Source organism: Streptomyces sp. NPDC003248, assembly GCF_055563235.1.
In genome coordinates, this window is record NZ_JBVHDT010000021.1 from 55,543 (window position 1) to 113,213 (window position 57,671).

At 74.6% G+C, this 57,671-nt stretch carries 44 protein-coding genes and 2 pseudogenes (1 of these 46 running past the window's edge); 36 read left to right on the top strand and 10 right to left on the bottom strand.

Going from position 1 to position 57,671, the window contains the following annotated elements; all coding sequences use genetic code 11:
* From pcaDC to ACZ3KJ_RS32735, 3 genes and pseudogenes are all read left to right on the top strand, one after another.
* Positions 1-1,014, top strand: partial view of a bifunctional 3-oxoadipate enol-lactonase/4-carboxymuconolactone decarboxylase PcaDC gene (gene pcaDC / locus ACZ3KJ_RS32725; protein ID WP_467532323.1) — the 3' portion only. The gene continues 108 nt to the left of window position 1, outside the view; 1,014 of the gene's 1,122 nt are visible here — the last part of the coding sequence; the start codon falls outside the window, past its left edge; its stop codon occupies positions 1,012-1,014.
* Positions 998-1,222 (top strand): annotated as a pseudogene (locus ACZ3KJ_RS32730) (transposase); the annotation flags it as partial. The gene pcaDC and the pseudogene ACZ3KJ_RS32730, both read left to right, overlap by 17 nt.
* Before the next feature lie 78 nt (positions 1,223-1,300).
* On the top strand, positions 1,301-2,068 hold the full coding sequence (locus tag ACZ3KJ_RS32735; RefSeq protein WP_467532324.1) for an aminoglycoside phosphotransferase family protein: 768 nt from the start codon (positions 1,301-1,303) through the stop codon (positions 2,066-2,068).
* 48 nt (positions 2,069-2,116) lie between these two features.
* Here the strand turns inward: ACZ3KJ_RS32735 and ACZ3KJ_RS32740 are convergent, their stop codons facing one another.
* A complete protein-coding gene (locus tag ACZ3KJ_RS32740) occupies positions 2,117-2,965 on the bottom strand; it encodes an alpha/beta hydrolase (RefSeq protein WP_467532326.1) in 849 nt (282 codons plus the stop codon).
* Positions 2,966-3,277: 312 nt separating this feature from the next.
* On the bottom strand, positions 3,278-6,001 hold the full coding sequence (locus tag ACZ3KJ_RS32745; RefSeq protein ID WP_467532327.1) for an ATP-binding protein: 2,724 nt from the start codon (positions 5,999-6,001) through the stop codon (positions 3,278-3,280).
* Between the two features lie 287 nt (positions 6,002-6,288).
* Here ACZ3KJ_RS32745 and ACZ3KJ_RS32750 point away from each other — a divergent pair, with 287 nt between their 5' ends.
* Positions 6,289-7,332 (top strand): DUF2510 domain-containing protein, encoded by a 1,044-nt coding sequence (locus tag ACZ3KJ_RS32750; RefSeq protein WP_467532328.1) that lies wholly within the window; start codon positions 6,289-6,291, stop codon positions 7,330-7,332.
* Between the two features lie 144 nt (positions 7,333-7,476).
* Here the strand turns inward: ACZ3KJ_RS32750 and ACZ3KJ_RS32755 are convergent, their stop codons facing one another.
* A complete protein-coding gene (locus tag ACZ3KJ_RS32755; protein WP_389521739.1) occupies positions 7,477-8,094 on the bottom strand; it encodes a TetR/AcrR family transcriptional regulator in 618 nt (205 codons plus the stop codon).
* Between the two features lie 257 nt (positions 8,095-8,351).
* Between ACZ3KJ_RS32755 and ACZ3KJ_RS32760 the strand changes: the two genes are divergently transcribed.
* A complete protein-coding gene (locus ACZ3KJ_RS32760) occupies positions 8,352-9,149 on the top strand; it encodes a phosphatase PAP2 family protein (protein ID WP_467532330.1) in 798 nt (265 codons plus the stop codon).
* Positions 9,146-10,006: pseudogene (locus tag ACZ3KJ_RS32765) on the top strand (hypothetical protein); the annotation flags it as partial. The gene ACZ3KJ_RS32760 and the pseudogene ACZ3KJ_RS32765, both read left to right, overlap by 4 nt.
* A gap of 538 nt (positions 10,007-10,544) precedes the next feature.
* Here the strand turns inward: ACZ3KJ_RS32765 and ACZ3KJ_RS32770 are convergent.
* Together ACZ3KJ_RS32770 and ACZ3KJ_RS32775 are read right to left on the bottom strand one after the other, a co-directional pair.
* Positions 10,545-11,378: an LURP-one-related family protein gene (locus ACZ3KJ_RS32770; RefSeq protein WP_467532331.1), complete on the bottom strand. Its 834-nt coding sequence runs from the start codon at positions 11,376-11,378 to the stop codon at positions 10,545-10,547.
* Positions 11,379-11,461: 83 nt separating this feature from the next.
* Complete coding sequence (locus ACZ3KJ_RS32775) at positions 11,462-13,513, bottom strand: phosphocholine-specific phospholipase C (protein WP_467532332.1); 2,052 nt, start codon at positions 13,511-13,513, stop codon at positions 11,462-11,464.
* 645 nt (positions 13,514-14,158) lie between these two features.
* Between ACZ3KJ_RS32775 and ACZ3KJ_RS32780 the strand changes: the two genes are divergently transcribed.
* From ACZ3KJ_RS32780 to ACZ3KJ_RS32885, 22 genes are all read left to right on the top strand, one after another.
* Positions 14,159-14,683, top strand: a complete 525-nt coding sequence (locus tag ACZ3KJ_RS32780) for a hypothetical protein (protein ID WP_467532334.1) — start codon at positions 14,159-14,161, stop codon at positions 14,681-14,683.
* Between the two features lie 425 nt (positions 14,684-15,108).
* A complete protein-coding gene (locus tag ACZ3KJ_RS32785; protein WP_467532336.1) occupies positions 15,109-17,262 on the top strand; it encodes a hypothetical protein in 2,154 nt (717 codons plus the stop codon).
* Between the two features lie 878 nt (positions 17,263-18,140).
* The gene (gene pelF / locus ACZ3KJ_RS32790) at positions 18,141-19,655 is read left to right on the top strand and encodes a GT4 family glycosyltransferase PelF (RefSeq protein WP_467532338.1); all 1,515 of its coding nucleotides are present in this window, start codon (positions 18,141-18,143) and stop codon (positions 19,653-19,655) included.
* On the top strand, positions 19,652-21,076 hold the full coding sequence (locus ACZ3KJ_RS32795) for a hypothetical protein (RefSeq protein ID WP_467532340.1): 1,425 nt from the start codon (positions 19,652-19,654) through the stop codon (positions 21,074-21,076). Before pelF ends, ACZ3KJ_RS32795 begins: the two co-directional genes overlap by 4 nt.
* 234 nt (positions 21,077-21,310) lie before the next feature.
* Positions 21,311-22,312, top strand: a complete 1,002-nt coding sequence (locus ACZ3KJ_RS32800) for a GDP-mannose 4,6-dehydratase (RefSeq protein ID WP_467532341.1) — start codon at positions 21,311-21,313, stop codon at positions 22,310-22,312.
* A 101-nt stretch (positions 22,313-22,413) separates the two neighbouring features.
* On the top strand, positions 22,414-23,127 hold the full coding sequence (locus ACZ3KJ_RS32805; protein WP_401694299.1) for a nucleotidyltransferase family protein: 714 nt from the start codon (positions 22,414-22,416) through the stop codon (positions 23,125-23,127).
* A 7-nt stretch (positions 23,128-23,134) separates the two neighbouring features.
* Complete coding sequence (locus ACZ3KJ_RS32810) at positions 23,135-24,031, top strand: NAD-dependent epimerase/dehydratase family protein (protein ID WP_467532343.1); 897 nt, start codon at positions 23,135-23,137, stop codon at positions 24,029-24,031.
* Entirely contained in the window at positions 24,028-24,720 is a 693-nt protein-coding gene (locus ACZ3KJ_RS32815) for a spherulation-specific family 4 protein (protein ID WP_467532345.1), read from the top strand. Before ACZ3KJ_RS32810 ends, ACZ3KJ_RS32815 begins: the two co-directional genes overlap by 4 nt.
* A gap of 11 nt (positions 24,721-24,731) precedes the next feature.
* The gene (locus ACZ3KJ_RS32820) at positions 24,732-25,568 is read left to right on the top strand and encodes an endo alpha-1,4 polygalactosaminidase (RefSeq protein ID WP_467532346.1); all 837 of its coding nucleotides are present in this window, start codon (positions 24,732-24,734) and stop codon (positions 25,566-25,568) included.
* 167 nt (positions 25,569-25,735) lie between these two features.
* On the top strand, positions 25,736-27,097 hold the full coding sequence (locus tag ACZ3KJ_RS32825; RefSeq protein ID WP_467532348.1) for a macro domain-containing protein: 1,362 nt from the start codon (positions 25,736-25,738) through the stop codon (positions 27,095-27,097).
* A gap of 52 nt (positions 27,098-27,149) precedes the next feature.
* A complete protein-coding gene (locus tag ACZ3KJ_RS32830; RefSeq protein ID WP_467532350.1) occupies positions 27,150-27,551 on the top strand; it encodes a CATRA system-associated protein in 402 nt (133 codons plus the stop codon).
* Positions 27,548-29,572, top strand: a complete 2,025-nt coding sequence (locus ACZ3KJ_RS32835; protein ID WP_467532352.1) for a CATRA conflict system CASPASE/TPR repeat-associated protein — start codon at positions 27,548-27,550, stop codon at positions 29,570-29,572. The genes ACZ3KJ_RS32830 and ACZ3KJ_RS32835 overlap by 4 nt, the downstream gene beginning before the upstream one ends.
* A gap of 181 nt (positions 29,573-29,753) precedes the next feature.
* Complete coding sequence (locus ACZ3KJ_RS32840) at positions 29,754-31,505, top strand: GTPase family protein (protein WP_467532354.1); 1,752 nt, start codon at positions 29,754-29,756, stop codon at positions 31,503-31,505.
* Positions 31,502-33,115 (top strand): GTPase family protein, encoded by a 1,614-nt coding sequence (locus ACZ3KJ_RS32845; RefSeq protein ID WP_467532356.1) that lies wholly within the window; start codon positions 31,502-31,504, stop codon positions 33,113-33,115. The genes ACZ3KJ_RS32840 and ACZ3KJ_RS32845 overlap by 4 nt, the downstream gene beginning before the upstream one ends.
* Before the next feature lie 784 nt (positions 33,116-33,899).
* Complete coding sequence (locus ACZ3KJ_RS32850) at positions 33,900-37,235, top strand: CHAT domain-containing protein (protein WP_467532358.1); 3,336 nt, start codon at positions 33,900-33,902, stop codon at positions 37,233-37,235.
* A gap of 566 nt (positions 37,236-37,801) precedes the next feature.
* On the top strand, positions 37,802-39,475 hold the full coding sequence (locus tag ACZ3KJ_RS32855) for a PucR family transcriptional regulator (RefSeq protein WP_467532413.1): 1,674 nt from the start codon (positions 37,802-37,804) through the stop codon (positions 39,473-39,475).
* Positions 39,476-39,708: 233 nt separating this feature from the next.
* Positions 39,709-41,079, top strand: coding sequence for an MFS transporter (locus ACZ3KJ_RS32860; protein ID WP_467532360.1), 1,371 nt, complete (start codon positions 39,709-39,711; stop codon positions 41,077-41,079).
* 755 nt (positions 41,080-41,834) lie between these two features.
* Positions 41,835-42,758: an LLM class F420-dependent oxidoreductase gene (locus ACZ3KJ_RS32865; RefSeq protein WP_467532362.1), complete on the top strand. Its 924-nt coding sequence runs from the start codon at positions 41,835-41,837 to the stop codon at positions 42,756-42,758.
* 62 nt (positions 42,759-42,820) lie between these two features.
* Positions 42,821-43,654, top strand: a complete 834-nt coding sequence (locus tag ACZ3KJ_RS32870; protein WP_467532363.1) for a DUF1684 domain-containing protein — start codon at positions 42,821-42,823, stop codon at positions 43,652-43,654.
* A 214-nt stretch (positions 43,655-43,868) separates the two neighbouring features.
* Positions 43,869-44,936 carry a Rieske 2Fe-2S domain-containing protein gene (locus tag ACZ3KJ_RS32875; protein ID WP_467532364.1) on the top strand — a complete coding sequence of 356 codons (1,068 nt, stop codon included), beginning with the start codon at positions 43,869-43,871 and terminating at the stop codon, positions 44,934-44,936.
* Positions 44,933-45,103 (top strand): hypothetical protein, encoded by a 171-nt coding sequence (locus ACZ3KJ_RS32880; protein ID WP_389521686.1) that lies wholly within the window; start codon positions 44,933-44,935, stop codon positions 45,101-45,103. Before ACZ3KJ_RS32875 ends, ACZ3KJ_RS32880 begins: the two co-directional genes overlap by 4 nt.
* Positions 45,100-46,062 carry a PDR/VanB family oxidoreductase gene (locus tag ACZ3KJ_RS32885; protein ID WP_467532365.1) on the top strand — a complete coding sequence of 321 codons (963 nt, stop codon included), beginning with the start codon at positions 45,100-45,102 and terminating at the stop codon, positions 46,060-46,062. Before ACZ3KJ_RS32880 ends, ACZ3KJ_RS32885 begins: the two co-directional genes overlap by 4 nt.
* On the opposite strand, the gene ACZ3KJ_RS32890 is transcribed toward ACZ3KJ_RS32885, so the two are convergent.
* Positions 45,977-46,828, bottom strand: a complete 852-nt coding sequence (locus ACZ3KJ_RS32890) for an IclR family transcriptional regulator domain-containing protein (protein ID WP_467532366.1) — start codon at positions 46,826-46,828, stop codon at positions 45,977-45,979. The two genes, ACZ3KJ_RS32885 and ACZ3KJ_RS32890, sit on opposite strands and share 86 nt — an antisense overlap.
* 149 nt (positions 46,829-46,977) lie before the next feature.
* On the opposite strand from ACZ3KJ_RS32890, the gene ACZ3KJ_RS32895 reads away from it, so the two are divergent.
* The 4 genes from ACZ3KJ_RS32895 to ACZ3KJ_RS32910 all read left to right on the top strand — a co-directional run bounded on the left by ACZ3KJ_RS32895 (position 46,978) and on the right by ACZ3KJ_RS32910 (position 50,480).
* Complete coding sequence (locus tag ACZ3KJ_RS32895; protein WP_467532367.1) at positions 46,978-47,949, top strand: ABC transporter substrate-binding protein; 972 nt, start codon at positions 46,978-46,980, stop codon at positions 47,947-47,949.
* Positions 47,946-48,719 carry an ABC transporter permease gene (locus ACZ3KJ_RS32900; protein WP_467532368.1) on the top strand — a complete coding sequence of 258 codons (774 nt, stop codon included), beginning with the start codon at positions 47,946-47,948 and terminating at the stop codon, positions 48,717-48,719. The genes ACZ3KJ_RS32895 and ACZ3KJ_RS32900 overlap by 4 nt, the downstream gene beginning before the upstream one ends.
* Positions 48,716-49,495: an ABC transporter permease gene (locus ACZ3KJ_RS32905; protein WP_467532369.1), complete on the top strand. Its 780-nt coding sequence runs from the start codon at positions 48,716-48,718 to the stop codon at positions 49,493-49,495. Before ACZ3KJ_RS32900 ends, ACZ3KJ_RS32905 begins: the two co-directional genes overlap by 4 nt.
* Positions 49,496-49,556: 61 nt before the next feature.
* On the top strand, positions 49,557-50,480 hold the full coding sequence (locus ACZ3KJ_RS32910) for an ABC transporter ATP-binding protein (protein WP_467532370.1): 924 nt from the start codon (positions 49,557-49,559) through the stop codon (positions 50,478-50,480).
* Between the two features lie 182 nt (positions 50,481-50,662).
* Here ACZ3KJ_RS32910 and ACZ3KJ_RS32915 read toward each other — a convergent pair whose 3' ends face one another.
* Entirely contained in the window at positions 50,663-51,331 is a 669-nt protein-coding gene (locus tag ACZ3KJ_RS32915; RefSeq protein WP_467532372.1) for an MmyB family transcriptional regulator, read from the bottom strand.
* A 229-nt stretch (positions 51,332-51,560) separates the two neighbouring features.
* Between ACZ3KJ_RS32915 and ACZ3KJ_RS32920 the strand changes: the two genes are divergently transcribed.
* On the top strand, positions 51,561-52,211 hold the full coding sequence (locus tag ACZ3KJ_RS32920) for a helix-turn-helix domain-containing protein (RefSeq protein ID WP_467532374.1): 651 nt from the start codon (positions 51,561-51,563) through the stop codon (positions 52,209-52,211).
* 32 nt (positions 52,212-52,243) lie between these two features.
* Entirely contained in the window at positions 52,244-52,786 is a 543-nt protein-coding gene (locus ACZ3KJ_RS32925) for a toxin-antitoxin system, toxin component (protein WP_467532414.1), read from the top strand.
* Between the two features lie 136 nt (positions 52,787-52,922).
* Here the strand turns inward: ACZ3KJ_RS32925 and ACZ3KJ_RS32930 are convergent, their stop codons facing one another.
* Positions 52,923-53,948, bottom strand: a complete 1,026-nt coding sequence (locus ACZ3KJ_RS32930) for an alpha/beta fold hydrolase (RefSeq protein ID WP_467532375.1) — start codon at positions 53,946-53,948, stop codon at positions 52,923-52,925.
* Between the two features lie 238 nt (positions 53,949-54,186).
* Here ACZ3KJ_RS32930 and ACZ3KJ_RS32935 point away from each other — a divergent pair, with 238 nt between their 5' ends.
* Positions 54,187-54,426, top strand: a complete 240-nt coding sequence (locus ACZ3KJ_RS32935; RefSeq protein ID WP_467532376.1) for a hypothetical protein — start codon at positions 54,187-54,189, stop codon at positions 54,424-54,426.
* Between the two features lie 45 nt (positions 54,427-54,471).
* Here ACZ3KJ_RS32935 and ACZ3KJ_RS32940 read toward each other — a convergent pair whose 3' ends face one another.
* Together ACZ3KJ_RS32940 and ACZ3KJ_RS32945 are read right to left on the bottom strand one after the other, a co-directional pair.
* On the bottom strand, positions 54,472-55,161 hold the full coding sequence (locus ACZ3KJ_RS32940) for a 4'-phosphopantetheinyl transferase family protein (RefSeq protein WP_467532377.1): 690 nt from the start codon (positions 55,159-55,161) through the stop codon (positions 54,472-54,474).
* Complete coding sequence (locus ACZ3KJ_RS32945; protein WP_467532415.1) at positions 55,158-56,018, bottom strand: metallophosphoesterase family protein; 861 nt, start codon at positions 56,016-56,018, stop codon at positions 55,158-55,160. Before ACZ3KJ_RS32945 ends, ACZ3KJ_RS32940 begins: the two co-directional genes overlap by 4 nt.
* A 327-nt stretch (positions 56,019-56,345) precedes the next feature.
* Here ACZ3KJ_RS32945 and ACZ3KJ_RS32950 point away from each other — a divergent pair, with 327 nt between their 5' ends.
* On the top strand, positions 56,346-57,515 hold the full coding sequence (locus tag ACZ3KJ_RS32950; protein WP_467532378.1) for an ATP-grasp domain-containing protein: 1,170 nt from the start codon (positions 56,346-56,348) through the stop codon (positions 57,513-57,515).
* Positions 57,516-57,671 lie beyond the last annotated feature (156 nt).

The window sequence follows — 57,671 nt, forward strand, 5'->3', positions numbered from 1 at the left end:
CCCGAGCTGTCCATCACCCACCGGGTGGTCCGCTGGGACCTCCCCGGCCACGGGGGCTCCGACGCCGGCCTGATCGGCCCCGGCGCCACCGTCGGCGACCTGGCCGGCCTGGTGCTGGAGCTCGCCGACTCCCTCGGCCTGGAGCGGTTCGCGTACGCCGGGGTGTCGCTGGGCGGCGCGGTCGGGCTGCACCTGGCGCTGCACCACCCCGAGCGGGTGTCGTCGCTCGCCGTGATCTGCTCGTCCGCCCACTTCAACGGGGCCGGGCCGTGGCAGGAGCGGGCCGCGCTGGTCCGGCGCGAGGGACTGGCCGGCCTGGCGGAGAGCGCGAACGCCCGCTGGTTCACGCCCGGTTTCACCGTGCCGGAGCTGGTCGCCGACCACCGTGACGCCGACCCCGCGGCGTACGCCGCCTGCTGCGACGCGCTGGCCGCGTTCGACCTGCGGGAGCGGCTGGCGGAGATCTCCGTGCCCACCCTGCTGGTCGCCGGCCGCGAGGATCCCGCGACGCCGCCCGCGCACCTGCGGGAGATCGCGGACGCGGTCCCGGGCTCCGCCCTCACGGAGATCCCGGGCGCCTCGCACCTCGCGCCCGCGGAGCGCCCCGAAGCCGTGCTGACCGCGCTGCGCGCGCACTTCTCCGGTGGGGCGAAGCGGGGCATGGAGGTACGCCGGCAGGTGCTCGGCGACGCGCACGTGGACCGGGCGCAGTCCCGGCAGACGCCGTTCACCGCCCGGTTCCAGGACTTCATCTCGCGCTACGCCTGGGGCGAGATCTGGACCGACCCGACCCTCAGCCGCCGCGAACGCAGCATGATCACGCTGACCGCGCTGGTGGCGCACGGCCACTACGACGAGCTGGCCATGCACGTCCGCGCCGCCCGCCGCAACGGCCTCTCCCCCGAGGAGATCGGCGCCGTCCTGCTCCAGACGGCCGTCTACTGCGGGGTCCCGGCGGCGAACTCCGCCTTCGCGACGGCCCAGCGGGTGCTGGCGGAGGAGGAGCAGGGCTGAGGCGCTTCGGCCCGGGCGTGCCCGGGCTCAGGCCGACTGGGCCCGAGGGCACAACGCCTTGCACCGCAGGGTCCGCGCCCGTGTCGAGCACACCTTCGCCCGCATGAAAGGGTGGAAGATCCTCCGCGACTGCCGCCTGACAGGCGACGGCGTCCACCCCGCCATGCTCGGCATCGCCCGCCTGCACGGCCTCAGGCGGGCGGGGTGACGCAGAAACCGGGCAGGCCGTCCATCACCGCCTTCCATCGAGGGGCCGCGCCTTCAGTGACTGCGTAGCATGAACCACGTGTCGAGCGAGGAAGTGATGCAGGACGGCGCCCATCGTCGGGTGGTGCGGATCGGTCATACGGTCCGCAGGCCCGTCCAGCCGTGGACACCCACCGTCCACGCGTTGCTGCGGCACCTGGAGAAGGTCGGCTTCGCCTACGCGCCGAGGCCGCTGGGAATCGACGACGAGGGTCGTGAGGTTCTCACCTTCATCGAGGGTGATTCCGGCCCGTCGGGCTGGGCCAGGGTCGTAGACCGGCCAGGCCTGAGGAACTTCGCCCGGCTGTTGCGCGACTACCACGATGCCTGCCAGAGCTTTTCACCTCCGCAGGGCGCGACCTGGTCCACGGACGAAGGGAGCCCAGGCGACGGCGTCGTCTGCCATGGGGATTTCGGCCCCTGGAATGTCGTCTGGCAGGGGAACCGGCCGGTGGGCATCATCGACTGGGATTTCGCCCGCCCGGCACCACGCTTGCACGACGTGGCCTATGCGCTGGAGTACGTCGTGCCGTTCCGCGACGACGCCGAGTGTCTGCGCTGGCTGCAGTACCCGGCTCCGCCCGACCGCCGTTCGCGGCTGGAAGACTTCTGCAGCGTGTACGGCCTCGACTCGACCGTGGGCATCGTCGACGCCGTCATCGCCAGACAGATGCACAGTGCCGACCTTGTACGCCGGCTGGCCGAGCAAGGGCACGAGCCTCAGGCCACCTGGGCCGCCGAGGGGCTCCTGACCGAACTCGAGAACAGGATCGACTGGAGCAAGGCGCACCGGCATCTGGTCGAGTAGCCACTGCACTCGCCCGTCCTTTCCGGCTGTCACAGCGGGCAGGTTTCGTCAGGCCGTGGCTGAGCGCCATAGCCAGCGGAGCGCATCGGGGAGGAGGACTCCGCCGTGGTTGGGGCTGTGGCCACCGTCGCCGAGGACGAGACGGAAGTCGTAGCCCGCTTCCGCGAGAGCGGCTGCCACACGCAGATTGCCGGCGAGCCAGTTCCTTTCGGGCCCGTTCCAGTTGAGGTCGCGGTGGCCCGCTTGCATGAAGATGCGCAGCGGTTTGCGGGGGGCGTTGGGGATGAGGGCAGGGTACGGGTTTCCGTTCGGCATCTGCGTGAAGCTCGAGAGGTAGCAGATGACTCGCCGGAACTTGTCCGGGCGCATCCAGGCAGCCGTGAAGGCGCAGTTGCCGCCGCTGCTGCCACCGCAGATGCCCCACTGGTCGGCGTCCTCCACGATCGAGTAGCGGCGTGTGACCTGGGGGATGATCTCAGTCAGGAGAAAGATGACGTAGCGGTCGTCGAACGCGTCGTACTCGGCGTTGCGGTTCTTCGGTTGTTGGGCGTTCCTGAGGACGCCGGGGTCGACGAAGACGCCGATGGTGACCGGGATCTCGCCACGGTGGATGAGGTTGTCCAACACGATGGCTCCGCGGACCTGCCCGTCCGGGTCCAGGTACCACCATCCGTCTTGGAACACCATCAGCGCCGCGGGTTCGGAGGGGTCGTATTGCGCGGGCACATGAACCCAGTACCGCCTCGTGGTGCCTGGGTAGACCGTGCTCTCGCACCAGTCGAACTCCACGGTCGAGCCGGCGGGGACGCCCGGCTGTACACCCGAATCGGGCCCGTAGGCGTAGCGAACGTCTTGCTGGTCGATGGGGAGCGGACGAAAGGGCAGCTCGATGGTCACGCCCGCACCTTAGAGATGCTGTCCGATCGTCTCAAAGGGATTGTGTGCAAGGCGTTCGTGCTCGCGGGCGGCATGGTGCCGCGCTCTGGGGGATGCCTGCGCACGAGCGTCTCGGTGTGTGCGTCGAAGGCGGCGCCTTCGACGACTGGCGGATGTGCCGGTTCCCGGTCCGCTGGGGCGATCGGCGCTGGGCCGGTGCGGCCGGCAGCGCGGCTGCTGCCTGCTCGTAGAGGCTGAATGTGGGGCAGTGTCCGGTGGGCGGCGGTGACCCGCTGGTCGGCGCGGCCCACCGCTCGCCGGTGGGCCCCGCTCCTACTCGCGTCCGCGTGCCTGTCCCGGTACGAGGCCCACCTGGGGTGCCCCGAAGCCGGCCAGGGCCTGCCGGGCCCGGGTCGTCAGGCCGTCGGCGCCGCAGGTGCGGGCGAGGGTCAGGCCGCGGTTGAGTTCGGCGACGGAGCGGGCCGCGATGCCGTGCTCGATGCGGGCGGCCGCGTGTTCGTACTGGCAGGGCGAGGACTCCAGGTAGGCGACCGCCTGGGCGGTGAGCCGGACGGCGCGCTGGCCGGTCTCCAGGGCGGCGGCGCAGCGCAGGGCCTCGCCGATGGCGGTGTCGGTCCCGAAGCGCTCGGCCTGGCGGCGTGCGTCGGAGGCGAGCCGGGCCGCGCGGGCCGGGTCCTCGGTGGCGAGGGCACGGGCGAGGTCGGCCGCCCAGGGCACCATCACGGGGTTCAGGTGGCCGCGGACGGCCGCCGCCTTCTCGGCCTCCTCCAGTTCGTTGATGCCTTCCTGGGTGCGGCCGACGGCGAGCAGCAGCCGGCCGCGCACCGAGCGGGGGTCGGGCAGGATGATCGTGGACGGGTACGGCGGGGCGAAGCCGTACTGGCCGGCGATCCGCCAGGCCTCCTCGACATGGCCGCGGGCGAGCAGCGTGTCGACGAGATTGCAGGTCGCGGACCAGTACAGGGGCAGCCCGCGCCCGACGCGTTCGGCCAGGCGCAGCGCCTCCCGGAGGGACTCCTCGGCCTCCTTCAGCCGGCCGCGGCGGCGCAGGCCCAGGCCGAGGTAGGCGTGGGCGAGGGCGAGGTGCCCGCCGCTCCAGCCGGCGGACTCGTAGGCGCGCAGGGCCTCGTTGAAGAGGGCCTCGGCGCGGTCGAGGCGGTCGGTGTAGACGTAGGAGCTGGCGAGCATCATCAGCAGCTCGATGCCCCACTCGGTGTCGGTCCAGCCGAGGCCGGGCGCCAGGCGTCCGTTGACGAGGGCGCGGTCGCAGAGTTCGACGACGATCTCGGCGTTCTCGCCGTGGGTCATGGCGTCGAAGCCGCGCAGGATGAGCAGGGCGCGCTCGGCGTTGTCGCGGCCGGTGCAGGTGGCGGCCAGCGCGGCGAGCTTCTGCGAGCGGCCCGGCGACGTGGTCTCCCCGGCGTGGATGCCCTCCCACATGAACTGCACGGCCTGGAGCCGCATCCGGGCCGGTCCCGGCGGCTGCCGGGCGGCCTCCGCCTCGACCGTGCGCACGGCCTGCTCCAACTGGTCGTTGTGCAGCAGCGCCTGGGAGAGGCGGTAGACGGCGTCGACGCGCAGGCCGCCGTCGAGGCCGGGTGCGGCGAGCGCCTCCCGCAGGTGGCCGATGGTCCGGGCGGGCGCGGTGAGGAGGGTGGCGCAGCCGAGTTCGTAGAGCACGTGCGCGTGGACGTCGGGCCCGGGCGGTTCCTCCAGGGCGCGCTCCAGGCAGCGGCGGGCCGCTTCGGGGGCGCCGACGGCGACGTGTTCGCGGGCGGCCTCCCGCAACTGCTCGACGAGTTCCTCGTCGTCGTCGGGATGGACCTGGAGGAGGTGGCGGGAGGCGGCCGCGACACCCCGGCCGGCGTCCAGGACGACCTTCGCGGCGATGCCGTGCATGGCCCGGCACAGGCCTTCGGGGATGGAGTTGTAGACGGCGGTGGCGATCAGCGGGTGGACGAACTCCAGTCGGCCGGCCTCGGCGACGGGGCCCACCGCGGGGTCGGGGTCGGTGAGGATGCGGGCGCTGCGCAGCAGGTCGGCGCAGCGCTCGGCGTCGTCGCGGTGCATGCCGGCGAGCTTGGCCGCCTCGCCGACGGAGATGTCGGCGCCGAGGATGGCGGCGGCCATGGCGAACCGGGTGGCGTCGACGCCCAGTTCCTCCAGGCGGTCGACGAGGCCGCCGCCGCGGGCCGCGCGGTTGAGGGGGCGCAGTTCGGTGGCCGAGGACTCGCTCGGCTCCATCGCGCCGTCCTGGACCTTGGCGAGGAGTTCGACGGTGTCGTAGGGGTTGCCGCCGGTGACGGCCCAGACCTCGCGGCAGAACGGGTCGTCGGCGTGCGCGCCCACGGTGGCGCGGGTGAGGCCGGCGACCGCGTCGGGGGTGAGGGCGCTGAGGCTGGTGACGGAGGATCCGGCGACGGCGGCCACGGCGTCGAGGTGGCGGGCGCTGTCCCCCGTGACCCCGCCGGGCCTGCGGGCCACGACGACGAGGACGGAGAGCTCGTCGAGGCGGTCGGCGAAGGCGGCGAGCCAGCGCAGGGTCTCCTGGTCGGCCCAGTGCGCGTCGTCCACGAGCAGGACGAGGGGCCAGTCCCGCCGGGCCAGCCGGGTCACCGCGGCGACCAGGCCGTCGCACACGCCCTGCGGGTCGGCCTGGTCCGCGACGGGTTCCGCGATGCCGAGGGCGGGGCCGGCGATGTCGTACCAGTCGCCGAGGTACTCGCGGGCCTCCTCGGGGTGCAGGGACAGCAGCGCGGGCTGGAGCAACTGCCGTACCACGTTGAAGGGGACGGACCTGAGGGTCTCGCCGCCGCGCGCCGACCAGACCGTGCAGCCCCGGGCCTCGGCGATACGGCGGGTCTCGGCCAACAGCGTGGTCTTCCCCAGTCCGGCGTCGCCGCGCAGCAGGTGCACCCGGCCCGAGGAGGACCGGTCGGCGCAGAGTGTCCCGACCGCCCGCTCGATGGCGGCGACCGCCTCGTCGCGCTCCCACAGGGAGGCCGAGGCGGCCGCCGCCGGCCGTACCTCCGTCATCCCGCTGCCTCCCCAAGTCGCCCGAACGACGTACAGACCTTGAGCGTAGTCCTCCGGGGGCCGGTGCGGAGGGCGGTCCGCGCAGCTGTTGCCCCGCCGGGTGACGGGGGCCGGGCCGGGGCGCCGCCGTGGGCCTGCGGGGGAGGCGCGTGGACGTCAACGACGCGGGGAGCGCGGCGCGTTGACGTCGGTTTCACGCCACGGCGGCACGGAGTGCCGGACGGAGTGCTCCAACAAGTACCCATCCCTCTCATACGACTTTCACCGACGCCTCATACGGTGGGGGCATGACGCAGGTGACTCCTCCCGGGTGGTACCCCGACCCCGGGCAGACAAGTGACGGTCCCGCCACCGAGCGCTGGTGGGACGGCGGGGCGTGGACGGACCGGACCCGCCCCGCGGGCTCGGCCGACGCATGGGGTCCGGCGGCGCAGGGGCCGGCCGCCGGAGACGGCCCGGCCTATCCGGCCTACCCGCCGTATCCCGGGGCACCGGCCGGCCCGGGCGGACGGCGCGGGCTGCGCACCGGGATCGCCGTCGCGGCGGCCGTGGCGGTCCTGGCGAGCATCGGGATCGGCGTGTACGCGCTGACCAAGGACGACGGCGGCTCCGGCACCACGGGGACCGCGCAGGGACCCGGCGGCCAGGACGCTCCGGGCGGGTCGGGCGGCCCCGGCGGGCAGGACGGCGGCCAGGGCGGGCCGTTCGGCGACTCGGGCGGGTCCGGCGGGTCCGGCGGCTCGGGCGGCTCGGGCGGCTCCTCCCCCGCGCCGGAGGAGTCCGAGGCGCCCGAGATCAAGAGCGGCTCGGTGACGGACGCGCTCAACGGCATCAGCATCCCGATCCCGGACGGCTGGACCGGGCAGGAGCTGAGCGTGGGGGCGCAGATCACGTCCGACTCCTCCTACGAGTGCCCCGGCGACACGTCGAAGAAGTGCACCAAGGGGGGCCTGTACTCGGCGCCCGCCGAAGCGCTGGGCACCGAGGGGGACACGGCGGAGGAGGTCGCGAAGGCGGACATCGAGGCCAACGCCGAGGAGTCCTACGGCGGCACCACCTACGGCGAGATCACCTCGCACCAGGTGCTGGCCTCGAAGGCGGTCACCGTGGCCGGGCAGAAGGGCTACCTGGTCCGCTGGAAGGCGGTCACCAGCAAGGGCGCCGACGGCTACGTCGAGTCGCTGGTGTTCCCGGCGCCCGCGGACACCGACCGGCTGGTGGTGGTGCGCTTCGGCGTGGACGCCGACCAGTCGGTGTCGGTCATCGACACCGTCACCCAGGGCATCAAGGCCGCCTCGGGCGGCGGCAGCGGCAGCGGTCAGGACGTCTGAGCCGCCCCGGACGCCGGTCGGCCGGGTGGGGCGCCCCTCCGCTCAAGGGGAACCCCACCCGGCCGGGGGGTGCGCGCCGCCCCCGTCCCCACGGTGCGGCGCGAGCAGGTCACCGTCCGGTCATCCCGCGGACGGCGGCCTGGGTCATGGTGTGAGGCCGAGCGCCGGCAGCACGACGGCCTCCACGAAGCGGAGCAGGTACTCCTCGTCGGCGTAGGTGCCGTCCACGACGGGGCGGGCGCGGACGACGCCGAACATCTGGGCCGGGACGAACTCCAGCGCCGGGTGCCCGGCCGGGACCTCGCCGCGCTCGACACCGCGCCGCAGGATCTCCCGCAGGGCGGCGATCTCCGGGTCGACGAGCGCCTCGCGCAGGGCCCGGGCGAGTTCCTGGTCCTGGGTGACCGCGTGGCCGAGGGCCTGGAGCAGCTTGGTGTCGGCCGTGGACCAGCGGGCAGCGGCCCGCGCGGCCTCGCGCAGGTCCCCGGTGAGCGACCCGGTGTCGATGCCGGTCAGCCGGGAGCGGCGCCGGGAGCGCAGCGCGGCCACCACGAACTGCGGCTTGGTCTTCCACTGCCGGTAGAGGGTGGACTTGCTGCACCGCGTGCTGCTGGCGACCCCCTCCATGGTGACGGACTCGTAGCCGCACTCGCGGATCTGTTCGAGGACGGCGTCGAAGAACTCCTGCTCGCGCTCGGGCGTGAGCTTGGAGCGGCGCGAGGCGGTGACCGGGTCCGGTCCGTCCGCGGCCTGCGACGTCATCGCTGTGTCCCCTCGTGAGTGTCGTTGCTGTCGTGACTGTCGTTGCTGTCGTCACCGCTGTCGCCGTCGGCGCGGTGCGCGGGCCCGTGGGGGTCCGACTCCAGTGTGTCCGACAACAATCGATACGCCAGTGTACCGGTACCGAGGCGTATCGGTACACTGGCGTATCGGTACGAGATCGTATCGATGGTGCATACACGGGTCTTCGGTCCGCGCCGCACCTCCACATGCACCACCGTCATCGAAGGGGCCGGGGGATGAACGTCCGCACCGAGCCTGGGGACGCGGAGCCGGCCACGCCGGCCCGGCCTCCCGTGGTCCGGGAGCTGCTGCTCGTCGCAGGGCTCTTCCTCGTCTACAAGACGGGACGACAACTGGCCGCGGGCCACACCGCCGAGGCCTTCCGCAACGCCCACCGGGTGTGGGACGCCGAACGGTTGCTCCGCCTGCCCGGCGAGGGCGCGGTGCAGTCCCTGCTGCTGCACGGCGACACCCTGGCCCGCGCCGCGAACACCTACTACGCGACCGTCCACTTCCCCGCCACCGCCGCCTTCCTGGTCTGGCTGTACCTGCGGCGCCCGGCGCACTACGTCCGGGCGCGGCGGGCGCTGGCCGCCGTCACGGCCGCCGCCCTGGTGCTCCACCTCCTCTTCCCGCTCGCCCCGCCCCGGATGCTCGCGGCGGCGGGCCTGGTCGACACCGCGCGGGTGTACGGCCCGTCGGTGTACGGGCCGCCGCAGACCGACCACCTGGCGAACCAGTTCGCGGCGATGCCCTCGCTGCACTTCGGCTGGGCGCTGATGGTCGCGCTCGGGCTGATCGCCGCCACCCGGTCGCCCCTGCGGTGGCTGTGGCTGCTGCACCCCCTGGTCACGCTGTTCGTGATCGTGGGCACCGCGAACCACTACTGGATCGACGCGCTGGTGGCCGCTGCCCTGGCGGGCGTCGTGCTCACGGCGGTGCGCGCGCCCCGGCGCCCGAGGACCATGGCCGGCTGCCGGGAGCGGCGGCCCGTCCCGGCCGAGGAGCGGGTGCTCGTGGGGGCGGGACGATGAGCGCCGCCGTCGTCGCCGTCGTGCTGTCGCTGCTGTCGGCCGTCGCCTACGCGGGCGCGGCCGTCGCCCAGGAGCGGCTGGCCGCCCGTTCACCGGGCACCGGAGTGCTGCGGCTGCTGGGCAGCGGCGCCTGGTGGGCGTCGGCGGGACTGAACGGCGGTGCCGCGCTGCTGCACGTCGTGGCCCTCAAGTACGGCCCGCTCACCGTGGTCCAGCCGCTCGGCGCGCTCACCCTGGTCGCGGCCGTGCCGCTGGGGGCCCGGGTCGCGGGGCGGCGGGTCGGCACGGCCGAGTGGCGCGGCACCGCGCTCACCCTGCTGGGACTGGCGGCGATCCTGGCCGCGGCGTCCGGGCCGGCGCCCGAGGACGTGCTCGGCGTGGGCGAGGCGCTCGCGGTGGCGGGGGCCACGGCCGCGCTGATCGGGCTGCTGGCGCGGCCGGGCACCCGGCCCGGGCTGCGGCACGCGACCGCGTCCGGGTTCGCCTCCGGCGTCGCCTCGGCGCTCACCCAGACCGTCACCGTGGCCGCCACGGACCGGTCGGGCCCGCTGCTCAGCGTCCAGGTGCTGGGGGTGGCGCTGCTCGTCGCCGCCTTCGCGACGGCCGGGCTGATGCTGTCGCAGACCGCCTACCGGGACGGCCTCGGCGCCCCGCTCGCCGTGGTCACCCTGGCGAACCCGGTGGCCGCCGCGGCCATCGGCATCGCACTGCTGGGCGAACGGCTCCGGGGCGGGGCCACGGGCATGCTGCCGGCGCTGCTGGGGGCGGCCCTCGCCGGGTGGGGCGTGGTGCTGCTGTCCCGGACGGCACCGGAACCGACACCGGTCGGCGGGGAGCAGTACCCGGCGGCGGCACTCACGCCGGAGCGGATACCGGCCGGCGGGGCGGACCACACGGGGGCGGCGGTGCTGACGCCGGAGCGGGCACCGGCCGGCGGGGCGGACCACCCGGGGGCAGTGGCACTCACGCCGGAGCGAATACCGGCCGGCGGGGCGGACCAGGTGGCCGCGGTGCCGGAGCCGGCACTGGTCGGCGGGGCGGAGCACCCGGTGGCGGGGCGGCTCACGCCGGAACCGGAGCGGGCACCAGCCGGCGGGGCGGAGCGCCCGGTGGCCGCGGTGCCGGAGCCGGGACCGGTCGGCAGGGCGGACCACCCGGGGGCAGTGGCACTCACGCCAGAGCGGATACCGGCCGGCAGGGCGGAGCAGGTGGCCGCGGTGTCGGCGCCGGCACTGGTCGGCGGGGCGGAGCACCCGGTGGCGGTGGTGCTGGCGCTGGAGCCGCGTACGGCCTCGTCCGAGCCGGCGCTGCTGCCCCGGCAGCCGGGCGGGCCGGGCCGTCCCGCCCCGCTCCAGGAGTCGGCCGCCGGGCCGGGGAGCGGGGCGGCGGGTGCCGTCAGCCGAAACCGCGCGAGTCCTGCTTGAGCGCCGTGTCCACGGTGAGCGCCGTGGCGACGACCAGGCTCAGCAGCGGCTCGGGCAGCTGGTAGTGGATCTGCAGGACGTAGTTGTCGGCGGTCGTGAACAGGGTCTTGGCGAGACCCTCCCAGGTCTTGGTGATCCGGGCGACCTCGTTGTCCGCGTGGTCGACGATCGCGAAGTTCCAGGCCCGCCAGTTCTCGGCCTTGATGGCACCGACCTGCTGCCCGTTCGCGGTCATCGCGAAGTTGATCTTCCCGAAGACGTTCTGCTGGGCGATCTCGCCGACCGGCTGCCCGTCGGGGCGGGTGACGATCACCCGGGACTTGAAGACCTTCGCGGGACGGGTCAGCAGCAGCACCGGCTGCCCGTACGCGTCACGGATCTCCAGCTTGTGCGTCAGGAACTGGTCGACGCTGGCGACGAAGCGCAGCACCTTGCGCAGCGCGCTCTGCCCGACCTGGACGACCGAGCCGAGCTGGTTGCCCTGCTGGTCCATGACCGTGTACTCGTTGGTGAGCTCGATCAGCTTGGCCTTCTGGTTCACCACCAGCACCGGCTCGCTGAAGAGCGTGCCGCCGCCGGCGCCGCTCGCCGCGACGCCGGCCTGCTGCTGCACCTGGCGCTGCACGCGCGGGTCGGGCCCGGCGGGCTGCGCGGGCACCTGCGCCGGGGGCTGCCCCGGCGCCTGTGCCTGCTGGTCGGCGTGGGTGTGCTCGGTCCACTGGGTGCCGTCCCAGTACCGCAGGGTCCGCACCGCTCCGTGGGGGTCCGGGTACCAACCTGCAGGTGTGTTCGAATGCGTGGTCACCGGGGCACACTATCCCGAGCCCACCAGGACCTGACCAGTCCCCACGATGCGGTGTTCACCCGCCCTTTACCAGCGCATTGCCCTCAATCCGTGGCGATGGCCGGGTCGCTGACGCCGGGCCGGCCGTTCTCGACGTGCCCGGCGAACCGGCGCAGGAAGGCCGGATCCGCGTCCGAGGTGACGGTGAGGTCGTACCAGCGCCGGCTCGCGCCCAGGTCGACGGTGCGCTTGAGGACCGCCCCGACCCGCACCCGGACGGTCGTCGTACGGCCGCCGTAGCCGTCCGCCACCGTCAGGGCGGCGGTGCCCGAGCCCCGGTTGGTGAAGGTCAGCTCCAGCCCGTCGCCGACGTGCCGGGCGACCACCTCGCACCCCGCCTGCTGCCCGGCGCCCTTGAAGACCCGCAGGAAGCCGTTCGGGCCGTGCACCGTCAGGTCGTGGGTGCCGCCGGAGCCGGCCGGGTCCCAGGTGTCGGAGATCTTCTTGCCGGCCTCGGTGGTGTACGTCCACGGCCCGTCCGTGCGATTGCCGGAGGTGACGAGGAAGGCGGCGCCGGCCCGGGGGCCGGAGGCGAAGGTGAGCGTGAGCGTCCCCGCGGCGGCGTCGACCGCTCCGTCCACGGCGGGCGCGTACCGGAGCGGGCGGGTGGGCCGCGAGCCGCGCTCCTGCCGGGGAAGGGCGCCCTCGGCGGGCGGCACGGGACGGTAGTCGGGGTGACGCTCGCGGTCCGGGGGCTCGTAGCCGCCGGTGTCGGGCAGCGTGACCGGCCGGGTGTCGGTGCGGGCGAAGTCGAAGGCCGCGGTCAGGTCGCCGCAGACGGCGCGCCGCCAGGGCGAGATGTTCGGCTCGCGCACCCCGAACCGGCGCTCCATGAACCGGATGACCGAGGTGTGGTCGAGCGTCTCGGAGCAGACGTAACCGCCCTTGCTCCACGGGGAGACGACGAGCATCGGCACGCGCGGGCCGAGCCCGTAGCGGCCGGCCGTGTGGGTCGCGCTGCCCGCGAAGAGGTCCAGCGAGACGTCGACCGTGGACTTGCCCCCGGCCCCGGACTCCGGCGGGAGCGGCGGCACCAGGTGGTCGAAGAAGCCGTCGTTCTCGTCGTAGGTGATGAACAGGGCGGTCTTCGCCCACACCTCCGGGTCGGAGGTGAGCGCGTCCAGCACCTGGGAGATGTACCAGGCACCGTAGTTCGAGGGCCAGTTGGAGTGCTCGGAGAAGGCCTCGGGGGCGGCGATCCAGGAGACCTGCGGCAGCGTGCCGGCCCGCACGTCCGCGCGCAGCCGGTCGAAGTAGCCGTCGCCGTGCTTGACGTCGGTGCCGGTGCGGGCCTTGTCGTACAGCGGGTCGCCGGGCTGCGCGTCGCGGTACGCGTTGAAGTACAGCAGCGAGTTGTCGCCGTAGTTGCCGCGGTAGGCGTCCTGGATCCAGCCCCAGGAACCCCTCGCGTCGAGGCCGTCGCCGACGTCCTGGTAGACCTTCCAGGAGACGCCCGCCCGCTCCAGGCGCTCGGGGTACGTCGTCCAGTCGTAGCCGACCTCGTCGTTGCCGAGGACCGGTCCGCCGCCCAGGCCGTCGTTGCCGGTGTGGCCGGACCACAGGTAGTACCGGTTGGGGTCGGTGGAGCCGATGAACGAGCAGTGGTAGGCGTCGCAGATCGTGAACGCGTCGGCCAGGGCGAAGTGGAAGGGGATGTCCTCACGGGTGAGGTACGCCATGGTCGTGGTGCCCTTCGCCGGCACCCACCGGTCGTACCGGCCCCCGTTGTAGGCGGCCTGGCCGTCGGGCCAGCTGTGGGGCAGGCCCTCCAGGAACTGCATGCCGAGGTCGTCGGCGGTGGGGTGGAAGGGCAGCACGTCCTTGGTGCCGTCCGACTGGTGCCACACCGGTTTGCCGCTCGGCAGCGTGACCGGATGCGGGTCGCCGAAGCCGCGCACGCCCCGCAACGTACCGAAGTAGTGGTCGAAGGAACGGTTCTCCTGCATGAGGACGACGATGTGCTCGACGTCCTCGATCGACCCGGTGCGGTGGTTCGCGGGCAGGGCGGCGGCGCGCTCGATGCTGCTCGCGAGCGCGCTGAAGGCCGTGGTGGCACCCGCGATCTGGAGGAAGCGGCGCCGGTTGACTTCGGGCATGGGTGAGGGACCTCTCGTACCAGGGGGAGGGCGACGGCCGGCCGGTGCCGTGACGGAGTGCGCGCGCAAGGAGTGTTCCAGGGGCGCGCAACGCCAGGGAAGGGGCGCATGGCGCCGATGTGACGGGCGGCGGTACGGGGGGTGCGGGGTGGGCCCGGCGCGGGCTGAACTCGGGGCGGGCGGGTGCGAGCGGGGGCGAGCGGGGCCGGGCAGGGGGTGAGCGGGGGCAGGCAGGGCCATACGAGGGCCGGACGGGGGCCGGGCGGGGGCCGAACGGGGGCCGGGTGAGGGCCGGACGCGGCCCGGACGAGGGCCAGGCGAGGGCCGGACGAGGGCCAGGCGAGGGCCGGACGAGGGCCAGGCGAGGGCCGGACGAGGGCCAGGCGAGGGCCGGGCGGGCCGGAAATCGGCGGATGGCCGAGATGCCCCGGGGCCGGCCCGTCCGCGGGGGCGGCCCACCGGTCCGGTACGCGCCAATACCGCCGGGGCGCCGCCTTTCCCGCCGTCCGCCCCGCATGCCCCGTAGCACGCGGGAAACATCCCTTCACACGTTCCTCACATGGCGCACACTTTCGGCCGATCCGCGCCACGGAGGCAACCCGCGGTGCAGACGGCGGACTCACCGCCTGCCTAGCCTCCCGGCCCATGCGATCACCACTGATGAGACGCCTCGGCCTCAGCGCCGTCCTCGCCCTCGTACTGGCCGTGTTCGGTCTGGCCCCCAGCGCGAGCGCGGACCCCGCGCCGGCCGAGCTGACGTTCGCCACCGACACCGCGACCACCACGCCCGGCGGCACGGTGAACCTGTCGATGACGCTCACCAACAACAAGACCTACGACATCTGGTTCGTGTACCAGACGATCGACCCCACGTGGCTGACCACCCAGCGCCCCGACCTGAAGTACTCCTTCACCGGCTGCGCCCTGGCCACGGCCGCCGGCTCCACCCCCTGCTCCGGGACCGGGCCCGCCGACCTCGGCGCCAACTACGGCACCACCGTCCCGCCCGGCCAGAGCCGCACCGTGACGCTGACGCTCCAGATCGCCGCCGACTCCGGCTGCAACGGCAACGTCGGCTTCTACTCGTACTTCTACGCCGAGTTCAGCGACACCACGAGCGTCAGCGGCGGTCCGGTGTACACCCCCGAGACCCGCGTGCTCTGCGCCTGACGGCCTGACGGGGTCCGGGCCGACGGCGCCCCACCCGGCAAGGCCCGTGGTGACTCGAAAACAGCCTGCGACCAGTCACGCGTCGCGGTGTGGACCACCGGCACCGCGCCCGGCGGGCCCGACCGACCCGCCGGAGCACCGCACACGGCCCGGACCTGCGCACGAACCACTCGCGCCCGTCGCACACCCCTCGCCCCGACGGGCGACCGAACGCTCAACTGCGATCCGGAAAAGCACTGAAGGACACCTGCGCTTTTCCGTCATGTTTCGCGGCATGACCACAAAAGCTACACACAGACATCACTATGTGACGCGACGGATGCGTCGACGACCGGCTTCTGAGGGGGACGCCGGCGTCGCGCAAGGGGGTGCGTCCGCTCCGCAGGAGCCGTGCCCACCCCTGCCCGGGAGGGGGACTTCACCGCATGAAGCGGACCATACGCACCGCCGTGCTGACGGCGGGCGTACTCATCGCCGCGCTGGGCCTGCCGGCCGGCGCGGCCCACGCCGACACCACCGCACCCCGCGTCGACCTGCGGGTGCTGGTGGTGAGCGACGGCGGCCCGTCGACCGACGCGATCGCGGCGGAACTCGACGCGGCGGGAACGCCGTACACCGAGATCGACCTGACCCGGTCCGACCGAACCGTGATCGACGCCGGGTTCCTCGCGGACACGGTGGACGGCCGGCCGCGGGCCAGGTTCCAGGCGGTCGTGCTGCCCAACGACAACCCGTTCGCGGCCGGTTCCGCCGAGATGACGGCGCTCGCGGACTACGAGCGGACGTACGCCGTGCCCCAGGTCGACGCCTACACCTACGCGCGTCCGGAAGCGGGTTTGCAGTACCCGGTGTACGGCGGCTACTCCGGCAGCCTCGACGGGACGGAGGCGTCGGTCACGGCCGCCGGGAAGGCGGGCCCGTTCGGCTATCTCGACGGGGCGGTGCCCTTCGAGGACAACGACCCGGCCGTGGGCGAGAGTTACGCCTACCTGTCGACGCCCGCGACCGGCGCCGACTTCACCTCGTACGTGGACGCCCCGGTCCCCGGCGGGACGACGCGGGGCTCGCTGGTGGGCGAGTACCGGCACGACGGGCGGCGCGAGCTGGTCGTCACCTTCGTCTACAACCAGTACCAGCAGCAGTTCCGGCTGCTCGCCCGCGGCATCGTCGAGTGGGCGACGCAGGGCGTGCACCTGGGCGCCTCGCGGAACTACTTCGCCGTGCACGTCGACGACGTGTTCGCCGCCGACGACCGCTGGAACACGACCCTCAACTGCACGCCCGGCGACGTCGACTGCACCGACCCGAACGCCACCCCCGACCCGATCCGGATGACCCCCCAGGACGTCGACCACGCCGTCTCCTGGCAGAACGAGCACGGCTTCACCCTCGACTTCGCCTACAACGGCGCCGGCAGCGTCGACCACCGGGAGGACAACGGCGGCGTCGACCTGCTCGCCGACGAACTGGTCGCCGACCGCGATCAGTTCCGCTGGATCAACCACACCTACACGCACGCGTTCCTCGGCTGTGTGCAGGACACCACGGTCGTGCCCTGGCGGTGCGCCACCGACGCCGGCGGAGCCGTCCAGTGGGTGAGCCGCGCCGAGATCTCCGACGAGATCGCCACCAACCGGGTCTGGGGCGAGACGGCCGGACTGCCGCTGGAGGACGACGAGCTGGTCACCGGAGAGCACTCCGGCATGAAGGTGCTGCCGCAGCAGACCGAGGACAACCCCAACCTGGCGCTCGCCCTCGCCGACAACGGCGTCGCCTGGCTCGGCTCGGACAACTCCCGTGAGCCCGACCAGCGCGCGGTGGGCGCCGCCACCACCGTGCCGCGCTACCCGGTGAACGTCTTCTACAACGCGGGGCGCGCCGCCGAGCAGGTCGACGAGTACAACTGGATCTACACCAGCCGTGCCCAGGGCGGCAGCGGCATCTGCGAGGACAACCCGGCCACCACGACCTGTCTTTCGGCCCCGCTCGACCCGGCCACCGGCTACACCGAGCACATCGTGCCGCTGGAGACCCGGATCGCCCTCGGCCACGTCCTCGCCAACGACCCGAAGCCGCACTTCATCCACCAGTCGAACCTGGCCGAGGACCGGATCGCCTACCCGGTGCTCGACGGCGTCCTCGACGGCTACGCGGCGCTGTTCGCCGACGACACCCCCGTGGTGAACCTGCGGATGAAGGACATCGGCGTCGAGCTCCAGCGCCGGGCCGCCTGGCGGGCCGCCCTGGAGGCCGGGCAGGTGACCGCCTACCGCATCGGCGACACCGTGACCGTGGAGGCCCCGGACGGGCTCGCGCTCACCGCGACCCTGCCCACCGGCACGACCCTGGCGGGCGCCGCCTTCGGGGACGCCTACGCGGGCGCGGTGTCCGGGTGGACGCCGGCCGGCGGCACCCCGCTCACGTTCGCCCTCCCGGCCGCCGCCGATGCCGCCGACGAACCGGCCGCCGCCACCACGTCCGCCGCCACCACCGCGTCCGCCGAGGTCACCGCACCCGCGCCGGACACCCGCGTCCCGGCGGGCGTGACCCGGCAGGTGCCGTACACCACGCGCGACTGAGGCCTCCCCCGCCGGCTCCCGGGCGCGTCCGGGAGCCGGCGGGGCGGCCGGTCGGGGCGGACGCCCGTCCACCCACGGCCGGTCCGCCCACCGGTCCGCCCACCGATCCGAGCCCGGTCCACGGCCGGTCGCGCAGCCGGTCGCGCAGCCGGTCGGCTCTCCGTCGGCAGCCGGTCCGCGGGCCGGTCTGCCGGCCGGGCTACGGACCGGTGGGCGGACCGGCCGGGCTACAGACCGGTGGACGGACCGGCCGGGCTACAGACCGGTGGACGGACCGAGCCCGGACCGGTCGGCAGACCGGGCGACGGAACGGGCTACGGACCGGGCCGACCTGGCTCGGACCGGTCGGCAGACCGGGCTCGGACCGGTCGGCAGACCGGGCTCGGACCGGTCGGCAGACCAGCGCTACGGACCAGGCCAGGGATCGTGGGCAGACCGGCTCACGGACCCGCCGGCCAACCGGCCCGCGAGCCCGTCCGCCGATCGGTCCACCGGCCCCGCCGACGCACCGGCCCACGGACCGTCCGCGGTCCGCCGGCTCACGGACCCCGCCGGCGGACCGGACCGCGAACCGTTCCGCGGACCGGCCCCCGCGTCCGCCGACGGCCCCGGCCCTCGGACCGGTCTACGGACCGACCGTGGGACCGACCGTAGGACCGGCCGTCGGACAGCCGCCGGACCGACCGGCGGACCGGCGTCGGAGAGGCGTCGGACCGGCGTCGGACCAACCCTCGGCACACCCTCCGATCCACCGGTTCCGGCCGCTCTCCACCCAGGCCGGGACCACCACAGGCGAAACGGTTCCCCCGGGAGCCGACCCGCCGTCGGGCGACCGGCCCGGCGCGGACCACCCCACACCTCGGCCGTGGAGCACACCGATGCACGATCCCCACGGCGCGCGACGCCCCGGCGCAACGCGCGTCACCCTGCTCACCGAAGGCACCTACCCGCACAGTCACGGCGGCGTGAGCGTCTGGTGCGACCAGCTCGTGCAGGGCATGCCCGACGTCGGCTTCGACGTCGTCGCGGTCACCGGCACGGGCCGCGAACCCGTGGTGTGGGAGCTGCCCGCGCACGTCTCACGCGTGCTCTCCGTCCCGATGTGGGGCGCTCCGCCCGAGGGCCGCCCGCCCCGCGGCCGCCCGCGTGACCGGCTCGCCGCCGCCTACGAGGAGTTCCTCACCGCGCTCCTCGACCCGCGCGCCGAGGGCGGCTTCGCGCCCGCCCTGTACACGATGGCGCGGTCGGCCGCCGACGGCGGGCTCAGCGCCTTCCTGCGCGGCGACCGGGCGGTCGCCCTGCTGACCGCCGTCTGGAACCGGCCCGGGATCGCGGCCCGCGAGGCCCTGCCGACCGTGCACGACGCGCTGACCGCGACCGCCCTGCTGGAGCACGCGCTGCGCCCGCTGGCGGCGCCGCCGCCGGAGACCGGGGTCGCCCACGCGGTCAGCGGCGGGGTCGCCGTCCTGCCGGGCCTCGCCGCCCTCGAACGGCACGGCGTCCCCCTGCTGCTGACCGAGCACGGCGTCTACCTGCGCGAGCGCTACCTCGGCTACCGCACCGCCCCCTACCGCTGGCCGGTGAAGGCGGTCGTCCTCGGCTTCTTCCGGCTGCTGGCCGAGGAGACGTACCGCAGGGCCGCCCTGATCACTCCCGGCAACCGCTACAACCGGCTGTGGGAGGAGCAGGGCGGCGCCGCCCCGGAGTCGATCCGCACGGTCTACAACGGCGTGGACCCCGCCGCGTTCCCGCCGGCCGGGCCCGAGCCGGAGGCGCCCACCCTCAGCTGGGCCGGCCGGGTCGACCCGATCAAGGACCTGGAGACCCTGATCCGCGCCTTCTCCCTCGTCCGGGCCCGTCGTCCCGAGGCCCGGCTGCGGCTGTTCGGCGGGACACCGCGCGGCGGTGAGGCCTACCGGGAGCGGTGCGAGGCGCTGGCCGCCGAGCTGGGTCACGCGGACGCCGTCACCTTCGAGGGCCGCGTCGACGACATCAAGGACGCCTACGCGGCCGGCAGCGTCGTGATGCTCTCCAGCATCAGCGAGGGGTTCCCGTTCACCCTCATCGAGGCCATGTCGTGCGGCCGGGCGACCGTCTCCACCGACGTGGGCGGGGTGCGGGAGGCCGTCGGCGACACCGGGCTGGTGGTCCCGCCGCGCGACCCGGCGGCGATGGCCGCGGCGGCGCTGGACCTGCTCGCCGACCCGGGACGGCGGCGGACGATGGGCGAGGCGGCGCGGCTGCGGGTGATCGAGCAGTTCACCCTGCGGCAGACCGTCGACACCTTCCGGTCCATCTACCAGGAGCTGCCCACGGTGGGGCGGGGCGTGACGGCGGGCGCCGTCCGCGTCGAGCGCGCGGTCCCGACGGTCACGGGGAGCCTCGCCGGATGAGCGGCCCGATCTCCCTCGAACCGGGCGGCGCCGAACAGGACACGCTCGCGCTCCGCCTCGCCGGGACCCGCCCGCCGCGCCCGCCGCGCCGCCGCCCGCGCTGGGCCCTGGACGACACCACGCTCGCCATCCGGTTGCCGGGCACCGGACCGGACGAGGAGGCGGTCAGCGCCCTCGCCGCCGAACTCTCCGACCGCATCGGGCCCGCCGTCCACCCCTACGAGGTGGCCGCGCTGCTGGAGGCGGAGGGCCTGCCGGGCTCGGTGATCAAGGAGCGGTACGGCCACCCGGACCTGTTCTCGCTCGCCGCCGCGCTGTACGAGCGGGTGCCGCGCACGTTCCCCGATCCCCCGCCGGCGGCCGACCCGTGGCGCCCGGACACCGTGCGCTGTCTGCTGCGGGGCGTGCTGTTCGCGCTGCCGGGCCTCGCCTACCTGCTCACGGCGCCGCTGTGGGACGCCGGCCGGCACACCGCCGTGCTCGTCGTGGCGGGGCTGGTGTCCTGGGCGTGGGGGCAGGCGCTGGGCCACCGCGCCCATCTGCGGAGGGCGACCGGGCCGCGGGAGGCGGGCCGCACCCTCCTGGTGGGCGCGCCGGTGGGGGCCGTCATCGCCACGGCGGCCGCCGCGCTGCCCGCCGGGGGCGGGCCGGTGACCCTGGTGGCGGCCGCGCAGTCGGCGTACCTCGCGGCGGCGGGCGTGCTGCTCGTCCTGGGCCGGGAACGGCTGCTGGCGGCCGCGCTCGCTCCCCTGGTCGCCGGTGCCGCCGTGCTGCCCTGGGCGGAGCCGGGCCCGTGGCTGCGGGCGGGGCTCCCGCTGCTGGCGCTGCTCGCCGTGCTCGCCGTCACCGGCCACGCCCTGCGGGCCTCGCTCGCCGCGCCCGCCGTGCCCGGCGCCGGCCGGCCGCCCGTGCTGCGGTCCCTGCCGTACGGCCTGTTCGGGCTGGCGGCGGGGGTGCTGGTGCTGCTGGCGGGAGAGCGGGAGCCGTACGCGGTGATCGTGCTGACGGTGAGCATGGGGCCGGCGGAGTGGCTGCTGTACCGCTACCGGGGGCTGTCGGTGGCCGCGCTGCGCGCCGCCGCCACCCCGGCGGGGTTCCGGCTGCGTTCGGCCGGCGTCCTCGGCCTGTGCCTGACCGCCTACCTCCTGCCGTTGCTGCCTGCGGCCCTGCTCACCGGCGCCGAACCCGCCGTCGTACTGCCCCTGGCGGCGGCCCTGTGGACCGCGTTGCTGCTCCAGGCGTTCGGGGTGGCCTGGCCGTCGGCCGCCATCTGTCTCACGGCGGCGGGCGGTGCCGGGGCGGTCGTCCTCCTGCACCTCCCACCGGGTCCGGCCGTGCTCCCGCTCGGCTGCGGTGCCGCGGCGCTGTGTCTGGCGGCGTGCGCGCTGCGGCTGCTGGGCCGCCCGGCCGCGCACGCCTGAGACCACCCGCCCCGCCCGGCCCCGCACCGCAGCCACAGCCACAGCCACAGCCACAGCCACAGCCCCAAGCACGACAGCCACAGCCACAGCCCCAACCCCCACAGCCGCCGCACCGATCCGCACCGCCCAGCCCCTGCCCCTGCCCCTCCGGGCCCGACCCCGCACCACCGCCCCGGCCTTCACCCCGCACCGCCACCCCGCTCCTCCCCTCCACCGACCGAAAGGACCACCGCGTTGACCTCCGCACCGCTCGCCGCCGTCACCGGAGCCGAGGGTTTCATCGGCTCCCATCTCACCGAGGCGCTGGTCGCCTCCGGCCACCGGGTCAGGGCCATGGCCCAGTACAACTCCTTCTCCTCCTACGGCTGGCTGGAGACGCTGCACCCGGACGTCCTGGACCAGGTGGAGGTCGTCCTCGGCGACGTCCGCGACCCCGGCTCGGTCCGCGGGCTGCTCGACGGCGCCGACACCGCCTACCACCTGGCCGCGCTGATCGCGATCCCGTACTCCTACCAGGCGCCGCACAGTTATGTGGACACCAACGTCACCGGCACCCTCAACGTCCTGGAGGCGGTCCGTGCCCTCGGCACGCCCCGGCTGGTGCACACGTCCACGAGCGAGACGTACGGCACCGCGCGGACCGTGCCGATCACCGAGGACCACCCGATCAACACCCAGTCGCCGTACGCCGCGTCCAAGGCGGGCGGGGACCGGCTGGCCGACAGCTACCACGCCAGCTTCGGCACGCCGGTGGTGACGCTGCGGCCGTTCAACACCTTCGGGCCGCGCCAGTCGATGCGGGCGGTCATCCCCACCGTCATCGGCCAGGTCGCCGCCGGGGAGCGCACGATCACCCTGGGCGACCTGCGTCCCACCCGTGACTTCACCTTCGTCGAGGACACCGCGCGGGCGTTCCTCGCGGTGGGCACCGCGCCCGCGGAGCGGGTCGTCGGGCGCACCTTCAACGCCGGTACCGGTGGCGAGATCTCCGTGGGGGACCTGGTCGCGCTGATCGGCAAGGTGATGGACACCGCCCTCGACGTGCGGGAGGACGCCACCCGCATCCGGCCCGCGAACTCCGAGGTGATGCGGCTGGTCGCGGACGCGAGCCGGCTGGCCGCCGCCACCGGCTGGCAGCCCGCCCACACCCTGGAGGACGGGCTCGCCCGCACGGTGGAGTTCTTCCACGACCCGGCCAACCTGGCCCGCTACAAGACCGGCATCTACAACATCTGACCCCCATCTGACCCCCGTCCTGTCCATCCGGTCCATCCGGTCCATCCGGTCCGTCCCCTGGATCCGGTCCGTCCGAAGCACATCCACGAAGGAGGAGCCCCATGCACGCAGTGATCCTGGCGGGAGGCAAGGGCGTCCGGCTGCGCCCGTACACCACCGCGCTGCCCAAGCCGCTCGTGCCCATCGGCGACCAGCACGCCATCCTGGAGATCGTGCTGCGCCAGCTCGCCTCGGCGGGCTTCACCAGCTGCACCCTCGCCATCGGGCACCTCGGCGAGATCATCCGGGCCTACGTCGGCGACGGCTCCCAGTGGGGCATGGCCGTCGACTACGCCACCGAGGAGAGCCCGCTGGGCACCATGGGCCCGCTGCTGAACCTGCGCGACCGGCTGCCGGAGACGTTCCTGGTGATGAACGGCGACGTCCTCACCGACCTCGACTACGCCGACGTGCTGCGCCGGCACCGGGAGTCGGGCGCGCCGCTGACCATCGCCACGTACGCCCGCACCGTGAGCATCGACTTCGGGGTGCTGACCACCGACGACAGCAAGGTCGTCGCGTTCACCGAGAAGCCGAGCATGGACTACCGGGTCTCGATGGGCGTCTACGGCCTGTCCCGCGCGACGCTGGAGGGGTACACGCCGGGGCTGCCGCTCGGCTTCGACGAGCTGGTCCTCGACCTGTTGCGGGACCGCAGACCGCCGCAGGCCTACGAGTTCGACGGCTACTGGCTGGACATCGGCCGCCCGGACGACTACGACCGGGCCAACGCCGAGTTCACCACCCGCAAGTCGCTTCTGCTCAAGGGAGCCTGAGCACCGCATGCGCATCCTCGTCCTCGGTCACACCGGCTATCTGGGCGCCCACGTCGCCGGGCGGCTGAGCGCCCTGCCGGGTGTGACGGTCCTCGGCGCCGGCCGCTCGTCCGCCGCCGCGTTCCCCGTCGACCTCGCCACCGTCGGCCCCGCGCGGCTGGCGAAGGCGCTGGCGTCGGCGGCCCCCGACGCCGTCGTCAACTGCGCGGGGGCGACCGGCGGCGACGCCGTCACCCTCGCGGAGGTCAACGCCCGCGGGCCCGCGGTGCTGTGTGCCGCACTGCGCGAGGCGGCTCCCGCGGCCCGCCTGGTCCACCTGGGCTCGGCCGCCGAGTACGGCCCCGGCGCGCCCGGCCTCGCGGTGACGGAGTCGGCGGCCACCCGGCCGGCCGGACCGTACGGCGCGACCAAGCTCGCCGGCACGGCCGCGGTGACCGCGTCCGGCCTGGACGCGGTGGTGCTGCGGGTGGGCAACCCGGTGGGGCCGGGGGCGCCGCCCACCGGCCTGCCCGGGCGGACCCGGCGGCTGCTGCGGGCCGCCGGGCCGGACCCGGACGCGGTGCTGCGGCTCGGGGACCTGTCCGCGTACCGCGACTTCGTCGACGTACGGGACGTGGCGCGGGCCGTCGCCCTCGCGGCCACCGCGCCGGGTCCGCTGCCGCCGGTCCTCAACGTCGGCGGGGGCCGGGCCGTCCCGGTGCGCGAGCTGGTCCACGGCCTGGCCCGGCGGGCCGGGTTCCGGGGCCGGATCGAGGAGGACGCCGGGGGGCCGGCGGGCTCGGCCCGGTCGGCGGAGGTGTCGTGGCAGTGCTCCGACATCTCCGCCGCCGAGGCGGCCCTCGGCTGGCGGCCCGCGCACACCCTGGAGGAGGCGCTGGCCGCCCTGTGGGAAGGCGACCGTTGAGCCTGCTGGTCCCGCTCTACGTCCACCCGGCCGACGACCCGGGCGCCTGGCACCGGCTGATCACCGCCGCCCCGGACACCTACGGCGTCGTCCTCAACCCGGCGAACGGGCCGGGCGAGCGCCCCGACCCGGCGTTCACCGCGGCGGCCGCGGCGCTGCGGGCGGCCGGGGGGCGGCTGCTGGGCTACGTCGACACCGACTACGGGGTGCGCGGCCGGGCCGAGGTGAGCGAGGACGTCCGCCGGCACCGGGAGTGGTACGCGGCCGACGGCTGCTTCCTCGACCGGGTCACGGCGACGGCCGAGGGGCTGCCCGCGTGCCGCCGGCTGGTGCGGGCGGTGCGCCGGCTCGGGGCCGGTACGGTCGTGCTGAACCCGGGGGTGCACCCGGCGCCCGGGTACGCCCGCCTCGCCGACCTGACCGTCACCTTCGAGGGGCCCTGGTCGACGTACGTCTCGGCGTTCAGCCGGCCGGCGTGGACCGCCCGCCACCCGCCCGGCCGGCTGTGCCACCTGGTCTACGGGGTCCCGCGGGCGCTCGTCCCGCTCGCCGTGCGCACCGCGCACCAGCGGGGCGCGGCGGTCTGCGGGCCCGTGACGGGGCACCTCCCCAACCCCTGGGCCACGTTGACGCCCGCACTGAACGGGACGGAACGGGACGGGACGGAACGGAAGGGGACGGAACGATGAGGAACGGGGCGATGAGAAGCAGGGCACTGGCGTACGTGACGCTGCTGGCCGCGCTCGCGGCCTGGACGCTGACCGGCTGTTCCGGCCCGGACGGTCCGGACGGCCCCGACGGCCCGCGCCGGTCCGCCGACGGGCGCGGCACGGCGCAGGCCCGCTGGCAGCCGCGCCCCGGCCTGGCCTGGCAGTGGCAGCTCGACGGCGCGGTCGACCCGTCGGCCGACGTGCCCGTCTACGACATCGACGGCTTCGAGAACTCCGCGGCCGACGTCGCCCGTCTGCACCGCGACGGGCGCAAGGTCATCTGCTACGTCAACGTGGGCGCCTGGGAGGACTTCCGGCCCGACGCCGACGCGTTCCCCCGCTCGGTGCTCGGCGGGCCCAACGGCTGGGAGGGCGAGCGCTGGCTGGACATCCGGCGGATCTCCGTGCTGCGCCCCCTCATGGAACGGCGCTTCGACATGTGCCGCGACAAGGGCTTCGACGCGGTCGAGCCCGACCTGGTGGAGGGCTACGGCGACGACACCGGTTTCCCGCTCACCGCCGGCGACCAGCTCCGCTACAACCGCATGATCGCCGCTCTCGCCCACGAGCGGGGGATGGCGGTGGGCCTGAAGAACGACCTCCCCCAGATCCCGCAGCTGCTGGCCGACTTCGACTTCGCGGTCAACGAGGAGTGCGCGCAGTACGACGAGTGCGGGCGGCTCACCCCGTTCATCGAGGCCGGCAAGGCGGTCTTCCACGTGGAGTACGCCGAGCCGTCGGCCTCCTTCTGCCCCGAGGCGCGACGGCTGGGGCTGTCGTCGATGCGGAAGAAGCCGGAACTCGGGGTGTGGCGCGAGCCGTGCTGACGTGGGTGCTCCGACGAGGAGTGACGGCTGCGTCTCTTGTGACGGGAACGCACGTTCTGTCGATCGATCCACCGAAGGACCCTCATTTATGCCATTGGCAGGTTATAGACTTCCGTCCCTGCCCGCGTCTGGGGGACGGGCAGGCAGACCGGCCACCTGGAGACCACGTGGTGCGCATTCGTGTGAAGGTCCTCGGCTCCGCGTGTCTCGAACTCGACGGTGCGCGCGTCCGCCTCTCGCCGCAGGCGGTGAAACTCCTGCTGCGTCTCGTCGCCGCCGACGGCGACACCATTCCCGCCGGGCGGCTCTACGAGGAACTGTGGGGAGCCCCGCCCGGGCTGCGCATCACCCGCCTGCACCGCACGGAGGTGCAGAAGCGGGTCCACGAGCTGCGCCGCGCCATGGCGGCCGGACCACCCGGCGACCGGGCCGGCCTGTTGCGCACCGAGCAGTCCCTCACCGGGCGGGACCCGGTGTCGGCGTACCGGCTCGTGCTGGACCGGGACCAGTTGGACCGTCTGGAGTTCGAACGGCTGGTGAACCAGGCCGCCCACGCGGCGCCCGGCCACGCGGCGGCGATGCTGAACGAGGCGCTGCACCTGTGGCGGGGCACCCCGTTCGAGGAGGTGGCCACCTCCCCCTTCGCCCGGCCGCTGGTCCGCAGGCTCACCGACCTGTACGACACGGCCCGCCGCGAACTGGTCCGCGTGCACGCCGAGTTGGGGCAACTGCACCTGGCCCTGCCGATCGCCGAGTCACTGGCCGGGGAGGCGCCCGGCGACCCGGAGGCCGCCCGCACGCTGCGCGCCCTGCGGGAGAGCCTGCGGGCCCGGCACGGCGACGAGGTGCTGCGCCACGAGATCCGGCCGCTGCGGACCACGATCGTGGTCAAGCGGGGCGACCTGTTCGACCAGGACGACGCCAATGCCGTCGTCGGGTTCGGCGACACCTTCGACACCTCGACCGACGAGGACGTCGTCATCAGCCGGGACAGCGTCCAGGGCCAGTTGCTGCACCGGGTGTACGGCGGCAGCCGCGAGGACCTGGACCGCCAGCTGCGCAAGGCCCTGCGCGGGGTGACCCCCGCCGGGGTGGAGAACGTCCGCGACAAGCCGCGCGGCAAACGCGTGCGCTACCCGGTCGGCACGGTCGTCCCGCTGCCGCTGCCCGGCAGACGGATCTTCGCCACCGTCTACTGCCGGCAGGGCAACGACCTCGTCACCCGCGGCACGAAGGACCAGCTGCGTGCCGCGCTGGACCGGCTGTGGGAGTCGGTGACCGTGCACGGCCTGTACAAGCCGGTGGCCGTCCCGCTCGTCGGCTCCCGGCTCGCCCGGATCGACGGGCTCGGCGACGAGGAGTCCATGCGAATGATCATCGAGACCTTCCTGCGGGCGTCGCGCAGCACCCCCGTCGCGCCCGAACTGCGCATCGTCGTCCGCACCTCGTCCCTGGAACGGATCCGCATCTGGGACGTCGCACGGTTCGTGGAGCGCCTCGACGGCACCGGGCGGTACGCCGATGAGTGAGCCGACGCGTGAGGCGGTGCCTGAGCCGACGCGTGACGCGACGCGTGAGGCGGTGCCTGAGCCGACGCGTGAGCTGCCGCCGGAGCTGCGCGAGGCGGCCCTCGTGGTCCTGCGGGACGTACGGCTGTGGCGGCTGCCGCCCGACCGGTGGGAGCGGCTGGCCGGCCTCCTCGACACGGCCGCGGGCGCCCTGCGCTCGGGCGACGCGGACCGCTTCGACCAGGCCACCGTGGACCTGGGGCTGGCCGGGCCCGTCCGCATCACCCGCATCGGTGACCCGCACCGCGGCTCCCCCGGGGAATCCGTCCCCGCACCGGCACCGCCGCCGGTCCGGGAGCGCCTGAACCGTCTCCTCCACACCCTGTCGGGCGGCCCCGGCGGGACACCGGACGAGGACGGCCGTCCGCCGGACGACGGCCCGCGCGGCGGGCAGCGGGCCGGCGGACGTCCGTGACCGGGCCCGCCGGACTCCTCGACCAGCACCTGGTCGTCCACCTCTACGCCCCCGCCGAGGGACCCGGCGCGCCCGCCGCCCACCGCGCCCTGCACGCCCTGTGGAACGGCTGCCGCCTGCTCTTCGGCATGACCGAACCGATCGCGGGGACCGGACTGCCCCCCGTGCCGCCGGCCGACCTCGGCGCGCTGCCGCTCGGCGCGGAGCGGGCGCTGGCCGCGCAGGAACGCCCCGGCACGGACTGCCAGGCCGTCCTCCGCCTCCACCAGGACGTCCTCAACCTGTCGGTGTCCCTGGCGTCCGACCGGCCCACCGGGCTCACCGGGCCCACCGGCACCGCGTGGGGCGAGGAGGGCGAGCGCTGGCGGGCCCCCAACCGCGCGTGGTCCGCCCTCATCGACCCGCACGCCCCGCACCTGCTGGGCCAGGCCCGCCTCTACCTGGCGCGCGTCTCCTCCGCCGAAGAGGTCCGTACCTGCGCCGCGCCCCTGTACGCACGGCTGCACCGCCTGCTGCCCGCCGAGGCGGTCCGCGCCTCCCCCGCCTGGCGGCGCGGCACCCCCCACACCAGCGGCCTGGCCCTGTGGGAGACCGGGGACGACACCGACGAACGCGCCCTGCGCCGCTTCCTGGTGGCCGTCGCCCCCGACGCCGACCGGGCGGCGAGCGCCTGGCTGTGGTCCCGGGGCGACACCGCGCTGCCCCCGTTCGCCCGCTATCTGCTGCACGCCGCCAAACTCCGCTACCAGCTGCGGGTGTGGCAGCGCGACAACCAGGCCCGGGAGCTGCGGACGGCCCTGGAGACGCTGGGTGCGGAACTGCGCCGGCTCGGCGCCGGCGACCGCGCGACGGCCGAACTGCTGCGGCTGCGCCGGCTCGACTCGCTGCTCTTCCTCAACGACCTGCGGGCCCTGCGCCGTACCGTGGACATCGCCGCCGACAACCTGCGCCGGGCCGTCGGCCTGCCCCGGCCGGCCGCCCTCGGCACTCCGTTCGCCGACGACGCCGACCTCGCCCGCTCCTTCCTGGAACGCCTCGACGACGACCTGGCGTACCTCACCCTCGCCGCCGACGGCGCCGGGGATCTGGCCGCGGCCCACCCCTCCCCGGCCCCCGGGCCCGCGACGCCCCCGCCCGCACCCCCGCCCGCACCCCCACCGGGAGCCGTGCCGGACCACGCCACGACGGCCGGCGCCACGACAGACGGCCTCACGGCAGGCGGCCTCGCGACGGACCGCGCCACGACGGACGACCCCACGACGGACGCCGTCACGACGGACCGCGCCACCGCAGAGGGTGCCACCGCAGACGGCGCCACCCCAGACCGCGTCACGGAGACCGGAGCGACGGCCGAACCGGCAGCCACCCCGGTCCCCGGGCCTGTGGCCCCCGCGTTCGGGCCCGCCGCGCCCCTCTCGGGACCCGGCGGCGGACCCGGCGGCGAACCCGGCGGCCCGCCCGGCGGCGACCGGTCCCGCAACGTCTTCGTCGTGCACGGCCGGGACGCCCCGGCCCGCGACGCGTTCTTCGTCTTCCTGCGCGCGCTCGGCCTGTGCCCGCTCGAATGGGAGGACCTGGTCGCCCTCACCGGCAGCGCGTCCCCGTTCCTGGGCGAGGTGATCGCGCGGGCGATGCCGTACACCCAGGCCGTGGTGGTGCTGATGACCCCCGAGGACGTCGTCCGGCTCCACCCCGACCTGCACGAGACGCAGGAGGCGGCGCACGAGGCCCGCTGGTCGTTGCAGGCCCGTCCGAACGTGCTGCTCGAACTGGGCATGGCCCTGGTGACCCACCCCGACCGGACGGTCATCGTGGTCGCCGGCGACCAGCGGCCGGTGAGCGACCTCGGTGGGCGCAACTTCGTCCAGATGTCGGGGGCGCCCGGCTTCCGCGCCAAGGTCGCGAGCCGGCTGCGGCTGGCGGGCTGTCCCGTCGACACGGACGGCCAGGACTGGCTCAGCGCGGGCGACTTCACCGCCCTCACCGCCTACGACCGCCGCCCGCCCGGGGCCGCCCCGTGACCGGCCCCACGCGATGTCCGGCCCCACGCGATGTCCGGGCCCAACCGACGTCCGGGCCCACCCGGCCGGGCCCGCCCGGGAAGCGGCGGGGAAGCGCACGGAAGCGGCGGGAAGCACAAGGAAGCACGGGGAAGCACCGGGGTGGTGTCGTCGGAAGCGGCAGCGGGGGTGAGGTCGGGGCATGGCAGAAACACAGAGCAACGACACCACCCGGCGGCCCTCGCCGGACACCACGCTCGAACTGCTCAGGGCCCTCTTCCAGGACCGGCCCGGACTGCTGCGGGCCGTGACGCTCGGCGACCTCGAAGGCCGCGGCGTGGTGGAGGAGATCCAGTCCCACGACCGGCTGTTCGGCCTGCCGGTCTTCCAGTTCGCCGTGGGCCAGACCGGCGCCGGCAAGACCTCCCTCGGCAACCTCCTGTTCGGCGAGCGGGCGATGCGCTCGACCGGCTACCAGGACTGCACCGACTACATCGGCATGCTCAGGCTCCGCAGCGACCTGTGGTACTTCGACACCCCCGGCGCGGGCGGCGACGAGCAGTACGAGAACTTCGCCCGGCTCGCCCTCGGCCTCGAACAGATCCGGGGCAGGAAGGCGGAGTCGTTCGAACTGCTCGACTTCACGGACGCCTCCCTGGAGGGCGAGAAGGTGGTCGGCGTGCTGCGCACGGAGGTGGCGGCGGCCGACCGCGACCGGGAGTTCGGCGAGAAGTACCCGCCGGACGTCATCGTCTACCTCGTGGTGCCCCAGCGCCTGTTCCTCCGTCCCGACCAGGACTACCTCAGGGACATGCTGGAGCGGTACGGCGACAAGGTCGTCGTCGCCCTCAACACGTGGGAGGGCGTCACGCGGGACGTCGACGTGCTGAACGTGCGCCGGCAGATCACGTCGGTGTACCAGGACGTCTTCGGTGCCTCGGTCGAGCCCCGGTTCGTCCAGTTCGACGCCCTGAGCGGCACGGGCGTCCACGACCTCACCCGGGCGCTGTGCCAGGTGATCGCCCCGGAGAAGCTCGGCGGCATGCAGGCCGTCCTGGACGGCGACCTCAAGGAGCACGCCCGCCGGGAACGCAGCCTGCACTACCGCCGTACGGTCAACCGGATCGCGGCCCGGCTGGCGCTCAACACCGTGGACCAGCAGGCCGGGAACCAGGACCTGGTGGCGGTCGCCGCCAAGGGCGTCAGCCAGTTCGGGGTGCTCACCTTCGAGGCCGGGGCCGCGGCGGCCGCCCTCCGGGACGCGCTCGCGGAACTGGTCGACCGTGAGGCGCGGTCGGTCCGGGAGAAGCAGTCCGAGAAGGTCATCACCAAGGACCTCACGACCCGCAAGCGGGACATCGTCACCAAGGAACCGAAGTTCGACCTCGTCGAGACGACCCGCAAGGAGAAGAAGAAGATCACCCGCGAGGTCGAGCAGGTCACCGGCAAGGGCTTCCTGAACACGCTGAAGGAGCACGCGAAGGCCACCGTCGACCAGATCGACAACGCCCTCGGCGGCGGCGGCTGGGACAAGCACGACGCGCTGCGCGAACGGGCCCGGCGCAACTCCGTGCACCGGACCACCAGCACCGTCCAGGAGGAGGTCGAGGTCCCGGTCACCGAGATCCGCCAGAAGGTCGTCGGCTACCAGGAGAAGGTGCTCGCCACCGTCGAGGAGGTCGTGGACGTCACCGAGCGCGTCATCGGCACCAAGGCGCTCAAGGGCGGCCTCCCGGTGATCGAGCTGCTGCTGTCGGTCGGGACGGGCGTGGAGGCGTACTGCGTCGCCGAGGACGGACGGGACGGCATCGACACCTACGTGGAACGGGAGCGGCAGCGGATCGCGATCGTCCTGGACCGGGCCGAGCCGCAGTTGTCGAAGCTGCTGCGCGAGGGCCACGACGCGGAGGAGGAGATCGCCGTGCTGCTCGACCGTCTCCTCGCCACGTCATGAGCGCCGGCACGAGGGGGCAGACGCTGCTCACCCTCGACGAGCCGTCCCTCGGCGACGTGCGCGCCGCCCTCATCCAGAAGCGGCTGGGCACGGCCCGCCCCACCACCGCGGGCCGGCTGCCCCGGCTGGTGGCCACCGGCCGGACCGGCAGCGGCAAGTCCACGCTCGGCAACCTCCTGGTCGGCTCCGACGACCTGCTGCGCTCGACCGGCTTCCAGGACTGCACCGACGCCGCCCACGTCCTCCGCTTCCCCCGCGGGCTCACCTACGTCGACCTGCCCGGCGTGGCCGGCGACGACCGGCTGGAGAACTTCAACCGGCTGGCGCTGGGCCTGCCGCAGGCACCGCAGTGGCCGACCGTGGACGCGCTGCGGGTCCTGCGGTACGAGGAGCGCCGGCAGGTCGCCGACGACACCCACCCGGCCGCCGGTCTGCCGCCCGGCCTGCTCCGCCCCGACCTCGTGCTGTACCTCTGCGCCCCGCACCGGGGCGTCGGACGGGCCGAGGAGCCGTACATCGTGGACCTGCTGGGCGCGATCGGCAGTGAGCGCGTCCTGTTCGTGCTGAACCTCTTCCACGACGGGGCCGGCCGGCGGCTCGCCACCCCGCAGAACCTGGAGGACGCGCACGCCGCCCTGGCGCGCTGGCACCAGGAGGCGGGCCGGCGGCTGGACACCTCGCGGATCGTGCCCATGGACTGCCGGTCCGGGGCGGGGCTGGCGGGGCTGCTGTCGGCGGCCCGCGACTGCCTCGGCGGGAACGCCGCGCTGACCGAGATCGTCACCTACCAGCATGAACGGGCGCCGCGGCTGTACCGCCGGGAGGTGCAGCAGGCCGTGGTCCGGTTCGCCGCGCAGGTCGCGGCGGTCACGCCCGCGTCGGACGCCACGGCCGGCGAGGTGCCGGTGGCGGCCGCCCGGCGGCTGGTGGAGTACGCGGACCGCCTCGCGGGCGGGGGCGGCCGCAACCACGGCCCCTGGCTGAGGCGCTTCGAGGCCCTCACCGCCAAGGAGCTCGCCGGCCTGCGGAAGGTGGCCACCGAGCCGATCATCGAACGGCGCTCGAAGGACGTCTACGAGGACGTGCCGCGCTACGACTGGGTCAAGGAGACCGACTACAGCCGGCCGGTCTACGAGACGCGCCGCCGCAAGGTGAAGGTCTCGCCCGGCGACTTCGACGAGTTCCTGGACGGCATCGGCAACTGGCTGGGCGGCGAGGGGTTCGTCACCGAGCGCTGGATCAGCGAGGAGGTCCTCGTCGGCTACAAGAAGAAGAAACGGCAGGTGGTGACCGGCTACGACCAGCGGTACGTGCGCACCGACCACTGGGACGAGACGGTCGGCGTGCGCGAGGTGGCCGTCACGTACGACCCCCTCGGCGTCCGGGGCGTCGCCCTCGCCCTCACGGCCTGGCACGCGGCCCTGTCCACCGTCGCCGACAAGGCCCCGGGCACCCTGGACGCCGTCCGCCGCGACATCCACCGCCGCATCGAACGCCTCGGCGCCACCCCGGCGGCCCTCGCCGCCAAGGCGGAGCAGATCCTGCCCGAGGACACCGGCCGGCTGCTGGAGGCGGTCCTGCGCGCCGGGGAGACGGGGGGCTCCGCTTGAGACGGGGGGCGCCGGCGAGGCGGGAGCGGGGACGGGTGCCGGGCCGGGGGCACGGATGAGTCACGGGGAGCCGCCCCCGGCCGGGAGGCCGCCGTCACCGAAGACCGCCATCACACCGGCGCCCCCTCAGGGTGCGTCCGGCCCGGACGAGGGCCAGGGACCCGGCTCGGGTCAAGGCCGGGCGCCCCGCTCGCGCGAAGGCTGGCCCTCGTCCGGCTCGGACGAGGGCCGGGGGCCCGGCTCGGGCGAAGGCCGGGGGCCCAGCTCGGGTCAAGGCAGGGCCTCCGGCTCGGACGAAGGCCAGGGGCCCGGCTGGGGTCAAAGCAGGACCTCCGGCACGGACGAAGGCCTGAGGCCCGACACGGACGAAGGCCGGGGGCCCAGCTCGGGTCAAGGCAGGGCCTCCGGCTCGGACGAAGGCCAGGGGCCCGGCTCGAACAAAGGCCAGGGGCCCGGCTCGGGGCAAGGCAGGGCCCCCGGCTCGGGCGAAGGCCGGAGGTCCGGCACGGACGAAGGCCGGGGACCCGGCTCCGGTCAAGGCCGGGCCTCCGGCCCGGACGAAGGCGGGCTCGCGGGCGGGACTCCCGCGCCGGGCCCTCCCACGTCGAGCTGTTCCGGGCCGGGCGCCCCCGCGCCGGGCGCCCCCGGAGCGGCGGAGGCGTCCGGTGGTGCGGGCGCCTCGCTCGCCCGGGCCCTGTCCCTCGCCCGGCGTGCCTCCGCCGCGCGGGAGCGTTTCGACCGTGGCGTCGGGGGTGCGGCGGCGCTGGAGGAGGCGATCGCCGGCGTGCGGGAGGCGTTGGCACTGCCCTTGGCGGAGCCCGGGCTGCGGGCGGTGCTGGCCGGCCGGCTGTCCTCGCACCTGTACCACCGGTGGCGGCTGTCCGGCCGGGCGGAGGCGCTGGAGGAGGCGGTGGCGCTCGGGCGCGCCGCGCTGCTGGACGGCCGGCATCCCGACCCCGTCGAGGTCCACCGCAACCAGTGCGGCGCGCTCGTCGCCCTGTTCGAGACGACGACAGACCTCGCACTGCTCGACGAGGCGGAGCGGCACGGCAGGCGGGCGGTGCGGCTGAGTCCTCCGGGCCATCCGGCGCGGGCGGGCTGTCTGTCCAACCTCGCCCTGGTGCTGCACCGCGTCCACCAGTTCCGCCGCGACCCGGCCGCCCTCGACGCGGCCGTCACGGCCGAGCGGGAGGCACTGGCCTGTCTCGCGCCGGACGATCCACTGCGTGCCCGCCACCAGCACAACCTCGCCGGTCACCTGCGGGCCCGGTACGAGGCCACCCGCGACCTCGGCGCGCTGGAGGAGGCCTGCGCGCTGGGCCGGGCGGCGGCCGGGGCCCTCGGTGACCCGCTGCACCAGGTGTCCGCGGCCGGCGCCCTCCTCACCCGGTACCTGGCGCGCGGCGACCTCGCGGACGCGCACGAGGCGCTGGCCCTGGAGGAACGGGCCCTGGAGCGTGTCGCGCCCGACGATCCGCGCCGTCCCGCCTACCTCAACATCACCTCCGCCACCCTGGGCCACCTCGCCGCACGCACCGGGGACGCCGGGTGGGCCCGCCGCGCGGTGGACGCCTCCGCGGAGGCCGTCGCCGCCACCCCGCCCGGCCACCTGGATCGGCCCGGCCATCTGCGCACCCTGTCGTCCCACCGCCTGGCCCTGTTCCGGCTGACCGGCGACACCGAGACGCTGAGGGCGGCGGTGCGGGCCGTGGAGGAGGCACTGGCGGCGCTGCCGGCGGCCCGTCCGGAACGCGGGGCCTGCCGCTCGGTGCTCGTGGAGGCGCTGGTCGCGCTGTACGACCACACCCAGGAGCCCGGTCTGCTGGACGACGCGGTACGGGCCGCCCGGGCGGCGCTGGAGGAGGGCCCGGAGTCCGGTGCGCAGCGCGTGCCCTGGCTGAACAACCTGAGCGGCACACTGCGCGCCCGTCACTGGCTCGACCGCGACCGCGCCTACCTGGAGGAGGCCGTGGCGACCGCCCGGGAGGCGGTGCGTCTGGCCGGCGACGATCCCCGCCTCCCGCTGTACCTGGGCACGCTCTGCTCGGCGCTGCACGACCTGGACGGGGTGACCGGCGGCGACCCTGGCCTGCGTACGGAACTGGTGGCGGCGGCCCGCCGCGCCCTGGCCCACACGCCCGAGGACTCCCCCGACCGGGGCCGGCGCACCGGTGAACTCGCCTGGACGCTGGTCCTGCTGGCCCGCGCGCCGGGCGTCGCGGAAGCCTCCGCCGAGGAGGCGGCGACCGAGGCGGTGGCCCTGGCCCGGCGCGCGCTGCGGGCCCTTCCCGGGGAGCGGGCGGAGCACGCGGGGGTCGCGCTGACGCTGGGAACGGCGCTGGTCGCGCGGTACGGGCCGGGTCCGGACGATTCCGTCGGTGCCGCGGCCTCCGGCGCGCCGGCACCGGAGCCCTCCCCGCCCGCGCCGCCGCCCTCCCCGCCCGCGCCGCCGCCCTCCCCGCCCGCGCCGCCGCCCCCGTCGCCCCCTCCCTGGGCCGAGGCGGCCGAGGTTCTCGCGGCGGGCGCCGCCGCCACCGCGTCCCTCCCCCAGGACCGTCTGGAGTGCGCCCGTGCCCTGTGCGCGCTGTGGCTGGCCGCCGGCCGTCCCGCCGAGGCGCTGGACGCCGTGGAACAGGCGGTCGGCCTCCTGCCGTACGTCGCGCCCCGGCACCTGGCCCGCAGTGGCAGGGAGCGCGGTCTGGAGCGGCACGCCGGCCTTCCGCAGCAGGCGGTGGCGGCGGCCCTCGCGGCGGGACGGCCCGGCCGCGCGGTGGAACTGCTGGAACGCACCCGGGGCGTCCTGCTGGGCGAGGCCATCGAGGCCCGTGACGGCCCGGCGGCGCTGCCCGCGCCCCTGGCGGCGGAGTTCGTGCGGCTGCGGGAACTGCTCGCCGTACCGCCGCGGTGGGCGCACGGTCCACCGGACGACCGGCTGGGCGTCCTGGCGGAGGGCGAGCAGCGCCGTGTCCTAGCCGCCCGCTGGGCGGACCTGCTGGAGCGGATCCGGCGCGTCCCCGGTCTCACGGACTTCCTGCGCCCGCCCACGCTGCCGGAGCTGGTGGCGTCGGCGGCGGACGGACCGGTCGTCATGGTCGTCGAGGGCCCGGCCGGCGGACACGCCCTGGTCGTCGGCGCCCCACCCGCCGGCCGGGGCATCGGCGCCGACGGGGTGACGGTGGTCCCGCTGCCCTCGCTGACGCCGGGCACCGCGCACGGTTGGGCGGCCCGTCTGCGGGAGCCGCTCGACAGGGGCGAGCCGCTGGACCGCCGGGATCTGCTCGCGGTCCTGGCGTGGCTGTGGGAAGCGGTCGCCGGGCCGGTGCTCACCGCCCTCGATCCGGCCCCGGGCTCCCGCCTGTGGTGGTGCCCGACGGGCGCACTGGCGCTGCTGCCGCTGCACGCGGCCGGCCGGTACGACGCGGACCCCGCCGTCGGCGTCCTGGACCGGGTGGTGTCGTCGTACACGCCGACGCTGCGGGCCCTGGCGTACGCCCGCTCCCGGGTGTCCGCGGCGGACGGCGGCGCGCTGGTCGTCGCCGTGCCGGAGCCGGAGTCGGCGTACCTCGGCCCGCTGCCCGGTGCGATCCGGGAGGCGGAGGGGGTGGCCCGCCGGCTGCGCGGGGCGCGGCTGCTGTGCGCGGCGGAGGCGGACCGGGCGTCGGTGCTGGCCGCGCTGCCCCGGCACGCGGTGGCGCACTTCGCCTGCCACGGGGCGGGCGACACCGTGTCCCCGGCGGGCAACGGCGTCCTGCTGGCCGACGCCGACGGCGTTCCCCTGACGGTCGCGGCGGTGGCCGGGCTGGACCTGCGGGGCGCGGCACTCGCCTATCTGTCGGCGTGCGGCACCAGCGAGACGCGGATCTCCCTCGCCGACGAGTCGGTACACCTGGCCTCCGGCTTCCAGGTCGCCGGGTACCCGCAGGTCGTCGGCAGCCTGTGGAGCGTCCCGGACCTGGCCTCGGCCCGGGTGGCGGACGCCTTCTACGCCCACGCGGCCGACGACGGCCGGCTGGTCCCGGCCCGCGTCCCGCACGCCCTGCACCACGCGGTGCTCGCCCTGCGCCAGCGCTATCCGGGCAGTCCCGAACTGTGGGCGCCGTACGTCCACCACGGCGCGTGAGACCGGGCGGGCGGCCGGTCGCCCGCCCGGTCTCACGCGCCCGGTCTCACGGCCGTCACGGGTCGTCGCCGGGGCTGCCGCGCCACCTCCGCCCACGCCCCGCCGCCTCCGACAGGGCGGCGGGACGTCGTGACGTACCCCGTGACCGGTCGGCGGCCGCGCGCCGCGCCGGACGTCCGTCCGTCCGGCGCGGCGCGGCACCGCACGGAGCGGCACGCCCGCAGCACAGCGCGCGGCACGACGCGTCACAGCGCGGCGCGGCACGGCACGGCACGCGCAGCACGACACGGCACGACGCAACCGACACGGCACGACGCGGCATGGCACGACGCAGCCGGCACAGCCGGCACAGCCGGCACGGACCGCCTCCCGGTGCCGTCGTCCTGCCCGCCGACGCGGAGTCCTGCCCGCCGACGCGGAGTCCGGGCCGCCGACGCGAAGTCCCGGGGCCGCCGACGCCGCGTTCCCGCCAGGCACCGGACCTGCCCCGCTCCGGGAACCGCACCGGCACGTCCCGGCGGTCCCTCCGCCGGAGGCGTCGCACGTACCCTGCTCGGGTGAACGACATGCCTCTCGGTGTCTCCCTCCCGCCCCCGCCGGGCGGCGCCTCCCTGGGTGATGTGGTGCGCCGTCTCGCCGACCTCCTGGAACCCGGTCCCGACTGGTGCGGCCGGGCGGACACCGGCATCGAGGACGTGGTCATCGCCGGTCCCGGCGAACCCCTCGACTCCCTGTCCGGCGCCCTGGTCCTCGCGGTCGGGGCACGCGGTGAGGAGGCGGTGGCGATGGTGACCCGGGCGGCCGCGGCGGGGGCCGCCGCCGTCGCCGTACGGACCGCGGACGACGGGCTGCCGGCGGCGGTGCGGACGGCGGCCGAGGACGCGGGCATCGCCGTGCTCGGGGTGCCGGCCGGGCTGCGGTGGGACCGGGCGGAGGCCGGGATGCGCGCCGCGCTCGCCCGGGGACGCGCGGAGCGGCCGGCGGACCGGGGCGGTGACCTGTTCTCCCTCGCCCAGACCGTGGCCACCCTGACCCACGGCGTGGTCAGCGTCGAGGACGCGGCGCACCGGGTGGTGGCCTACGCGGGCTCCGGCGACGAGGCGGACGAGCTGCGCCGCCGCTCCATCCTGGGCCGAAGCTGCCCGGAGTCGTACCTGGCGCTGCTGCGCCGGCTCGGCGTGTACCAGCGGGTGCGGGCGGGCGACGAGGTGGTCCCGGTCGAGGAGCAGCCGGAGATGGGGGCCCGGCGGCGGCTGGTGATCGGGATCAACGCCGGGCGCCGGCCGCTGGGGACGATCTGGGTGCAGGAGGGCGCACGCCCGCTGGCCGAGCGGGCGCCCGAGATGCTGCGCGGGGCGGCGCGGCTGGCCGCCGCCCAACTGGTGGACCACTACTTCCAGGGCGACGCCACGGCCCGGCTCGCCTCCCGCGAGGAACTGAGCCACGGGCTGCTCACCGGCCGCTTCGACGCGCCCGCGCTCGCCGCGCACCTGGGCCTGGATCCGGCGGCCGCCGCCCATGTGGTCGCCGTCGACCTGCGCGACCCGGCCGGGAGCGGCGACGCGGTGCGGGCGGACGCCCGGCGCGCGGAGGGCACCGGGATCATGTCGGTGCACGCCGCCGCCTACCGGGACAACGCGCTCGTCGTGCAGGCGTGCGGCCAGCTCTACGCCGTCCTGCCCGAGCCCGTGGCCGACCCGCTGGCCGGCGACGCGCCCCTCGTCCGCTGGGCCGAACAGCTCGTGGCGACCCTGCGGCGCCTCACCGGCACCGGGGTGCAGGCGGTCGTCGCCGGACGCGCCGAGCGCCTCGCGGACATCCCGTCCGTGAAGCTGCGCGGACACCGCGCCCTTCAATTGCTCACCCGCAGCCCCGAGGTGACCGTCGAGACCCATGCCCGGCTCACGCCCGCGCTGGTCGTCCGCGACACCCTGGACCTCCTGGACCGGGCGCCCGGCGTACGGTTCCCGGCGGTGGCCGCCCTCGTCGGGCACGACGGCGCGCACGGCACCGACCTCGCGCGGTCGCTGCTGCTGTACCTGGACGCGTTCGGCGACGTCGCCGTGGTGGCCAAGCGGCTCAACGTGCATCCCAACACGCTGCGCCACCGTGTGCGCAGGGCGGTGGCGCTGACCGGTCTGGACCTGGAGGACCCCGAGCACCGGCTGGCGGCCACGCTCCAGCTCCGCCTCGACCTCGGCGTACCGGACCGGACGGACACGGCGTTCCCGGCCGGCTGAGGACGCGGCACCCGGCGGACGACGGGCGTTGTCCGCCGGTACAGCGCGGAAAGGTGTCACCGCTGTCCGTCCGCACAGCACGGGCAGGTGACGCGGGCTGTCCTCCCGGACAGCGTGGCCGGTGCATCGCTGTCCGAGCGGACAACGGCCGGGGCACGGCTGTCGGCTTACGTTCACATCCTGTTCGCGTTCTGCGACGGCGTCCTTGTCCTCCTCCGCTCCGGAGTCCAGCCATGCCTTCTTCCGCGCCCAGCCGCGCCCCCGAGCCGGGCACCCCGGCCCCCGCCCCCGACGCGGCCGCGTCCGAGTCCGCGTCCGAGTCCGCGTCGGGATCGGCGGCCGGTCTGCGCCGCGTCGCCACGGCGAGTTTCATCGGCACGGCCATCGAGTTCTACGACTACTACATCTACGGCACCGCGGCCGCGCTCGTCCTGAACGAGGCGTTCTTCCCCGACCTGTCGGAGACCGCGGGCACCCTGGCCACCCTGTCGACCTTCGCGGTCGGCTTCGCCGCGCGCCCGCTCGGGGCCGCGATCTTCGGACACTTCGGCGACCGCGTCGGCCGCAAGGCCGTCCTGGTCGTCTCGCTGCTGATGATGGGCCTGTCCACGGGTCTGATCGGCCTGCTGCCCGGCTACGACACGCTCGGCGTCGCGGCCCCGGTCCTGCTGGTCGTGCTCCGGCTGATCCAGGGGCTGGGCCTGGGCGGCGAGTGGGGCGGCGCCGCGCTGCTCGCCGTCGAACACGCCCCGAAGGGCAAACGGGGACTGTACGCCGCGGCCCCCCAGATGGGCTCCCCCGTCGGCTACTTCGCCGCCACCTGCACCTTCCTGCTGATGTCGTCGGTGCTCAGCGACGAGGCCTTCGACGGCTGGGGCTGGCGCATCCCGTTCCTGGTGTCCTTCGTGCTGGTCGCCGTCGGTCTGGTCATCCGCCTGCGGATCTCGGAGACCCCGGCCTTCGCGAAGGTCACCGCCGAGCGGGAGACCGCCAAGGCGCCGCTGCTGGAGGCGTTCCGGGTGCACCCCAGGGAGATGCTGCTCGGCGCCGGCATGATCACGGTCGTGTACGTGATGTTCTACACGGCGGCCACCTACTGCATGACGTACACCACCGGAGAGCTCGGCATCCCCAAGAACGACATGCTGATGCTGACCCTGGTCGCCGTGGTGGTCCTCGGCCTGTCCACCTTCCTGGTCGCCCGCTGGTCGGACCGCGTCGGCCGCCGTCGCCTGATCATCGCCGGTGCCGCCTTCGGCGTGGTGTGGGGCGCGGTCCTCTTCCCCCTGCTGGACACGGAGAACTACGTCCTCATCGCGATCGCGCTGAGCGGCGCCCTGCTCTGCATGGGCATCATCTACGGCCCCGCGGGCGCCTACCTGCCCGAGTTGTTCGGCACCCGTATGCGCTACTCCGGCGCCGGGTTCTCGTACAACCTCGGCGGCGTGCTCGGCGGGGCCGCGGCCCCGCTGATCGTGACGGCGCTCGCCGAGAACTACAGCCCCGTGGTGGGCGGCTGGTTCATGAGCGGCATGGCCCTGCTGTCGCTGCTCTGCGTCCTCGCCCTGCCGGAGACCGGCCGGCGCGACCTCGACGCGATCTGACCGATCGACGCGATCTGACGCTCGACGCGATCTGACCGATCGACGCGGTCTGACCGCCCGGGCCGCTCCCGTCCGATCCTCCCCGCGAGGACGGGAGCGGCCCGGCGCAGCCCTCACCGCCCCCCGGTGGTCCGCCCCGCCCCATCAAGTGACGCTTTCCCAGGGTGAGTTGGCGCTCTCCGGGACTACCGTGCGGCGCACGGCACCCAGGAGCGCGGCCGCACGGGTGGGGAGTGACGATGGCCGGGTGGAGACCAGCACTGGCGGTGGTGGCGGGGACGCTGCTGCTGCCGGGGTGCACCGACGGCACCGACGACGGGCGTACGGCGAGGGGGGCGCCGTCGGCGCCGGCCCGACTACCTCGGTGCCGGCTCCCGCAGGGGCGAGCCCTACGAGAGCGATCCGGCCGGGTGGGCGGTGCGCGCCGACGTCGACCCGGCCAAGGCCGTCCCCGGCCTGGTCCGCGCCCACGCCGGCGTTCGTCGCCGCCGAGATCGACCGCCGGGGCGAGTCCGGCGACACGGGCACGAAGGACGAGCCGAACGGGACCGGCGGGGCGGGTAGCACAGGCGGTACGGGCACCTCCGGCAGGGCAGGCAGCACCCGCTGCTGCTCGTGCAGCATGCGTCCGGCGGGCGGGACGCCGTCACGTCCCGGTGGGCGGGACGCCGTTAGGACCGAGTACACATGACTGACAAGAAGCTGTCACACACGCACCGGAATGCGGGTTCGACCGTCGCCCGTTCTCAACTGACATGACTGTTGGAGTAGCGCTCAACGCGTCCGACGCGCCGAACCAGGTCGACGCCACCGTCCAACTGGCGCGGGAGGCGGCCGAGTCCGCCCTCACGTCGGCCTGGTTCGGGCAGACCTTCGGCGCGGACTCACCCCAGCTCGCGGCGATCGTCGGGCGGGAAGTGCCCGGACTGCAGGTCGGCACCTCCGCGATCCCCGTCTTCGGCCGCCACCCGCTGCTGGTCTCCAGCCAGGCCCAGACCGCCCAGGCCGCGACGCACGGCCGCTACCACCTCGGCCTGGCCCTGGGCACGAGACTGCTGACGGAGACCGGCTTCGGCCTGCCCTTCGAACGCCCCATCGCCCGGCTGCGTGAATTCCTCACCGCGTTACGGCAGTTGACCGAGACCGGCACGGCCGATTTCCACGGTGAGCTGCTGACCGCGACCACCCCGGTCCCGGCGCGGGTAGCGGGTGCCGAGAGCGGTGTCCCCCTGCTGGTCGCCGCGATGGGGCCGCAGGCGCTGCGGGTCAGCGGTGAGCTGGCGGACGGGATCCTGCCCTACCTGGCGGGACCGCGCGCCCTGGCGGAACACATCGTGCCCGCCCTGACCGCCGCGGCCGAGGCCGCAGGCCGCCCCGCGCCCAGGATCGTGGCCCTGGTGCCCGGCGTGGTCACCGACGACGTGGACGCGGTGCGGGCCAAGGCCACCGAGAGCCTCGCGTTCTACGAACAGATCCCGTCCTACGCCCGGGTCATCGAACTCTCCGGCGGCCGGCGGGCCGCCGACCTGGCCGTGATCGGCGACGAGAAGACCGTCGAGGCCGAGGTACGCCGTTACCGCGACGCCGGCGCCACCGAGGTCGTGTTCTCGAGCACGGAGATCGCGGGAGAGGCCGACCGCCGACGCACCTGGCGACTCCTCGGCGAACTGGCCCGCTGAGCACTCCGGTCGGACCGAACGGACCGGCCGGCCCCCCTGCACCCCGTGACGAAGGAGAACCCATGACCACCGAGACCACCGAGACCACCGCGGCGGACGCCCACGCCTTCACCGAGGACTGGCTGGAGTGGTACCGCGTCCAGGAGGCCCGGCTCGCCGACCCGCACGGGTTCCTGGCGATCACCGGCCTGCACTGGCTCGACGAGCGGCCCCAGCGGTTCCCGGACGCGCCCGGCGCGTGGCGCACCGGCCCCGAGGGGGTCGTCGTCGACCTCGACGACGGCGAGGAACTGGTCGTCGGCGGAACGCCGGTGCGCGGTGAACACCGCTTCGGCGTGCTTCCCGAACGCGGCGGTGCCGACGCCGTCTGGGGAGACGCCGTCATCGAGGTCGCCCGGCGCGGCGGGCACGACATCGTGCGGCCCCGGCACCCGGACGCGCCGCTGCGCACGGCCTTCACCGGAACCCCCGCCTACGCCCCCGACCCGCGCTGGGCCGTGACGGGCCACTACCTCCCCTTCGACACACCACGACCGACCACCGTGGGCGCCGCGGTCGAGGGCCTCGAGCACGTGTACGACGCTCCGGGAAGGGTCGAGTTCGAACTGGACGGGCGCCCGCTGTCGCTCACCGCGTTCCCCGGCCCTGGCGCGGGCCGGCTGATGGTGCTGTTCACCGACGCGACCTCCGGGGTCACCACCTACGCGGCCAACCGGGCCCTCACCCTGGAGCCGCCCGCCGGCGACGGCACGGTCGTCCTGGACTTCAACCGCGCCAAGAACCTGCCGTGCGCCTACACGGACCTCGCCACCTGCCCGCTGCCCCCGGCCGAGAACCGGTTGCCGGTGGCGATCGAGGCCGGTCAGAAGATCCCCCGCGAGCGCGGCGGTTCCTGAGCGGGACCCGGTGCCGGTCCGACCGCCCCCGCGGGGCGTCGCCCGCCGGCATGGGCGCACCGCCGCCCCGCTGCCCCGCTGCCCGACCAGCTGTTTCCCGGAAACGCTTCCGCCTGGCAGAAGCCGCCTTGCCCGGCACCCACAGCCGTCAGGAACCTGTTCCCGACCACGGCACGCGGGGCGGCGCAGCCCCGCCGACAAGGACGGGATTCCCATGCCGCACATCACCGCCTTCGCCAGGAACCAGTGGTACGTCGCCGCCTACGGCCACGAGGTCGGGCGTGAGGAACTGCTCGGCCGGACGGTGCTCGGGGAGCCGCTCGTCCTCTACCGGACGGAGGAGGAGGGGACGCCCGTCGCGCTGCACGACCGTTGTGTGCACCGGCGCTACCCGCTCTCCGAGAGCCGCCTGGACGGGGACCGGATCGTGTGCGGCTACCACGGCTTCACCTACGACACGACGGGGACGTGCGTGTACGTGCCGGGGCAGAAGCGCGTGCCGCGCACCGCCCGTGTCGCCTCCTACCCGGTCGTCGAGCAGGACTCCCTGGTGTGGGTGTGGATCGGCGACCCGGCGCTGGCCGACCCGGGGGCGATCCCGCGCGCCCGCCATCTCGACTCGCCCGGCTGGACCACCGTCCGCGGCATGGAGCCGATCGACGCCGACCACGGGCTGCTCGTGGACAACCTGCTGGACCTGTCCCACGAGACGTATCTGCACGGCGGCTACATCGGCACCCCCGAGGTCGCGGAGACGCCGATCACCACCGAGGTGGACGAGGGGGCGGGGATCGTCCGGGTGAGCCGGCGCATGGACGACGCCGAGTGCCCGCCGTTCTACGCCCGTTCGACCGGCATCGAGGGCCGGATCACGCGCTGGCAGGACATCGAGTACCACGCGCCGTGTCTGTACCTGCTGCACAGCCGGATCGCCCCGGTGGGCGTGCTGCCGGAGGCGGACGGCAGCGATCCGGGCGGCTTCCACACCGAGATCACGTACGCGATCACCCCGTCGTCCGACGGCAGGGTGTACGACTTCTGGATGGTCTCGCGGGACTGGGCGACGGACGACGCCGAGGTCACCGAGTTCCTGCGCGCCAACAACCACACGGTCGTCATGCAGGACGTCGACGCGCTCAACCTGCTCCAGCGCACGCTGGGTTCGGAACGCGCCGGCTACCAGGAGCTGAGCATCAACATCGACACCGGCGGTCTGGCCGCCCGCCGTATCCTCGCCCGGCTCGTGGAGGAGGGCGAGAAGCCGGTGGAGGCGGCCCGGTGAGCGGTGCCACCGGTGAGGTCTACCGCGTCGACTGGCTGCCGGGCACCGACGTCCTGCACGGCACCTGCCACTGCGGGGCCGAGCACAGCGCCGAGGACCCGGTGGAGATGTGGGGGTGGATGCTCGCCCACCCCGAGGGCCACGAGCCGCGAGGAAAGGCCTCATGACCGCGTACGACACCGCGTACGACACCGTGTACGAAGCCGAACTCGTCGTCGCCGGCGCGGTGCCGGCGGCCGACGGGGTCCGCGCGCTCACCCTGCGCCACCCGCGGGGCGAACCGCTGCCGGCCTGGGAGCCGGGCGCCCACGTCGACCTGCTGCTCGGGCCGGGGCTGGAGCGCCAGTACTCCCTGTGCGGCGATCCGGCCGACCGGGCCGCCTGGCGGATCGCGGTCCTCAGGGAGCCCGCGGGGCGGGGCGGATCCGCGTATGTGCACGAGCACATCGCGCCGGGCGACACGGTCCGGGTCCGCGGCCCCCGCAACCGCTTCGCGCTGCGGCCCGCGCCCGGCTACCGCTTCGTCGCGGGCGGCATCGGCATCACCCCGCTCCTGCCGATGCTCGCGGCGGCCGAGGCGGCGGGCGCCGACTGGCGGCTCCTCTACGGCGGCCGCACACGCGGTTCCATGGCGTTCACCGGGGAACTGGCGCGCTACGGCGACCGGGTCGCCCTCGCCCCGCAGGACGAGACGGGGCTGCTCGACCTGGACTCCGCGCTGGCCGGGCTGCCCGAGGGCACCCTGGTGTACTGCTGCGGACCGGGCCCGCTGCTCGACGCGGTCGCCGAGCGGTGTCCGCCCGGTGCGCTGTCCGTGGAGCGGTTCCGGCCCGAGGAGGGCCGGGGCGGCGGTACGGAGGCCGCCTTCGAGATCGAGCTGGCGCGCAGCGGCCGTACGCTGACCGTCCCGGCGGGCGTCTCCGTGCTGGACGCCGTCCGGGCCGCCGGGGTGGAGGTGCTGTTCTCCTGCGCCGAGGGAACGTGCGGGACCTGTGAGACCGACGTGCTGGAGGGCACGCCGGAGCACCGGGACAGTGTGCTCACCCCCGCGGAGCGGGAGGCCGGGGAGACGATGATGATCTGTGTGTCCCGGTGCCGGGGGCGCAGGCTCGTCCTGGATCTGTGACCGACAGGTCGGCCTCGATCCGCGCCACCGCCGCCCGCAGCCGCGGCAGCAGGTCCCGGCGGACCGACTCCACCGAGGTACGGCCGGCGTGCACCGCGATGTTCACGCCGGCCACCACCGTGCCGTCCCGGTCCCGCACCGGGGCGGCCACCGAGCGCAGCCCCTCCTCCAGTTCCTGGTCGACGAGGGCGTGTCCCTGCCGCCGTACGCGCAGGAGTTCCGCGCGCAGGGCACGGGGGGTGTCGAGGGTGCGCGGGGTGAACGGGCGCAGGTCCGCGCGGGCGAGGCGGGTGTCGAGTTCCTCGTCGGGGAGGGCGGCCAGCAGCACCCGGCCGACGGAGGTGACATGGGCCGGGAAGCGGGTGCCCACCGTGATCGTCGCGGACATGATGCGGCGGGTGGGGACCCGGGCGACATAGACGACGTCGTCGCCGTCGAGGACGCACAGCGAGGACGACTCCCCCACGTCCGCGGCGAGTTGTTCGAGGTGCGGCAGGCACAGCTGGGGCAGCGTCAGGCCGGCGAGGTAGGCGTAGCCGAGTTCCAGCACGCGCGGGGTGAGCCGGAAGAGACGGCCGTCGCAGTGGACGTAGCCGAGGTCGGCGAGGGTGAGGAGCAGACGGCGGGCGGCGGCGCGGGTGAGGCCGCAGGCGCGGGCGACCTCGCTGAGCGTGCGCGCGGGGTGCTCGGCGTCGAAGGAGCGGATGACGGCGAGGCCCCGCTCGAAGGACCTCACGAAGTGCGCTGCGCGGCCAGTGCTGGACAACCCGGCGCCTCCACATTGTCAACGATTTCGTCAGCCAACCCATTGACCCGGTCGAACGCGTGGTTCTACGTTCCCTGCACGCCAGTTGAGCACTACTGTGCGGGGTGCGCACAGCCTGTCGGAACACCTTTGTCTGCACAGGAGGAGCCATGCGTCGTCTGCTCGCCGGTCTCGCGGCCGGCACCTTCCTGCTCGCCACGGCGGCCTGTGGCTCGTCCGACGACTCCGGTCCGTCGGACAAGGACACGTCGTCGGGGGGCACCACCACCGTCAAGCTCGGTCTCATTCCCATCGTCGACGTGGCACCCGTCTACCTGGGCGTGCAGAAGGGCTTCTACGAGAAGCAGGGGCTGAAGCTGTCGATCACGACCGCGCAGGGCGGCGCGGCGATCGTGCCGGGCGTCGTCAGCGGCCAGTTCCAGTTCGGCTTCAGCAACATGACCTCCCTCATGGTCGCGCAGTCCAACAACGTGCCCGTGAAGGCCGTCGCCAACGGCATCGCCTCGACCGGCGTGCAGGGCAAAGACTTCGGCGCGATCACGGTGAAGAAGGGCAGCGCGCTGAAGTCCGCGAAGGACCTGGAGGGCAAGAAGGTCGCCATCAACACCCTGAAGAACATCAACGAGACCGCGGTGCGCGCCTCGGTGCGCACCGCGGGCGGCGATCCGGACAAGGTGAAGTTCGTCGAGCTGCCCTTCGACCAGATGCCGGCCGCCCTCGACGGCGGGCAGATCGACGCCGCGATGGTGGTCGAGCCCGCCCTCGCCACCGTCAAGAGCCAGGGCGGCGTGGAGATCGCCTCGCCCATGGTCGACGTCGCCGCGAACCTCACCGTCGCCATGTACTTCACCTCGGCGCAGTACGCGCAGCAGAACCCGGACGTGGTGAAGAAGTTCCAGCAGGCCACGGCCGAGTCCCTCGCCTACGCCGACGCCCACCCGGACGAGGTCCGGCAGATCGTCACCACGTACACCAAGATCCCCGCCGCGGTGCTGGAGCAGGTGACGCTGCCGAAGTGGCCCGCCGAGGCGAACCGCTCCTCCATCGAGGCGCTGAAGGAACTGGGCGACGAGGACGGCCTGTTCAAGGCGGACCCCGACCTGGACGAGCTGCTTCCGTGAGGGGCGGCAACGCCGCGCTCGGCGCGGCCGGGCTCGCGGCCTTCCTCGCCCTGGGCGAGGCGGTGCCGCGGCTCGGCCTGGTCAAGGAGGCCTACTTCCCGCCGACGAGCCGCATCCTCGCGGCCCTCGGCGACGAACTCGCCGACGGCGCCTTCTGGACGGCCCTCGGCGACACCCTCACCGGCTGGGCCCTGGGCCTGGCGCTCGCGGTCGCCGCGGGCGTCGTCGCCGGGGTGGTGATCTCCGTCGTCCCGTACCTGCGCGAGGGCACGGCCTCGACGATCGAGTTCCTGCGCCCGATCCCGTCCGTCGCCCTGATCCCGCTGGCCGTGCTGCTGTACGGCACCGAACTGCGCTCGGTCCTCCTCCTGGTCGTCTACGCCTCCTTCTGGCAGGTCCTCATCCAGGTCCTGTACGGCGTCCAGGACGTCGACCCGGTCGCCGAGGAGACGGCCCGCTCCTACGGCCTCGGCCCCTGGGCGCGCGTGCGGCACGTGCTGTGGCCGACCGCGCTGCCGTACGTCATGACCGGGGTGCGGCTCGCGGCGGCGGTCGCGCTGATCCTCGCCGTCACCGCCGAACTGGTCATCGGCGCGCCGGGACTGGGCGCCCGCATCGCGGTCGCGCAGACGTCGCAGGCGGTGCCCGAGATGTACGCGCTGATCGTCGTCGCGGGTCTGCTCGGCCTGCTGATCAACGTCGGGGCGCGCACGGTGGAGCGCCGGGCGCTGGGCTGGCACCAGTCGGTGCGCGGGGAGGTGGCGGTGTGAGACGGCTGCTGCTCCGGACGGTGCTGGTGCTCGCCCTGCCGGCCGTGCTGGTCGCGGTCTGGTGGGCGGCGTCCGCGCACAGCACCGACGTGTACTGGCCGCCCCTGCGGACGATCCTGGAGACCTTCCCCGACGTGTGGACGGGCGAGCGGCTGCGCGCGGACGTCCTGCCGAGCGTGCTGCGGCTGGCGGGCGGCTACGCGCTGGCGGCCGTGGCGGGGATCGCGCTGGGCACCGTCATCGGCTCCTACCGGCGGGTGCGGGCGGTGTGCGAGCCGGTCCTGGAGTTCCTGCGGGCGGTGCCACCGCCGGTCCTGGTGCCGGTCATCATGCTGTTCGCGGGCATCGGCGACACCATGAAGGTCGTGGTGATAGCGGCCGGCTGCGTGTGGCCGGTCCTGCTCAACACCGTCGAGGGCGTGCGGGCGGTGGACCCGGTGATGGCGGAGACGGCCCGCTCGTACGGCATCACGGGCGTGGCACGGCTGCGGGACCTGGTGCTGCGCTCGGCGAGTCCGCAGATCTTCGCGGGCCTGCGCCAGGCGCTGTCCATCGGGATCATCCTGATGGTCATCAGCGAGATGTTCGCCGCCAGCAACGGCCTCGGCTTCACCATCGTGCAGTTCCAGCGCGGCTTCGCCATCCCGGACATGTGGACCGGGATCCTGCTGCTCGGCCTGCTCGGCTTCGTCCTGTCGGTCCTCTTCCAGCTGGTCGAGCGGCGGATGCTCGGCTGGTACCACGGTCTGCGCGCCGCCACCCGGCGCTCCCGGTGACGTCCTCGAACGGTGACGTCCTCGGACGGTGCCGTCCTCGAACGGTTCGAAAGGGCAGGGCATGCTCGACGTACGCGGCCTGAAGAAGGTCTACGAGGGTTCCGGGCGGCGGGTGGAGGCGGTGCGCGACCTCACCTTCACCGTCGCCGACGGTGAACTGGTCTGTCTCGTCGGCCCGTCGGGCTGCGGCAAGACGACCCTGCTGAAGTGCATGGGCGGCCTGATGACGCCGACGTCCGGCGAGGTCTTCCTGGAGGGCCGGAAGGTGACCGGGCCGCCGCCCGGCATGGCGTTCGTGTTCCAGGAGTACGGGCGGAGCCTCTTCCCGTGGATGCGGGTCGGCGAGAACGTCGGACTCCCGCTGAAGCAGAAGGGGCTGCGCAAGGCGCGGCGGCGGGAGCTGGTGGCCGACGCGCTGGAGTCGGTCGGGCTGGCGGACGCCGCCTCCGCGTACCCCTGGCAGTTGTCGGGCGGCATGCAGCAGCGGGTGGCGATCGCGCGGGCGCTCGCCTACGAACCCCGGGTGCTGCTGATGGACGAGCCGTTCGCGGCCGTCGACGCCCAGACCCGCGCCGACCTGGAGGACCTCGTGCGGGGCCTGTGGCGGGAGCGCGGCATCACGATCCTGTTCGTCACCCACGACATCGACGAGGCCGTCTACCTGGGCGAGCGGGTCGTCGTCCTGTCCGCCTCGCCGACCGTCGTCCAGGAGCAGCTGAAGGTCGATCTGCCGCCGGAGCGCGACCAGTTGCACACCCGCGTCGCCCCGCGCTTCGCCGAGCTGCGCACCCATGTGTGGGAGCAGATCCAGGCGGCGAAGCGCGGGGCGTCCGGCCGGCCGGCCGAGAAGGACGGGGCCGGGGCCGGGGCGGAACCGGTCGCGCAGGACACCGCCCCGGCCGTACCGCTCACGAAGGGCGCGGCTCCGGCGGACCCGCTCGCCCAGGGCACGGTCCCGGCGGACCCGCCTCCGGCACCGCACTGAGCCGGCCGGCACCGTCCGACACCGGACGGACCGGCAGGCCGACACCCCGGCACCGCTCAGGCCGGCCGGCCGACAAGCCGCCGATGCCGCACCGCACCGGCCTGCGCACCGGACCGGCCTGCGGACCGGAGCGGCCTGCGGACCGGAGCGCCGTCGGCGACCTGAACGCCGACGGTGCCCGGTCAGACCTCGGGGGCGGCGACCACGCTGAGGTGCGCCGCGCTGCGGCGCGGGCGGCGGCGTGCCCGGCGCGGCGCGGGCGCGGGCGCCTCGCGCAGCACCATCGTCAGCCGTGTGTACCCCAGGTCCTGGAGCGTCCTGGGGGTGTCGGCGACGATGCGGCACTGGGTGGCGCCCCAGCGCGGGTCCGGGTGCAGCAGGGGCCGGACCGCTCCGTCGTGCTCGACGGCCTCCTCGCCGACCGCGCGGATCCAGTGCGGCAGGCCCTGCCGGTAGGCGGCCTCCATGAGCGGGTCCTGCGCGATCTCCCGGCGGATCGCCTGGAGCCCGTGGTCGTGGCCGTACCGTTCGACGGCCGCCGAGAAGCGGGCCATCATCGGCAGGCACCAGCTGGACTCGTGGTCGCCGAGGACCGACGGCGCGTCGGGGTGGAAGAGCACGAACCGGAGGAAGTTGTCGCCCGGCAGGGCCGTCGGGTGCGGGCCCACCTCCCGGAAGAGTGTCCGGAAAGCGGTGTTGGCCAGGACGACGTCCCAGCGGTGGTCCAGGACGACGGACGGGAAGGGGACGGCCTCCAGGTACCCGGCGTAGTCCTGGAGGTAGGCCTGGGCCTCGGAACCGTCGGGGACGGGCCGCGGTACCGACCGCTGCCCACCTGCCTGATACGCCATCGGGAGGTCACCCCTCTTGCCTGTGCCGCCTGCACGCGGCGCCCTGATCCTGGTACCCCGTCGCGACGCATGTCAACTATCGTGGCATTCCGCGCTCGTTGACGGCTGAAATTGGCCACAGTTGTGGCGAGACCTGGATGAGAGTTCGAAGAACCCGCTACCCTCCGGTCAGTTCACGGCGATCGTGTAATGCCTGTGAAGGGGTCGGAGAGACGTAGGAGACCTGTCGGTGACGGATGGCTTCGAGGTTCCGGGCGCCACGGCGACGGTGCTGCTGTCGGCCGTCGCCGCCCGTGTCACCGCACTCGCCGACCGGCTGGGCGTGCCGTACCCGGAGGTCTTCGACACCGGACGGCTGTCCATCGCCTCCGGGGTCCCCGAGTCCGTGGTCAAGGCCCTGCTGAGCGGCCGGCCGGCCGGCGAACCGGATGTGCAGGCCCGCTTCCTGCAACGCCTGGACCTGCTGCGCCGCACCCGGCTCAAGCCCAACGGGCGCAAGTACACCCAGCAGGAGATCGCCGACGGCGCCGGCATGTCACGGCAGCAGGCGGGTGCCCTCATCAACGGCGACCGCCGCCCCACGATGGAGCACTGCGACGCCCTCCAGCGCTTCTTCCGCGTCCACGCCGGCTTCCTCACGGCCGAGGACCCCGAGGCGCTCGCGGGCGCCCTCCAGCACGTCGAGCAGGAACTGTTGCAGAAGCTCGCCGCCCGGGAGGCGGCCGCGGCCGCCGAGGACCCGCTGGAGCGGCTGTTGCAGGACCACGGCGTGCGCGGCATCGCCTGGCGGGCCGCGCAGCTCCCCACCGACCAGCACCGCGACAAGGTCGCCGAGTGGCTGGACATGCTCCTGGAGAGCGTGAAGCGGCCCGAGTCGTGATCCGGGGGATAACTGTGGGCATCGGCAAGGACATGCGCCGCCTGCGCGACGAGCTGGTCGGGGAGCTCACCCTCCCGGCCCCCGCCGCACCGGCCGACCTGTACACCGCCCTGTGCGACGGCATGAGCAGACGCCGCGGCCGCCCCGTCCACTTCCGCACGGCGGCCTTCCCGCCCGGCACCGCCAGCGGGCTGTGGCTCGACATGGCCGACCAGGACCTCGTCGTCATCGAGGAACGCACCGCGCCCGACCACCAGTTGGTGATCCTCGGCCATGAGCTGTGGCACATGAAGGCGGGTCACTGCAGCCACCACGTCGAGGGCGCCGCCGTCGCGGCCCGGCTGCTCCACGACGGCGCGGACCTCCAGGCGACGGTCCACAAGGTCGCCGCCCGTACCCGCTTCGACCAGGCCGACGAGCGGGACGCCGAGCGCTTCGGCCTGCTGCTGGCCAGCAAGTGCCGTACGTGGCTCGCGGGCCCGGTGACGCACCAGCGGGCCCCGCGGGACCACCTGGCGGGGCGGATCGGGGCGTCGCTGGGCTACCTGGGACGGCAGGAGCGGGGCGGGGCCTGAGCGGGGCGGAGCCTGAGACGGGCGGCCCGGTGCGCCTTGAGGGGCCGAACCGGACGGCCCGGCGCGCCGCCCCGGTGAGCCGACCCGCCGGCACGGGGCGTCCCGAGGGCGCTCCCCGCGGACCGGTGCCCGGCGCTCAAGTGGCACCGCGGTCGCCGGCCTCCCGCGCCCGACGGCCGCCGGCCGCGAGTGACGGGTCCGCGTCGAACCCGCCCCCGCGCAGCAGGGCGCGCCAGCGGTCGCGGCTCCAGTCGGCCGGGGCGGTGGTACGGGTGAACTCCTCGACGAGGGCGCGGAACCGGTCGGGGTCGGTGTGGAACGGGAAGTGGCCGGCGCCCTCGAAGATCTCCAGCCGGCTGCCCGGCATCGCCTCGTGCGCCCGGTGGGCGTGCCGGACCGGTACCACGCTGTCCCGGTCGCCCCACAGCAGCAGGGTCGGCAGACCGGCGGTCAGGTAGCAGCGGTCCAGCATCGTCACCACCTGGCCGCGCCAGTCGACGACCGCGCGCAGGGTCCGCACGAACGCGTCGCGCGACGTGCCGTCCGGCAGCGCGTCGACGAGGGTGAGCAGCTCCGGGGCGTCCTGGCCCAGACCGGTGTCCAGGAGCCTCAGCAGACGGACGGCGAGTCCCAGGGGGAGGCGCATCCCGGGCAGCCGCAGCGCGGACAGCGCCAGCGGGGCGCCGGGCAGCGAGACCAGCCGCAGGGCGGGGTTGACCTCCCGGCCCACGCCCCCCGCGCTGACGAGGACGAGGCGTTCGGTGCGCTCCGGGAACTGGTAGGCGAACTGCATCGCCACGCCCCCGCCGAGCGAGTGGCCGACCAGGGTCGCCGAGTCGATGCCGAGGGTGGTGAGCAGATCGCGCAGGCCGTTGGCGTACGCGGCCACCGAGTAGTCGGCGCGCGGCTTGTCGGAGGCGCCGTGGCCGAGCAGGTCGGGGGCGATGACGGTGTGGGTGCGGGCGAGGTGCGGGAGCACGTCGGCCCAGGTCGCCGAGGAGTCCCCGATGCCGTGGATCAGGACGAGCGCCGGACCGTCGCCCGCCATGCGGAAGGCCCGCCGGTAGCCGTGCACGACACGGTGGTGCACGCCCGGCTCGCCGTCGCCCACCCGGCGCAGCCGTGTGCCGTGCGCCGGTCGGCGCCTCGGGACGTCGGTCACCGGCCGCCTCCCTTCGCCCTGGCCTCCGGCGGTCGCCGACAGCCCTCCGGTCCAGCGTAGGAGCCGTTTTCCCCGGGGGGTTTCGGCGAGGTTTCACCTCCGCTAAGCGGGCGAACCGGCGCGGGACGGGGCCGCATTGTCAGTGGTGGACGGCAAGCTGGGGGGTGCGCCGCCGCACGGGGGCGTACGCGCCGTCAGGGCGCGGGGGAGACGACGCCGACGCGGGGAGAGCCGACCGATGCCCACTGCCGTACTGACCGACCGCGAGCGCACCGCCGTCCAGGCCTATCTGCGGCTGCTGCACACCGTCCGGGCCGCTTTCGGTGACGACGGATCCGGCCCGCCGCACGACCGGCTGCCGCCCGTCGTCCCGCCCGCCGTCCTGGCCGAGGCCGAACAGGCCCTGCGGGCCGCCGGTCTGACGGGCAACGAGGAGGGGTTCTTCCGGCTGCTGCACAGCTGGTGCCCGGAGAGGTGAGCGGGCGGACGCGGACGGCGCCGGGTCCGCGGGCCGCCGCACGGTTCAGGCGTGCGGGACCGTGATCGCGGTCGCCACCAGCCCGCGCCCCACGGCCCAGCGGCCGTCGAAGTGCGCCAGCCGGCGGTCGCCGACCACGGGGCCGGGGACCAGGAGCCGGGCGCGGAAGGTGCCCCGTGCGCCGTCCTGGAGGCCGGCGTCGATCTCGATGTCGGCCTCGCTGAAGTCCAGCCACTCGCCGGTGAGGGGGAACCACGCCTTGTAGACCGACTCCTTGGCGCTGAACAGCAGCCGGTCCCAGTGCACCTCGGGCCGGTCCGCCGCCAGCCGGCGCAGCCGCTCCGCCTCCGCGGGCAGGGCGACGGCGGACAGCACGCCCTCGGGCAGCGGCTGGTGCGGCTCGGCGTCGATACCGAGCGAGGCCAGGTCGGCGACGCGCACCAGGGCCGCGGCGCCGTAGCCGTCGCAGTGGGTCATGCTGCCCGTCAGGCCGGCCGGCCACCGCGGGGCCCCCCGCTCGCCGGGCAGCACGGGCTGCGCGGACACACCGAGCTTCTCCATGGCGCGCCGCGCACAGGAGCGTACGACGGTGAACTCGCGGCGGCGCTTGGCGACGGCCCGCGCCACGACCGCCTCCTCCTCCGGGTACAGCGGCCCGTGACCGAACTCGGCGACGCCCTCGTCGCCGTGGGCCTCCACGGCGACGACCGTGTCCGGCAGCAGTTCCTCGATCACGCGGCACCGTCCCGGGCGGGCAGGACGCGGCGCAGCCGGCCCGGCGGCTGTGCGCGCTTGCGCCACTCGCGGGGGTAGCCCACCGACACCTCCTCGAAGCGGACCCCCTCGTGCCAGGTGGTCCGCGGGATGTGCAGATGGCCGTAGACCATGGCCTCGACGCGGAAGCGGCGGTGCCAGTCGGCGGTCAGCCGGGTGCCGCACCACATGGCGAACTCGGGGAACCACAGGACGTCCGTCGGGTGCCGGTCCAGCGGATAGTGGTTGACCAGGACCGTCGGCAGGTCCTCGGGGAGAGCGGCGAGCCGTCGCTCGGTCTCGGCGACCCGCGCCCGGCACCAGTCCTCCCGGGTCGGATACGGATCGGGGTGCAGCAGGTACTCGTCGTTGCACACCACGCCGGTGCCGTGCGCGTAGGCCAGGCCCTCCTCCTTGGTGGCGCAGCCGGGCGGCAGGAACGAGTAGTCGTACAGCAGGAACAGCGGGGCGACCGCCACCGGGCCGCCGGGGCCCTCCCACACCGGGTACGGGTCCTCGGGGGTCGTCACGCCCAGCTCGCGGCAGAGGTCCACCAGGTGTTCGTAACGGGCCACTCCCCGGAGGGTGACCGTGTCCTTCGGGTGGGTCCACAGTTCGTGGTTGCCGGGGGCCCAGACGACCTTGGCGAAGCGGCTCGCGAGCGTCTTGAGCGTCCAGCCGATGTCGGCCACGCTCTCCGAGACGTCCCCGGCCACGAGCAGCCAGTCGTCGTCGGAGTCCGGGACCATGCGCTCGACCAGGGCCCGGTTCTCGGGATACCCGATGTGCAGATCGCTGATGGCCAGCAGCTGTCCGGCACCACCGGCCGTCGACGCCACGTCCGACCCCCCGTCCCGCTCGGTCACGCGCGCCCCCGGCGGACGCGCGAACGCCACCACGACAGCACATTCGCGCGCGCGGGACAAGGACACCCCGGCCGACGGCCCGGCCCGGCGCGCCCTTACCCGACCGGGCCGCGAACGTGAACATGATCGGATAATCCGTAACACGCGCGTTGCACGCCGCACCCTCGGGAAGCCGTATGATCGCCCCAACACCTCCGCTTTGAACGCCCCTTCGCACGGGGCGCTTTGGTGTCCCTCCCTCCACCCTGCCCGGGCACGGGCCCGCTCCGCCCTGCCCGCGAACCGTGAAAGGCGGCCCGCATGGTCTCTCGCGTACGCGTCTGGCTCAACCGCACGTACGCGGAGAACGTGTTCTTCATGGATCAGCTGCGGCGAAATCCCAGTGATCGGGCCGTCGAGATCCATGCCACGCACGGGGACGCCGACTCCCCCGTCCTGGCCGCCGCCGACACCGCCGACCTGGAGCCGGAGGGCCTGTCCCCGGCCGCGTACGTGGAGTACGCGCTCGACCAGTGCGCCCGCCGCGGCATCGACGTGTTCGTGCCCCGGCTGCACCAGGCGGCGATCGTGGCGCACCGCGCCGACTTCACGGCGGCCGGTACGGCGCTGCTGGCGCCGACCCCCGAGGCCGTGGCCGTCTTCGAGGACAAGGTGGTCGCCTACGAGGCCGTCCAGGCGATCGGCGTCCCCGTGCCGCCGTGGTGGCGGGTACGGACCGCCGACGAACTCCTCGCGGCCGTGGAGGAGTTGGAGGCGGGCGGGCACAAGGCGTGCTTCAAGCCCGCGTCCGGCGCGGGCGGGGTCGGCTTCCGCGTGATCACGCGTGCCCCGTTCTCCCTCATGCACCTCAGCGGCTTCCCGACGCCGTACGTGCAGCTCGACATGGTCGTCGACGCGCTCCGGCAGGCCGACGAGCCGGTGGACTGGCTGGTCATGCCGCGGCTGGAGCAGCCCGAGGTGTCCGTGGACTGCCTCACCGGCCCCGACAACCTGGTCCGTCTCGCCGTCGGCCGCACCAAGAACGGCCGCCGCCGCGGCTTCACCCTCCAGGACCAGTGGCTGGAGCCGGCCCGGCGGATCGCCGAGGGCTTCGGGCTGCACTACCTGTCCAACATCCAGTTCCGGATGTTCGGCGAGCGGCCGGTGCTGATGGATGTCAACACGCGTCCGGCCGGGGGGCTGCACCAGCTCTCCCTCTGCGGGGTCAACGCCCCCTGGGCGGCCGTGCAGCTGGCGCTCGGCGAGGACCCCGGGGAGATCGTGCCGCCGTTCCTGGGGCAGGACTACACGGTGGTGTCGGGCCCGCGCCCGCTGCGGCCGGTGTCGCTCCCGCAGCAGCGGGTCGAGGACACGGAGACGCTGCTTCCGACGGTGCCCGCACCGGTCGGCGCCGTCGAGGACCAGACCCCGGCGTCGACGGCGCCCGCGGCATCCGCGACATCGGCGGCGGCGGAGGCTCTGCCGCTCTGAGGTCGCAGGACTGAGCGTCACGCGCCGAGGTCGCACGGCCGGGGCGCACAGCAGGAATCCCCCGGCCTCGAGTCCGGGGGATTTTTTTTCCGCTCAGGGTGTATCAGGGCCCGGGTCGCGTGCTCTTAACGGTGTAGCACCGAAGGCCCACGGAGG

What these genes read in the sequence shown, in the direction of transcription:
- ACZ3KJ_RS32745 (WP_467532327.1), bottom strand. Translation starts at nt 6,001, where the DNA reads ATGACGGAGGTACGGCCGGCGGCGGCCGCCTCGGCCTCCCTGTGGGAG.
- ACZ3KJ_RS32750 (WP_467532328.1), top strand. Translation starts at nt 6,289, where the DNA reads ATGACGCAGGTGACTCCTCCCGGGTGGTACCCCGACCCCGGGCAGACA.
- ACZ3KJ_RS32755 (WP_389521739.1), bottom strand. Translation starts at nt 8,094, where the DNA reads ATGACGTCGCAGGCCGCGGACGGACCGGACCCGGTCACCGCCTCGCGC.
- ACZ3KJ_RS32760 (WP_467532330.1), top strand. Translation starts at nt 8,352, where the DNA reads ATGAACGTCCGCACCGAGCCTGGGGACGCGGAGCCGGCCACGCCGGCC.
- ACZ3KJ_RS32775 (WP_467532332.1), bottom strand. Translation starts at nt 13,513, where the DNA reads ATGCCCGAAGTCAACCGGCGCCGCTTCCTCCAGATCGCGGGTGCCACC.
- ACZ3KJ_RS32780 (WP_467532334.1), top strand. Translation starts at nt 14,159, where the DNA reads ATGCGATCACCACTGATGAGACGCCTCGGCCTCAGCGCCGTCCTCGCC.
- ACZ3KJ_RS32785 (WP_467532336.1), top strand. Translation starts at nt 15,109, where the DNA reads ATGAAGCGGACCATACGCACCGCCGTGCTGACGGCGGGCGTACTCATC.
- pelF (WP_467532338.1), top strand. Translation starts at nt 18,141, where the DNA reads ATGCACGATCCCCACGGCGCGCGACGCCCCGGCGCAACGCGCGTCACC.
- ACZ3KJ_RS32795 (WP_467532340.1), top strand. Translation starts at nt 19,652, where the DNA reads ATGAGCGGCCCGATCTCCCTCGAACCGGGCGGCGCCGAACAGGACACG.
- ACZ3KJ_RS32805 (WP_401694299.1), top strand. Translation starts at nt 22,414, where the DNA reads ATGCACGCAGTGATCCTGGCGGGAGGCAAGGGCGTCCGGCTGCGCCCG.
- ACZ3KJ_RS32810 (WP_467532343.1), top strand. Translation starts at nt 23,135, where the DNA reads ATGCGCATCCTCGTCCTCGGTCACACCGGCTATCTGGGCGCCCACGTC.
- ACZ3KJ_RS32820 (WP_467532346.1), top strand. Translation starts at nt 24,732, where the DNA reads ATGAGAAGCAGGGCACTGGCGTACGTGACGCTGCTGGCCGCGCTCGCG.
- ACZ3KJ_RS32840 (WP_467532354.1), top strand. Translation starts at nt 29,754, where the DNA reads ATGGCAGAAACACAGAGCAACGACACCACCCGGCGGCCCTCGCCGGAC.
- ACZ3KJ_RS32845 (WP_467532356.1), top strand. Translation starts at nt 31,502, where the DNA reads ATGAGCGCCGGCACGAGGGGGCAGACGCTGCTCACCCTCGACGAGCCG.
- ACZ3KJ_RS32855 (WP_467532413.1), top strand. Translation starts at nt 37,802, where the DNA reads ATGCCTCTCGGTGTCTCCCTCCCGCCCCCGCCGGGCGGCGCCTCCCTG.
- ACZ3KJ_RS32860 (WP_467532360.1), top strand. Translation starts at nt 39,709, where the DNA reads ATGCCTTCTTCCGCGCCCAGCCGCGCCCCCGAGCCGGGCACCCCGGCC.
- ACZ3KJ_RS32865 (WP_467532362.1), top strand. Translation starts at nt 41,835, where the DNA reads ATGACTGTTGGAGTAGCGCTCAACGCGTCCGACGCGCCGAACCAGGTC.
- ACZ3KJ_RS32870 (WP_467532363.1), top strand. Translation starts at nt 42,821, where the DNA reads ATGACCACCGAGACCACCGAGACCACCGCGGCGGACGCCCACGCCTTC.
- ACZ3KJ_RS32875 (WP_467532364.1), top strand. Translation starts at nt 43,869, where the DNA reads ATGCCGCACATCACCGCCTTCGCCAGGAACCAGTGGTACGTCGCCGCC.
- ACZ3KJ_RS32885 (WP_467532365.1), top strand. Translation starts at nt 45,100, where the DNA reads ATGACCGCGTACGACACCGCGTACGACACCGTGTACGAAGCCGAACTC.
- ACZ3KJ_RS32895 (WP_467532367.1), top strand. Translation starts at nt 46,978, where the DNA reads ATGCGTCGTCTGCTCGCCGGTCTCGCGGCCGGCACCTTCCTGCTCGCC.
- ACZ3KJ_RS32910 (WP_467532370.1), top strand. Translation starts at nt 49,557, where the DNA reads ATGCTCGACGTACGCGGCCTGAAGAAGGTCTACGAGGGTTCCGGGCGG.
- ACZ3KJ_RS32915 (WP_467532372.1), bottom strand. Translation starts at nt 51,331, where the DNA reads ATGGCGTATCAGGCAGGTGGGCAGCGGTCGGTACCGCGGCCCGTCCCC.
- ACZ3KJ_RS32925 (WP_467532414.1), top strand. Translation starts at nt 52,244, where the DNA reads ATGCGCCGCCTGCGCGACGAGCTGGTCGGGGAGCTCACCCTCCCGGCC.
- ACZ3KJ_RS32935 (WP_467532376.1), top strand. Translation starts at nt 54,187, where the DNA reads ATGCCCACTGCCGTACTGACCGACCGCGAGCGCACCGCCGTCCAGGCC.
- ACZ3KJ_RS32950 (WP_467532378.1), top strand. Translation starts at nt 56,346, where the DNA reads ATGGTCTCTCGCGTACGCGTCTGGCTCAACCGCACGTACGCGGAGAAC.